This is a genomic window from Shewanella sp. (assembly GCF_047975355.1).
In the GTDB taxonomy this organism is placed as follows: domain Bacteria; phylum Pseudomonadota; class Gammaproteobacteria; order Enterobacterales; family Shewanellaceae; genus Shewanella.
Map to the genome: position 1 here is coordinate 1 of NZ_JBKEDJ010000020.1, position 57,671 is coordinate 57,671.

General features: G+C 48.3%; 49 protein-coding genes. 31 read left to right on the forward strand and 18 right to left on the reverse strand.

The window, feature by feature from the left end:
• The first annotated feature begins 74 nt into the window (after nucleotides 1-74).
• The 12 genes from ACK5NH_RS07370 to ACK5NH_RS07425 all read left to right on the forward strand — a co-directional run bounded on the left by ACK5NH_RS07370 (nucleotide 75) and on the right by ACK5NH_RS07425 (nucleotide 13,771).
• The gene (locus ACK5NH_RS07370; RefSeq protein ID WP_416918792.1) at nucleotides 75-539 is read left to right on the forward strand and encodes a DUF3305 domain-containing protein; all 465 of its coding nucleotides are present in this window, start codon (nucleotides 75-77) and stop codon (nucleotides 537-539) included.
• A complete protein-coding gene (locus ACK5NH_RS07375) occupies nucleotides 539-1,195 on the forward strand; it encodes a DUF3306 domain-containing protein (protein WP_416918794.1) in 657 nt (218 codons plus the stop codon). The genes ACK5NH_RS07370 and ACK5NH_RS07375 overlap by 1 nt, the downstream gene beginning before the upstream one ends.
• Nucleotides 1,196-1,380: 185 nt before the next feature.
• Nucleotides 1,381-3,042, forward strand: coding sequence for a 4Fe-4S binding protein (locus ACK5NH_RS07380; protein ID WP_416918996.1), 1,662 nt, complete (start codon nucleotides 1,381-1,383; stop codon nucleotides 3,040-3,042).
• 10 nt (nucleotides 3,043-3,052) lie between these two features.
• Complete coding sequence (locus ACK5NH_RS07385; RefSeq protein ID WP_416918796.1) at nucleotides 3,053-3,730, forward strand: TorD/DmsD family molecular chaperone; 678 nt, start codon at nucleotides 3,053-3,055, stop codon at nucleotides 3,728-3,730.
• Between the two features lie 165 nt (nucleotides 3,731-3,895).
• On the forward strand, nucleotides 3,896-4,093 hold the full coding sequence (locus tag ACK5NH_RS07390) for a twin-arginine translocation signal domain-containing protein (protein ID WP_011074127.1): 198 nt from the start codon (nucleotides 3,896-3,898) through the stop codon (nucleotides 4,091-4,093).
• Between the two features lie 17 nt (nucleotides 4,094-4,110).
• On the forward strand, nucleotides 4,111-6,963 hold the full coding sequence (locus ACK5NH_RS07395) for a molybdopterin-dependent oxidoreductase (RefSeq protein ID WP_416918998.1): 2,853 nt from the start codon (nucleotides 4,111-4,113) through the stop codon (nucleotides 6,961-6,963).
• Nucleotides 6,964-6,989: 26 nt separating this feature from the next.
• Nucleotides 6,990-7,586: a formate dehydrogenase FDH3 subunit beta gene (fdh3B, locus tag ACK5NH_RS07400; protein ID WP_416918798.1), complete on the forward strand. Its 597-nt coding sequence runs from the start codon at nucleotides 6,990-6,992 to the stop codon at nucleotides 7,584-7,586.
• Nucleotides 7,587-7,635: 49 nt separating this feature from the next.
• Entirely contained in the window at nucleotides 7,636-8,664 is a 1,029-nt protein-coding gene (locus ACK5NH_RS07405) for a formate dehydrogenase subunit gamma (RefSeq protein ID WP_416918800.1), read from the forward strand.
• Between the two features lie 377 nt (nucleotides 8,665-9,041).
• Complete coding sequence (locus tag ACK5NH_RS07410) at nucleotides 9,042-9,242, forward strand: twin-arginine translocation signal domain-containing protein (protein WP_011074131.1); 201 nt, start codon at nucleotides 9,042-9,044, stop codon at nucleotides 9,240-9,242.
• A 17-nt stretch (nucleotides 9,243-9,259) separates the two neighbouring features.
• Entirely contained in the window at nucleotides 9,260-12,112 is a 2,853-nt protein-coding gene (locus ACK5NH_RS07415) for a molybdopterin-dependent oxidoreductase (RefSeq protein WP_416918802.1), read from the forward strand.
• Nucleotides 12,113-12,141: 29 nt separating this feature from the next.
• Nucleotides 12,142-12,711 (forward strand): formate dehydrogenase FDH3 subunit beta, encoded by a 570-nt coding sequence (gene fdh3B / locus ACK5NH_RS07420; RefSeq protein ID WP_416918804.1) that lies wholly within the window; start codon nucleotides 12,142-12,144, stop codon nucleotides 12,709-12,711.
• Nucleotides 12,712-12,787: 76 nt separating this feature from the next.
• Complete coding sequence (locus tag ACK5NH_RS07425; RefSeq protein ID WP_416918806.1) at nucleotides 12,788-13,771, forward strand: formate dehydrogenase subunit gamma; 984 nt, start codon at nucleotides 12,788-12,790, stop codon at nucleotides 13,769-13,771.
• Between the two features lie 79 nt (nucleotides 13,772-13,850).
• On the opposite strand, the gene ACK5NH_RS07430 is transcribed toward ACK5NH_RS07425, so the two are convergent.
• Nucleotides 13,851-15,908 carry a TonB-dependent receptor gene (locus ACK5NH_RS07430; protein WP_416918808.1) on the reverse strand — a complete coding sequence of 686 codons (2,058 nt, stop codon included), beginning with the start codon at nucleotides 15,906-15,908 and terminating at the stop codon, nucleotides 13,851-13,853.
• Nucleotides 15,909-16,469: 561 nt separating this feature from the next.
• Here ACK5NH_RS07430 and ACK5NH_RS07435 point away from each other — a divergent pair.
• Complete coding sequence (locus ACK5NH_RS07435; protein ID WP_416918810.1) at nucleotides 16,470-18,053, forward strand: methyl-accepting chemotaxis protein; 1,584 nt, start codon at nucleotides 16,470-16,472, stop codon at nucleotides 18,051-18,053.
• 119 nt (nucleotides 18,054-18,172) lie between these two features.
• On the opposite strand, the gene ACK5NH_RS07440 is transcribed toward ACK5NH_RS07435, so the two are convergent.
• Together ACK5NH_RS07440 and ACK5NH_RS07445 are read right to left on the reverse strand one after the other, a co-directional pair.
• Entirely contained in the window at nucleotides 18,173-19,198 is a 1,026-nt protein-coding gene (locus ACK5NH_RS07440; RefSeq protein ID WP_416918812.1) for a hypothetical protein, read from the reverse strand.
• 315 nt (nucleotides 19,199-19,513) lie between these two features.
• Entirely contained in the window at nucleotides 19,514-20,425 is a 912-nt protein-coding gene (locus ACK5NH_RS07445) for a bile acid:sodium symporter family protein (protein ID WP_416918814.1), read from the reverse strand.
• A gap of 386 nt (nucleotides 20,426-20,811) precedes the next feature.
• Here ACK5NH_RS07445 and ACK5NH_RS07450 point away from each other — a divergent pair, with 386 nt between their 5' ends.
• The 3 genes from ACK5NH_RS07450 (at nucleotide 20,812) to ACK5NH_RS07460 (ending at nucleotide 23,473) form a co-directional block, all read left to right on the forward strand.
• Nucleotides 20,812-22,149, forward strand: coding sequence for a coproporphyrinogen III oxidase family protein (locus ACK5NH_RS07450; RefSeq protein WP_011624451.1), 1,338 nt, complete (start codon nucleotides 20,812-20,814; stop codon nucleotides 22,147-22,149).
• A gap of 124 nt (nucleotides 22,150-22,273) precedes the next feature.
• Nucleotides 22,274-22,507: a hypothetical protein gene (locus ACK5NH_RS07455; protein ID WP_109286769.1), complete on the forward strand. Its 234-nt coding sequence runs from the start codon at nucleotides 22,274-22,276 to the stop codon at nucleotides 22,505-22,507.
• A gap of 27 nt (nucleotides 22,508-22,534) precedes the next feature.
• Nucleotides 22,535-23,473 carry a DUF4424 domain-containing protein gene (locus ACK5NH_RS07460; protein WP_416918817.1) on the forward strand — a complete coding sequence of 313 codons (939 nt, stop codon included), beginning with the start codon at nucleotides 22,535-22,537 and terminating at the stop codon, nucleotides 23,471-23,473.
• A gap of 57 nt (nucleotides 23,474-23,530) precedes the next feature.
• Here the strand turns inward: ACK5NH_RS07460 and ACK5NH_RS07465 are convergent, their stop codons facing one another.
• Nucleotides 23,531-25,522 (reverse strand): ligand-gated channel protein, encoded by a 1,992-nt coding sequence (locus ACK5NH_RS07465; RefSeq protein ID WP_220056777.1) that lies wholly within the window; start codon nucleotides 25,520-25,522, stop codon nucleotides 23,531-23,533.
• Nucleotides 25,523-25,643: 121 nt separating this feature from the next.
• On the opposite strand from ACK5NH_RS07465, the gene ACK5NH_RS07470 reads away from it, so the two are divergent.
• Entirely contained in the window at nucleotides 25,644-26,606 is a 963-nt protein-coding gene (locus ACK5NH_RS07470; protein WP_416918819.1) for a LysR family transcriptional regulator, read from the forward strand.
• Between the two features lie 80 nt (nucleotides 26,607-26,686).
• A complete protein-coding gene (locus ACK5NH_RS07475) occupies nucleotides 26,687-27,559 on the forward strand; it encodes a patatin-like phospholipase family protein (RefSeq protein ID WP_416918821.1) in 873 nt (290 codons plus the stop codon).
• Here ACK5NH_RS07475 and ACK5NH_RS07480 read toward each other — a convergent pair.
• Nucleotides 27,552-28,487, reverse strand: coding sequence for a LysR family transcriptional regulator (locus ACK5NH_RS07480; RefSeq protein ID WP_416918822.1), 936 nt, complete (start codon nucleotides 28,485-28,487; stop codon nucleotides 27,552-27,554). The genes ACK5NH_RS07475 and ACK5NH_RS07480 overlap by 8 nt on opposite strands.
• On the reverse strand, nucleotides 28,488-29,342 hold the full coding sequence (locus tag ACK5NH_RS07485) for a DMT family transporter (protein ID WP_416918823.1): 855 nt from the start codon (nucleotides 29,340-29,342) through the stop codon (nucleotides 28,488-28,490). It abuts the gene before it with no gap.
• A gap of 196 nt (nucleotides 29,343-29,538) precedes the next feature.
• On the opposite strand from ACK5NH_RS07485, the gene trmL reads away from it, so the two are divergent.
• From trmL to ACK5NH_RS07500, 3 genes are all read left to right on the forward strand, one after another.
• Nucleotides 29,539-30,003, forward strand: coding sequence for a tRNA (uridine(34)/cytosine(34)/5-carboxymethylaminomethyluridine(34)-2'-O)-methyltransferase TrmL (gene trmL / locus ACK5NH_RS07490; RefSeq protein ID WP_088212461.1), 465 nt, complete (start codon nucleotides 29,539-29,541; stop codon nucleotides 30,001-30,003).
• Between the two features lie 445 nt (nucleotides 30,004-30,448).
• Nucleotides 30,449-31,540, forward strand: coding sequence for a PD-(D/E)XK nuclease family protein (locus ACK5NH_RS07495; protein ID WP_416918825.1), 1,092 nt, complete (start codon nucleotides 30,449-30,451; stop codon nucleotides 31,538-31,540).
• 201 nt (nucleotides 31,541-31,741) lie between these two features.
• Nucleotides 31,742-32,104, forward strand: a complete 363-nt coding sequence (locus ACK5NH_RS07500; protein ID WP_416918827.1) for a hypothetical protein — start codon at nucleotides 31,742-31,744, stop codon at nucleotides 32,102-32,104.
• 161 nt (nucleotides 32,105-32,265) lie between these two features.
• Here the strand turns inward: ACK5NH_RS07500 and ACK5NH_RS07505 are convergent, their stop codons facing one another.
• Nucleotides 32,266-32,820, reverse strand: a complete 555-nt coding sequence (locus ACK5NH_RS07505; protein WP_416918829.1) for a hypothetical protein — start codon at nucleotides 32,818-32,820, stop codon at nucleotides 32,266-32,268.
• 244 nt (nucleotides 32,821-33,064) lie between these two features.
• On the opposite strand from ACK5NH_RS07505, the gene ACK5NH_RS07510 reads away from it, so the two are divergent.
• Nucleotides 33,065-35,092 (forward strand): prolyl oligopeptidase family serine peptidase, encoded by a 2,028-nt coding sequence (locus ACK5NH_RS07510; protein ID WP_416918831.1) that lies wholly within the window; start codon nucleotides 33,065-33,067, stop codon nucleotides 35,090-35,092.
• Nucleotides 35,093-35,173: 81 nt separating this feature from the next.
• On the opposite strand, the gene ACK5NH_RS07515 is transcribed toward ACK5NH_RS07510, so the two are convergent.
• From ACK5NH_RS07515 to ACK5NH_RS07525, 3 genes are all read right to left on the reverse strand, one after another.
• Nucleotides 35,174-36,637: a M16 family metallopeptidase gene (locus ACK5NH_RS07515; RefSeq protein ID WP_416918833.1), complete on the reverse strand. Its 1,464-nt coding sequence runs from the start codon at nucleotides 36,635-36,637 to the stop codon at nucleotides 35,174-35,176.
• A complete protein-coding gene (locus ACK5NH_RS07520) occupies nucleotides 36,634-37,965 on the reverse strand; it encodes a M16 family metallopeptidase (RefSeq protein ID WP_416918835.1) in 1,332 nt (443 codons plus the stop codon). The genes ACK5NH_RS07515 and ACK5NH_RS07520 overlap by 4 nt, the downstream gene beginning before the upstream one ends.
• Nucleotides 37,966-38,102: 137 nt before the next feature.
• Complete coding sequence (locus tag ACK5NH_RS07525) at nucleotides 38,103-39,515, reverse strand: amidohydrolase (protein WP_416918837.1); 1,413 nt, start codon at nucleotides 39,513-39,515, stop codon at nucleotides 38,103-38,105.
• Nucleotides 39,516-39,832: 317 nt separating this feature from the next.
• On the opposite strand from ACK5NH_RS07525, the gene ACK5NH_RS07530 reads away from it, so the two are divergent.
• Both ACK5NH_RS07530 and ftsZ read left to right on the forward strand, forming a co-directional pair.
• A complete protein-coding gene (locus ACK5NH_RS07530) occupies nucleotides 39,833-40,732 on the forward strand; it encodes a helix-turn-helix transcriptional regulator (protein ID WP_416918839.1) in 900 nt (299 codons plus the stop codon).
• A gap of 65 nt (nucleotides 40,733-40,797) precedes the next feature.
• Nucleotides 40,798-41,934 (forward strand): cell division protein FtsZ, encoded by a 1,137-nt coding sequence (gene ftsZ / locus ACK5NH_RS07535; RefSeq protein WP_416918841.1) that lies wholly within the window; start codon nucleotides 40,798-40,800, stop codon nucleotides 41,932-41,934.
• Here ftsZ and ACK5NH_RS07540 read toward each other — a convergent pair.
• On the reverse strand, nucleotides 41,931-42,569 hold the full coding sequence (locus ACK5NH_RS07540; protein WP_416918843.1) for a class I SAM-dependent methyltransferase: 639 nt from the start codon (nucleotides 42,567-42,569) through the stop codon (nucleotides 41,931-41,933). The two genes, ftsZ and ACK5NH_RS07540, sit on opposite strands and share 4 nt — an antisense overlap.
• 66 nt (nucleotides 42,570-42,635) lie before the next feature.
• Nucleotides 42,636-42,956: a hypothetical protein gene (locus ACK5NH_RS07545; protein ID WP_416919000.1), complete on the reverse strand. Its 321-nt coding sequence runs from the start codon at nucleotides 42,954-42,956 to the stop codon at nucleotides 42,636-42,638.
• A gap of 322 nt (nucleotides 42,957-43,278) precedes the next feature.
• Here ACK5NH_RS07545 and ACK5NH_RS07550 point away from each other — a divergent pair, with 322 nt between their 5' ends.
• Nucleotides 43,279-45,399, forward strand: coding sequence for a putative bifunctional diguanylate cyclase/phosphodiesterase (locus ACK5NH_RS07550; protein ID WP_416918845.1), 2,121 nt, complete (start codon nucleotides 43,279-43,281; stop codon nucleotides 45,397-45,399).
• Between the two features lie 267 nt (nucleotides 45,400-45,666).
• Here the strand turns inward: ACK5NH_RS07550 and ACK5NH_RS07555 are convergent, their stop codons facing one another.
• Complete coding sequence (locus tag ACK5NH_RS07555) at nucleotides 45,667-46,269, reverse strand: tRNA-uridine aminocarboxypropyltransferase (RefSeq protein ID WP_416918847.1); 603 nt, start codon at nucleotides 46,267-46,269, stop codon at nucleotides 45,667-45,669.
• A gap of 200 nt (nucleotides 46,270-46,469) precedes the next feature.
• On the opposite strand from ACK5NH_RS07555, the gene ACK5NH_RS07560 reads away from it, so the two are divergent.
• Nucleotides 46,470-47,303 (forward strand): putative porin, encoded by an 834-nt coding sequence (locus ACK5NH_RS07560; protein WP_416918849.1) that lies wholly within the window; start codon nucleotides 46,470-46,472, stop codon nucleotides 47,301-47,303.
• A 66-nt stretch (nucleotides 47,304-47,369) separates the two neighbouring features.
• Here the strand turns inward: ACK5NH_RS07560 and ACK5NH_RS07565 are convergent, their stop codons facing one another.
• A complete protein-coding gene (locus ACK5NH_RS07565; RefSeq protein ID WP_416918851.1) occupies nucleotides 47,370-48,578 on the reverse strand; it encodes a multidrug effflux MFS transporter in 1,209 nt (402 codons plus the stop codon).
• A gap of 115 nt (nucleotides 48,579-48,693) precedes the next feature.
• On the opposite strand from ACK5NH_RS07565, the gene ACK5NH_RS07570 reads away from it, so the two are divergent.
• Nucleotides 48,694-49,653, forward strand: coding sequence for a LysR family transcriptional regulator (locus ACK5NH_RS07570; protein ID WP_416918853.1), 960 nt, complete (start codon nucleotides 48,694-48,696; stop codon nucleotides 49,651-49,653).
• 62 nt (nucleotides 49,654-49,715) lie between these two features.
• Here the strand turns inward: ACK5NH_RS07570 and ACK5NH_RS07575 are convergent, their stop codons facing one another.
• On the reverse strand, nucleotides 49,716-51,587 hold the full coding sequence (locus tag ACK5NH_RS07575) for a methyl-accepting chemotaxis protein (protein ID WP_416918855.1): 1,872 nt from the start codon (nucleotides 51,585-51,587) through the stop codon (nucleotides 49,716-49,718).
• Between the two features lie 429 nt (nucleotides 51,588-52,016).
• Here ACK5NH_RS07575 and ACK5NH_RS07580 point away from each other — a divergent pair, with 429 nt between their 5' ends.
• Nucleotides 52,017-52,352, forward strand: coding sequence for a hypothetical protein (locus ACK5NH_RS07580; RefSeq protein ID WP_416918857.1), 336 nt, complete (start codon nucleotides 52,017-52,019; stop codon nucleotides 52,350-52,352).
• A 2-nt stretch (nucleotides 52,353-52,354) separates the two neighbouring features.
• On the opposite strand, the gene ACK5NH_RS07585 is transcribed toward ACK5NH_RS07580, so the two are convergent.
• Nucleotides 52,355-53,812 carry a DUF4145 domain-containing protein gene (locus tag ACK5NH_RS07585; RefSeq protein WP_416918859.1) on the reverse strand — a complete coding sequence of 486 codons (1,458 nt, stop codon included), beginning with the start codon at nucleotides 53,810-53,812 and terminating at the stop codon, nucleotides 52,355-52,357.
• Between the two features lie 36 nt (nucleotides 53,813-53,848).
• Nucleotides 53,849-54,556: a hypothetical protein gene (locus ACK5NH_RS07590; RefSeq protein WP_416918861.1), complete on the reverse strand. Its 708-nt coding sequence runs from the start codon at nucleotides 54,554-54,556 to the stop codon at nucleotides 53,849-53,851.
• Nucleotides 54,557-54,747: 191 nt separating this feature from the next.
• Between ACK5NH_RS07590 and ACK5NH_RS07595 the strand changes: the two genes are divergently transcribed.
• Together ACK5NH_RS07595 and ACK5NH_RS07600 are read left to right on the forward strand one after the other, a co-directional pair.
• The gene (locus ACK5NH_RS07595) at nucleotides 54,748-55,275 is read left to right on the forward strand and encodes a DUF2780 domain-containing protein (protein WP_416918863.1); all 528 of its coding nucleotides are present in this window, start codon (nucleotides 54,748-54,750) and stop codon (nucleotides 55,273-55,275) included.
• A 97-nt stretch (nucleotides 55,276-55,372) separates the two neighbouring features.
• Nucleotides 55,373-55,834: a TerB family tellurite resistance protein gene (locus ACK5NH_RS07600; protein WP_416918865.1), complete on the forward strand. Its 462-nt coding sequence runs from the start codon at nucleotides 55,373-55,375 to the stop codon at nucleotides 55,832-55,834.
• 89 nt (nucleotides 55,835-55,923) lie between these two features.
• On the opposite strand, the gene ACK5NH_RS07605 is transcribed toward ACK5NH_RS07600, so the two are convergent.
• Nucleotides 55,924-56,748 (reverse strand): HDOD domain-containing protein, encoded by an 825-nt coding sequence (locus tag ACK5NH_RS07605; RefSeq protein ID WP_416918867.1) that lies wholly within the window; start codon nucleotides 56,746-56,748, stop codon nucleotides 55,924-55,926.
• A 296-nt stretch (nucleotides 56,749-57,044) separates the two neighbouring features.
• On the opposite strand from ACK5NH_RS07605, the gene ACK5NH_RS07610 reads away from it, so the two are divergent.
• The gene (locus ACK5NH_RS07610) at nucleotides 57,045-57,656 is read left to right on the forward strand and encodes an energy transducer TonB (RefSeq protein ID WP_416918868.1); all 612 of its coding nucleotides are present in this window, start codon (nucleotides 57,045-57,047) and stop codon (nucleotides 57,654-57,656) included.
• The last annotated feature ends 15 nt before the right edge of the window (nucleotides 57,657-57,671 follow it).

The following is a 57,671-nucleotide window of genomic DNA, read 5'->3' on the forward strand; positions in this document are numbered from 1 at the left end:
CTTTTATCGCAATCAGTAGGGGAAAGAGAACCGTTAGCTCAGGTTCGCCCCCTCTCGGCTGAAACGGAGAGACAATGCAACATACCACTAGTGTTTGGCCTATGTACGTTTCACTCAAAAAAGTAGAGAAACAAATGGGTCGTTGGACCTCGGTACAATGGGAAATCGATCATCTACTGCCCGCAACCCACGAAGCTCCCGAAGGCGCAACCTTAGTCCTGCTCGAACTACATAAAGATGAGCGCGCCAGTTACCGCATCAACCTCGATATGGACAATGCCATGCTGTACTTAGTCTGCGATGAAAAGGCAGACGGTACTTGGGTACCCGCGTTACTCTCGGCAGATCAAAATGTTGCAGCAGGTTGCCTTGAGGGCAATACCCCAGTTATCAATATGCTGATGCCAGAGGCAATCGCCTGCTGGATTGAAGCATTTATCACCCAATACGGTGAAGTTGAAATCGCCGCCTATCGTCGAAAACACGTCGATCACCGTAAAAATCAAGGCCCTAGCCGCGATCCATTACGGAGGGACTAATGACTGACTCAACCCCAAAGGCAAATGGCTTCTTTAGCCGTTGGAGCCAACGCCGTGAGCAAGTCGCCGCCGAAGAAGCCGCACTAGCAGCCCAAACGACGGCCGAGAAACCTGCCGAAGTTAACCTTGACACTCCAGTGGAGTCAGCAGCGCCTACGCCTGAGCTACAGGACTCTGTCACACAAGCCGATGAGGATCCTAACCGCATCCTCACCGCGGAGGAGCTGCCCAATCCTGAAGAAATTGAGATTGGCGGCAGCTTTGCTAAGTTTATGGGGGCCAATGTTGACCCTGCTGCCAAAACGGCAGCGCTACGTGCATTGTGGAAACAGCCCCATTTCAATGAGATAGATGGCCTTTTGGAATACGCGCTCGACTACAGTAATCAACCTAAGCTTACGCCAGAGGTGTCCGCCGAGTTAGCCCAAAAAGTATTCCGTTTTATCACCAAAGAGAGTGAAGAGTCAGACGAAGATTTGGCCTCAATCCCAAGCGAAGCGGTGGTGAATACAGAAAATGCAATGGAATCAAAAAACAGTGATGTCGAAACCGAATTAGCAAACACGCAGATAGCGGACAATTTGGATGGGGAGACTGATGACCTACCCCAAAATGCACCAGAGCCTGCCGCTCAGATGCAAAAGCCAGTTGTTTAATGTCAGTTTAGCTAATTTTTATGTCCATAACTTTGGTATGTGAATTGCTGTACTAAGGGATAAAAACTTAGATAAAAGCAGAAAAGGCAAGGACTTAGTCTCAAATTACCGCCTAAATCTGCAGCAAACAGCTATAAAAGAGCAGCCAAAGTACTGTTCAGGAACGCAATGTGAGCACTCATTTGATGACCAATCAAACCCAGCTTGCGCTAAAACAAGCGCGGCAAAATGTGTTAGCCCAAACGCAGATTTTACAGAATCTGATCCCACCAACAGTGAGCTATACCACTGAAGGCACTGTGCTAATTATTGGCCCAGAAGATATCGCACGCCTCGCAGCGGACAAATTGTCCACTATGGCGAGCCGCGTGATTTTGGCTAACGAAGCGATTACTAGCCAAGATGAAGCGCACCTTGAGCGGGTGATGGCTGCGGCGACTGATGTCGAAAGCTACTACAATAAACTCATTGGCATTAAAGGATTTTTAGGTCAATTCCAAGTCAGTGTTGAGCATCAAGATGGCGCGGCAGAATTAAGTGTTGTAGCCATTCGTAAACCCCATTTCGATTTGGTACTCGATTTAAGCAGCACGCCTTGCTTGAATTTAGAGATGCTGCCGCCGGGTTATTTTTATGTTGGTCAAGACGAAGCCAAACTTGCCGATGCGCTGGAGCAACTCCCAGAGCTTGTAGGTCAGTTTGATAAACCCCGTTACGTCAAGATCAATGCCGACCTGTGCGCCCATGACCGTAATGGCATCAACGGCTGTAACCGTTGCCTCAACTTCTGCCCAGCCGATGCGATTAGCAGTGTCGCGAAAAAAATTGAGGTCGATCCTTACCTGTGCCACGGCGCAGGCAGTTGCTCAAGCGCTTGCCCAACGGGTGCTATTGGTTATGACTTACCCACACCACAGGCACTACATTCTTACCTGAATAAGATTATCAACCGTTACCGTGAGCAAGCCCAAACCGCGCCCGTGATCCTGTTCCATGACAATGCGGTTGGCGCCAGCTTGATAAGTGACGACTTAGCCGGGGATCTACTCCCTGTCGCCCTTGAAGAAATCACCGTTGCCAGTATTGACCACTGGTTAGCAGCATTGGCTTGGGGTGCACGCCAAGTGTTAATCCTCAATACTGAGGCGACCGCTCCGACGCTGACGCAAATGCTGAAAGGTGAACTGGCTTTAGCCAACAGCATTTTAGATGAAATGGGCCAACCGCAGCGTCTGAGTCTTATCGACCCAAGCATGCTAGCGAATTTGGAGCCTATGCTCGACATCAGCCTCGATTGGCCAGTGATTGTACCCGGAGCCTTTGCATCAACCACAAAACGCACCACTCTGTTTGATGCGATTGACCATCTGAACAGCCAGGCGGGTGAAATCGACACTTGTTTAAACATCAACAACGTTCCCTATGGCAACGTCAGCGTCAATGTTGAGAAATGTACACTCTGTATGTCCTGCGTGGCGATTTGTCCCACTATGGCATTGCAAGATGGTGGCGACAAACCTGCACTACACTTTATTGAGCAAAATTGTGTGCAATGTGGCTTGTGTGAGGCGGCTTGTCCTGAAAAAGTCATCAGCCTAACGCCACAAATTAACTTTGATAAAGCTGCCCGTCAGCAACTACAAACCCTGAAAGAAGAAGCCCCATTCGAATGTATTCGCTGTGGTTCTCCTTTTGCGACCCAATCTATGGTGCATCGGATGCTGGATATGGTCGGCGCGCACAGCGCATTCTCAGCCAATATTGAACGCCTGAAAATGTGTGGTGATTGCCGGGTAAAAGACATGTTTGAAGACATTCTTCAAGATCCTGAAAAGCAACTGCGATAAGAGATCCGCTATGACCGAATCAGTAAGACAAGTATCAGAAAACGATCAGTTGAGATCCGATATCTATCAACTGTTGGCCGCCCTGTTGCGTCGTCATCCTAGCCCTGAGCTGCTGCAATTTTTGGCCAATCTTGAAATCGATGCAAATGAAGACAATGAGATGACCAAAGCCTGGTTATCCCTGCAATTGGCAGCACAGCAGTTCACCAGTGAACAATTAGAAGACGAGTATTTTGCCCTGTTCCTCGGGGTAGGCTGTGGCGAGATTTTGCCCTATGGCAGCTGGTTTATGACTGGCTCACTCATGGATAAGCCATTAGCACTGCTACGCCAAGACTTAATGCAGTTAGGTTTTGAGCGCGAAGAAAACGTTAAAGAACCTGAAGATCATGTAGCAGCCCTCTGTGAAGTGATGGGCACGCTGATCCTCGAAGCCCCAGGCTACCGCCAGTTGGCGTTCTATCAGCGCCACATCGGCAGCTGGATTGAGCGCTTCTGCGACGCCGTCGGTAAAGCCCCGAGCGCCGCCTTTTACGCCACGGTAGCCCATCTCGCTAAGGCGTTTTTCGAGATGGAAGCCGCTGCGTTTGAACAACTGAGTTTAGATATACCGGTTAATTGCCCTGGCAGTGCCGAGTTACAACCCGCGGCTAGCGATTTAGAAAAACAAGTGGAATTAATGAACTAAGCTTAACAGGGTTAGCGATGCACCTACCTGTGCCTATCGCGTTTGAGTTTGATAGGCAAAGGTGGACTTAAAGTTCACCTTTGCCACAAAAGGAAGCCAAGGCTTCCACAGTAACCGAGGTGGTCGTGGTATGTATCACCTCATCCAGTAACACAAGGAGACACTATGAAGAAGCAAGCTTCCGACATGGGCCGCCGTCAATTGCTCAAAGCATTGGCACTCGGCAGTGCGGCTGGCGCGGTAGCGACTGTCAGTAGCCAAGCTCTGGCTGCCACCCCAACAGTTGCCCCAAGCGAACCTAAGAGTGACAACTATCGCGAAACCGACCATATCCGTAACTACTATGCGTCGTTAAACAACTAACCAGAGGAGTGTGTGTGATGCGATTAACCCGCAAAACAGACCAAGTCGCCGAGCCTAAAGTGCCCGCCCTCGGTCTCAACCGTCGCCAATTCTTAAAATCTGCAGGTCTTGCCACTGGTGGTATTGCTGCCGCTTCAATGCTTGGAACAGGCATGATGCGTAAAGCACAGGCGCAGGAACATATCCCCCATAATGCACCGACTGAAGTCAAACGTACCATTTGCTCTCACTGCGCAGTGGGTTGTGGTATCTATGCTGAAGTGCAAAACGGTGTGTGGACAGGTCAAGAACCCGCGTTCGACCATCCCTTCAACCAAGGCGGCCACTGCGCTAAAGGTGCCGCACTGCGCGAACACGGCCACGGTGAAAAACGCCTCAAATACCCAATGAAGTTAGAAGGCGGTAAGTGGAAGAAGATCTCTTGGGAACAAGCGATCAACGAAGTAGGCGATAAGATGACTGCAATTCGTCAAGAATCGGGTCCAGACTCTATCTACTTTATGGGTAGCGCTAAGTTTTCTAACGAACAAGCTTATTTATATCGCAAACTCGCGGCACTGTGGGGCACAAACAACGTCGACCACTCAGCCCGTATTTGCCACTCTACCACGGTAGCCGGTGTTGCTAACACTTGGGGCTACGGTGCGCAAACTAACTCGATTAACGATATTCGCAACTCTAAGTGCGTCATGTTTGTGGGTTCAAACCCAAGTGAAGCACACCCTGTCGCCATGCAACACATTTTGGTGGCTAAAGAGCGTGGCGCTAAAGTTATCGTAGTTGACCCTCGTTTCACCCGTACTGCTGCTAAGTCTGATGAGTACGTGCATATCCGCCCAGGTACCGATATTCCGTTCATCTATGGTCTGTTATGGCACATTTTTGAAAACGGCTGGGAAGACAAAGAGTTTATCACGCAACGCGTATACGGCATGGAACGTATCCGTGAAGAGGTTAAGAAATTTACCCCAGAGGAAGTAGAAAACATTGTTGGTGTCTCTAAGGCACAAATGTACCGCGTTGCGAAAATGCTCGCTGAGACCAAACCTGGCACTATCGTATGGTGTATGGGGGGTACTCAGCACCACGTAGGTAACTCTAATACCCGTTCATACTGTATTTTACAGTTAGCACTGGGCAACATGGGCGTATCAGGCGGTGGTACTAACATTTTCCGTGGTCACGATAACGTGCAAGGTGCAACGGACTTCGGTCTGTTATTCGACAACTTACCCGGCTACTACGGTTTAACCTCTGGCGCTTGGGCTCACTGGTCTAACGTTTGGGACTTAGATCCAAAATGGGTTGCAGGCCGTTTTGACCAAGGCGAATACTTAGGTCAAACACCACAAACCTCGACCGGTATTCCTTGTTCGCGTTGGCACGATGGTGTACTGGAAGATAAAACCAAGATCGCGCAGAAGGATAACATCCGTCTAGCTTTCTTCTGGGGTCAATCTGTCAACACTGAAACCCGTGGTCGCGAAGTGCGTGAAGCACTGAACAAGCTAGACACTGTTGTCGTTGTGGATCCAATCCCAACCATGGCTGGTGTTATGCATACCCGTACCGATGGTGTTTACTTACTGCCAGCGTCAACCCAATTCGAAACCTACGGTTCAGTATCGGCGACCAACCGCTCTGTACAATGGCGTTCAAAAGTGATCGAGCCCCTGTTTGAATCACTACCAGACCACGTGATCATGTACAAACTGGCGAAAAAGCTAGGTATCGAAAAAGAATTCTGTAAGCACATTCAAGTAAATGGCGAAGAGCCATTAATTGAAGATGTGACCCGCGAATTCAACAAAGGTATGTGGACCGTAGGTTACACAGGCCAAAGCCCAGAACGTTTAAAAATGCACCAAGAAAACTGGGGCACGTTCGATGTTAACAGCCTACAGGCGCCAGGCGGCCCTGCTAAGGGCGAAACCTACGGTTTACCTTGGCCATGTTGGGGCACGCCAGAAATGAAACACCCTGGCACTCAGATCCTTTACGATCAATCTAAAGAAGTGAAAGACGGTGGCGGTACCTTCCGTGCCCGTTATGGTGTTGAACACAACGGTGTAAACATTCTGGCTGAAGGCACTTATTCAAAAGGCTCTGAAATCCAAGACGGTTATCCTGAATTTACTGCCGATATGCTCAAGCAACTCGGTTGGTGGGATGATTTAACCGAAGATGAGAAAAAACACGCCGAAGGCAAAAACTGGAAAACTGACATTTCTGGCGGTATCCAACGTGTTGCCATCAAACACGGTTGTATCCCTTATGGTAACGCGAAGGCTCGTTGTATCGTTTGGACCTTCCCAGACGATATCCCGCTGCACCGCGAACCACTCTACACTCCTCGCCGTGACTTAGTCGCTAAGTACCCAACCTACGAAGACCGTATGGTTGCCCGTCTACCGACCCTGTATAAGTCAATTCAGGACAAGGACTTCGCCAAAGATTTCCCACTGGCACTGACCTCTGGTCGTTTAGTGGAATTCGAAGGTGGTGGTGAAGAATCTCGCTCTAACCCATGGCTTGCCGAGCTACAACAAGAAATGTTCATCGAAATCAGCCCTGCAGATGCTGCAGACCGTGGTATTCGTGACGGTGACAATGTCTTTGTTCATAGCCCTGAAGGCGCCAAGATCACGGTTAAGGCAATGGTAACCCCACGGGTTATTGCGGGTGAGTGTTTTATGCCATACCACTTCGCAGGTATCTTCGAAGGTGAAAGCCTCGTGAAGAATTACCCAGAAGGTACAGTACCTTATGTACAAGGTGAATCGGCAAACACTGTTCTAACCTATGGCTATGACGTTGTGACTCAGATGCAAGAAACTAAGTCCAGCCTTTGCCAAATTAGCAAAGCCTAACCTACTTGATGAGGAGATAAGCCATTATGGCAGTCATGAAATTTCTATGTGACACCAAACGCTGCATCGAGTGTAACGGCTGCGTCACAGCATGTAAAAACGAAAACGACTCCGCGCTTGAGTGGGGTATTCAACGTCGCCGCGTGGTGACGATTAACGATGGTCAACCAGGTGAAGCATCGATTTCAGTAGCATGTATGCACTGTACCGACGCACCTTGCATGGCCGTATGTCCGGCAGATTGTTTCTACCGTACCGACGATGGCATTGTTCTACACAACAAAGATACCTGTATCGGTTGTGGCTACTGCTTCTATGCCTGTCCGTTTGGTGCGCCACAATTTCCGAAGAAAACCGCCTTCGGTAGCCGCGGTAAAATGGACAAGTGTACCTTCTGTGCCGGTGGCCCAGAAGAAACCTTCTCCGAAGCCGAGCACAAGAAATACGGTGCCAACCGTATTGCTGAAGGCAAGCTACCTATGTGTGCTGAGCTTTGTTCAACCAAAGCGCTGCTTGCGGGTGATGCGGAAGTGGTATCAAACATCTACCGTGAACGTATGGCTTCTCGAGGCAATCCTAACGTGATTTGGGGCTACAACCCAAAGACCGGTGAGATTAACTAAGCAGAGTGAAGGTTAGGGAGTCATCCCTAACCTCTGGCAAGGAGTGAAAATGTTAAACAAACAGTTAAACAAATCACTGCGCAGTCTGTTTGCTCTGATGGTACTCGTGATGGGATTGGGCCTAGGTTCAGTAATGAGCGCAAGTCCAGTACAGGCAAGTGATCAGCAGTCGAGTCAACAACAGGCGAAAGCGCAAACCAGCGAAGCCGATCTGTGGCGCGCGGTAAAAGCAGGCGATGCCGGCTATACCACAGCCAAAGGGGTCGAAACTGGGGTGTTGATTAACGTTGCCGGTAACCAAGGTAAAGAACTGAGAAACGAATACCTCACCCCAGTCATGGCCTTGGCTGTAACGGGTGTGTTTGGTGCTTTCTTACTATTTTATCTGGTGAATGGTCCTTCAAGACTCAGTCACGGCTTTTCAGGCAAGATGGTTGCTCGTTGGTCTAAGGCGGATCTGTGGATCCACTGGATCATGGCAATTAGCTGTCTCACACTGATGTTTACCGGCTTAACCATTATGCTCGGTAAGCATGTCGTGCAAGAGCTGCTCGGGCCTGATCTCTGGGCACCGCTGATCTACGGCAGTAAAACCGTGCATGACTGGGCTGGCCCTATTTTTATCGCGGCATGGATTGTCTGCGTGGTGAAATGGATGCCGCTACAAACCTTTAAGATGTACGATCTTAAATGGTTCTTAGTAGTGGGTGGCTATATCAACTTTGGCCCATTCAAAGGTAAACACCCTGACAGTGGTTTCGCCAACGCGGGTGAGAAAATGTGGTTCTGGACACTGACCCTATTCGGGCTGTTTATCAGTGTGTCTGGCATCATGTTGGTTCTACCCGGCTTAGACCTGCCCCGTGAAGCCTCTATGGGCGCGCTGCTGATCCACTCGATCAGTGCCGTTATCCTGATTGCATTTACTATTGTGCATATCTGGATGGCGACCGTACTCAGTGAAGGCGGTATGGAGTGTATGAAGTCAGGCTATTGTGATGAAAACTGGGCAATCCAGCACCACAATTTATGGTATGACGAAATCAAAGCCAACGGCAGTCTACGTTATAAAGACTAACTAAAGCGTGATGCTTTAATCCGATAAAAACACCTCGCACTGCGGGGTGTTTTTTACCCTAAAACCATCTACAAACCATTAACAAGCATTTCATTTTCATCCGAAAACCAAGCAGTTTTTTGCGATCACACAAGTGCTGAAACCTTGAGCGAGTTAACGCTTTTGCATCACAGCCCCTGCTTGTCAGGTCACAAACTGTTCTAGATCAAATCCTACTCAATCTTTTCCTACTATATTGCCCTCACGCGCGATGATTAACGGCAAGCAAGATGATTTCATTATCTTTTTCACCTCTAATCTTCACTTTTTGATAACAAGCTCTATTCCTCGAAAAGTCGCGCCATCCCAAAAACCATAACCCTCATTCAGGAGTCAGCATGAAGCAACAACCTAGCGATTTATCTCGCCGTTCTTTGCTTAAAGCACTCACCGTTGGCAGCGTAGCCGGCGCCGCAATTGCCGCAACTGGCATCAGTGCAGCCCAAGCCAGCGAGAGCAGCAAGGTAACAACTAAAGAGCCTAAGGGTTACCACGAAACTGCGCACATTATCAGCTATTACGATAGCCTGCGTAGCTAATCTAGGAGAAGTCAGCGATGAAGTTAACTCGCAAGTCCGATGTCGCCCAAGTGGCCGACAAACCGACGTTAGGCATTAGCCGTCGTCAATTTATGAAGCAAGCAGGTATTACTACCGGTGGTATCGCTGCCGCTTCTCTGTTGGGTACAGGCATGATGCGCCGCGCAGAAGCCAAAGATGTGCCACACGACGCGCCAATCGAAGTTAAACGTACGATTTGTAGTGCCTGTGCTGTGGGTTGTGGTCTTTATGCCGAAGTGCAAAATGGTGTGTGGACGGGTCAAGAACCAGCATTCGATCACCCATTCAACGCCGGCGGTCACTGTGCTAAAGGTGCTGCACTGCGTGAGCATGGCCACGGTGAAAAACGCCTGAAATACCCAATGAAATTGGTTGATGGCAAGTGGAAAAAAATCTCTTGGGAAGATGCGATTAACGAAGTGGGCGACCAAATGCTCAACATTCGTAAAGAATCTGGCCCTGACTCTGTTTACTTCATGGGTAGCGCTAAGTTCTCTAACGAAGGCTGCTATATGTACCGCAAACTGGCGGCCATGTGGGGCACAAACAACGTCGACCACTCAGCTCGTATTTGTCACTCTACCACGGTAGCCGGTGTTGCTAACACTTGGGGTTACGGTGCGCAAACTAACTCTTTCAACGACATTCAGAATGCTAATGCCATCTTCCTGATCGGGGCAAACCCAGCGGAAGCGCATCCTGTATCTATGCAACACATTCTGATCGCTAAAGAGAAAAACAACGCGAAAATCATCGTCGTTGACCCACGTTTCTCTCGCACTGCGGCCCACTCAGATCTACACTGCGCGATTCGTCCAGGTACCGACATTCCTTTTATCTACGGGATGTTATGGCACATTTTCGAAAACGGTTGGGAAGATAAAACCTTTATCCAACAACGCGTATTCGAGATGGAAACCATCCGCGAAGAAGCGAAAAAATTCCCACCTAAAGAAGTGGCGGATATCACTGGCGTAAGTGAAGAAGTCATTTATCAAGCCGCGAAACTGATGGCGGAAAACCGTCCAGGTACTGTGATTTGGTGTATGGGTGGTACTCAGCACCACGTAGGTAATGCTAACACCCGCGCTTACTGTATTCTGCAATTAGCCTTAGGCAACATGGGCGTTTCTGGTGGCGGTACTAACATTTTCCGTGGTCACGATAACGTACAGGGCGCGACTGACTTAGGTCTGTTATTCGACAACCTGCCTGGTTACTACGGTTTAACCTCAGCAGCTTGGACTCACTGGACCCACGTATGGGATCTGGATATGGAGTGGGTGAAGAGTCGCTTCGATCAAAACGCCTACTTAGGCAAAGATCCAATGACCACCCCAGGTATTCCTTGTTCTCGCTGGCACGATGGTGTGTTAGAAGACAAGAGCAAACTGGCTCAGAAAGACAATATCCGTATGGCCTTCTTCTGGGGTCAATCGGTCAACACTGAAACCCGTCAACGCGAAGTGCGTGATGCCTTAGACAAGATGGACACAGTAGTGGTTGTCGACCCATTCCCAACCATGGCGGGTGTGATGCACCGTCGTAAGAATGGCGTGTATCTGTTACCTGCGGCGACTCAGTTTGAAACTCAAGGTTCAGTATCTAACTCAGGCCGTTCTATTCAATGGCGTGAGCAGGTTATCCAACCTCTATTCGAGTCAAAAACCGACATCGAAATCATGTACCGTTTAGCGCAAAAACTCGGTATCGCCGAGCAGTACACTAAACACATTGCCAAAGAAAATGATTTACCTGTGATTGAAGACATCACCCGCGAAATCAATCGTGGTATGTGGACAATCGGTATGACAGGCCAAAGCCCAGAGCGTATCAAGCTGCACACCCAAAACTGGGGCACCTTCAGCAACAAGACACTCGAAGCCGCAGGCGGCCCAGCGAAGGGCGAAACCTACGGTTTACCTTGGCCATGTTGGGGCACACCAGAAGCTAAACACCCTGGTACCCAAATTCTGTATAACCAATCCAAACACGTTAAAGACGGTGGCGGTAACTTCCGCGCTCGTTACGGCGTTGAATACAATGGTAAAAACCTGCTGGCTGAAGGCACATTCTCTAAAGGTGCCGAGATCCAAGACGGTTACCCAGAATTTACCGACAAGCTGCTTAAGCAACTCGGTTGGTGGGATGACCTGACTGCGGAAGAAAAAGCCGAAGCCGAAGGCCGCAACTGGAAGACCGACTTATCAGGCGGTATCGTGCGCGTGGCAATCAAGCACGGTTGTATTCCATTTGGTAACGCTAAAGCCCGTTGTATCGTTTGGACCTTCCCAGACCAAGTACCAGTTCACCGCGAACCGTTATACACAGCACGTCGTGACTTAGTGGCTAAGTACCCAACCTACGACGACATGCAAGTTCATCGTCTGCCAACACTGTACAAGTCAATCCAAGAGAAAGACCTAAGTGGCAAGTACCCACTCGTCCTGACCTCAGGTCGCTTAGTGGAATACGAGGGTGGTGGTGAAGAGTCTCGTTCTAACCCATGGCTGGCTGAGCTTCAACAGGAAATGTACGTTGAAATCAACCCAGGTGACGCAGCCGACCGCGGTATCCGCAACGGTGAGTTTGTGTGGTTAGAGGGCGCCGAAGGTGGCCGCATTAAAGTACAAGCTCTGGTAACGCCACGCGTTAAACCAGGTGTGACCTTTATGCCATACCACTTTGCGGGTGTGATGCACGGTGAAAGCTTAGCGCCTAACTACCCTGAGGGCACTGTGCCTTATGTTATCGGTGAATCCGCTAACACGGCACTAACCTATGGTTATGACCCTGTGACTCAAATGCAGGAAACCAAAGCGTCGCTCTGTCAGATCGTTAAAGCGTAAGTGCAGCTTAAGCTAGGAGAATTGCCACTATGGCTACAATGAAATTTTTGTGTGACACCAAGCGCTGCATCGAATGTAACGGCTGTGTCACCGCATGTAAAAACGAAAACGATTCCGCTCTCGAGTGGGGTATCCAACGTCGCCGCGTAGTGACTATCAATGATGGTCAACCAGGCGAAGCCTCTATCTCTGTCGCCTGTATGCATTGCTCTGACGCGCCTTGTATGGCGGTTTGCCCAGCAAACTGCTTCTACAAAACTGAAGACGGCATCGTGTTACACGACAAAGATGCTTGTATTGGTTGCGGTTACTGCTTGTACGCCTGCCCATTTGGCGCACCACAGTTCCCGAAAAAAGGTGCCTTTGGTAGCCGCGGTAAGATGGATAAATGTACCTTCTGTGCCGGCGGCCCAGAAGAAAACCACTCAGATGCAGAGCGCCAGAAATACGGTTCAAACCGTATTGCCGAAGGCAAACTGCCAATGTGCGCAGAACTGTGTGCCACTAAGGCCCTGTTAGCGGGTGATGCAGAAGTTGTTTCGAACATCTTCCGTGAGCGTGTGGCTTACCGTGGTGCTAAAAACGCGGCTTGGAATTAATTCAGGTCACAGGATCTGTCCACAGACTTAGCTTGGCGCCTGCTGGCAGGCGCCACTAAGTGAGAGAGGATGTATGATGAACAAATGGTTCAAACACATAGGTTTAGCCATAGCACTGCTGTTTAGTGCTGTGTGTCTAGCCAATGGTGGTGATGAACAGGCGCTCCAACCTCAAGCCTCTGATGCCCAAATTTGGGCACAGCTGAAGGACGGCGCCACGGGATACACTACCTCCCAAAGCGAGTTCCACGCGCAGCCGATCAATACCTATGATCTGCGGGTGCTCGAACTGCGTAGCGACTGGTTAGCACCGGCTTTAATGGCGGCGTTATTCGGCATGATCATTATCTTTGTCTTATTTATCAAGGTGAACGGCATCTCCAAGCTACACCATGGTTTTTCGGGCAAGCTAGTGTATCGCTGGTCAAAGTTTGACGTTTCAATCCACTGGTTAGGCGCGATCCCGTGCTTAATGTTGATTTTAACGGGCCTAACTTTATTAGCGGGTCGCTTCTTCTTCCAACCTTGGCTCAGCGAAGGCATCTGGGAAGCCATAGTCTATGGTGCTAAGCAAATCCACGATGTAATGGCTATTCCCTTTATGGTGGGTTGGGCATTGATGACAGTGTTATGGGCGAAGAACCAGCTGCCAAAAATGTACGACGTGAAGTGGTTCCTAGTTGTAGGTGGCTACATCAACTTTGGTCCATTCAAAGGTAAGCACCCTGACGCAGGTTTTGCCAACGCCGGTGAGAAAATGTGGTTCTGGGCCTTTGCCCTGTTCGGATTAGTGATTTCTGCCTCTGGCATGTTGTTACTCTTCCCTAACCTGTTCGAACCTAGCCGCACCTTAAGCTTAATCGCGCTGGTATTGCACTCAGTGAGCGCTATCGTGATCTGCGCCTTCTCTATCGTACACATCTTCATGGCAACCGTGATGTCAGAAGGTGGTATGGAGTGTATGGTGTCTGGTTATTGTGATGAAAACTGGGCAACCCAACATCACAACCTGTGGTACGACGAAATCAAAGCCACCGGCACTTTGAAATATAAAGAGTAAAAGACGCTGAAAACAAAACCTCCACAGTATGCTGTGGAGGTTTTTTTATGGGTAAAAATAGTGCTGTTAAACAGAATGGTTAGAAGCGATACATCACAGAGACGCCAAGATTTCTGGGATCAATGATCGCCGCATAGCCATCGGGATAACTGCGGCCTGCGGGTTCATTCACTGTCATTGCCTGCTCATCAAATAAGTTGTTCACAAAGCCGCTGACTCTCCAGCTATCGGTTTGATAATCTAGGCTTAAGCGGGCAACCACATAGTCGCCTGCAACCCGTGATTCGGTATTATTGATATCCGCATAATACTCACCCACATAGTTGCCTGAAAAACCGAAAGAAAACGCATCGCCCAACCAGTATTTTAATCCTGCATTGGCTGTAATATGCGGCGCCGAGTTCAGCTGATTACCGATGATGTCACCATAGCTAGGATCCGCTTGTTTGATCTCGCTATCGAGTAAGCCAACGCCCGAAATAAACTGCAGATTGTCGGTTAGCATGGCATTAAATTCAGCCTCAATACCATAACTGACCGCTTTATCAATATTGGTAATTTTGCGGGCGCTGTTAGAAGCTTGGTAACCATCAAAGTCGTTATAGAAGAGGTTGGCACTTAAGCTAACATCGCCATCCATAAATGCGCTGCGACTGCTGAGTTCATAGGTATTGACGTACTCTTCGTCGTAGTAGTAATACTCACTTTCGGCTAACGACAGTGCACCACCGCCCGAGTTATAACCACGGCGAACACTGGCCGCCAGGGTTGTGTTGTCATTCAGCGCATATTGCAACACTAGCTTCGGCAGTGTGACGGTATTGGCATCATCGAGTTTTTCCTGCAATTGGCGGCCCTGATAGCGCATATTGAAGTTACGCTGTTGCTCCTCACGCATCACGCGGCCACCGACAGTGATCCAGACTGACTCGGCGAGTCCATAGGTCATTTCACCGTAAATGGAGGTAGACTTAGTGCTGTCATCCCCACTGTAAACAGAGCTGCCAGTACTCCCAAAATCTTGGCTACGTTTAAAATAGGCTAAACCCACAAAGCCGTTGAAATCCTTATCCTTGAGGCCAAAACTGTATTTACCATCAACGGTATAACTCTCATCCTTCATATCCACATATTGCTGCGCCGTGGCGAGGGCTTCATAGGATTCAAAGCCCCAGTCATAATCCATATAAGCGACGATGAGATCGAAGGCGCGGCCTTCACCGAGGTCATAATCGACTTTCACTGAGTGAGTCGTGGATTTAGTCTCTATATAACGTTGGAAAATAGGCTTAAACGCCCAGGGAGCATCGCCGGTAAAATAGTTGCGCCCTGAGTCACCTTTCTCATCATTGTATGAAAAGCTATAGAGCACTTTGAGATCCTCAATCGCACTTGGCTGCCACAGGAATTTACCGCGCCAGCGATTGGTGATCAGTTCATTGAGGTCAAAGGTCGCGAGATTTGTCTCATATTCTAAGCCTTTATTGAAGGTATTCCCCGTTACGTTTTGACCACTCACCCTAAATGCCAACTCATCATCGAGGATCGGACCGGAGAGCATCACCGCACTGTCGATAAAGTTATCTTGATTACGGTAACCGACACGAGCCGCACCTTGCCAATCGAAGGTAGGGTCTTCGGTTTTAATAAACACTGTGCCGCCGATGCTGTTACGACCGTTGATCGTCGATTGTGGGCCACGGTACACCTCAATTTGTTGGATATCCCACAGACCTGTATCGCCAGTGAGATCAGCAACGAAAGGCTCAGCAACACCATCGACTAAGGTGGATACCCGCGCCCGAGCGCCACCAGTAAAAGAGTTAAATCCAGAGGCGGAGCCATTACCTGAAACACCACGAATATCCGGCACCGAACCCGTTAGCACTACCACGTTAGGCACCTCAGATAAGGCACTCGAGGTGGATTGGTATTGACCGCTGTCTAGCGCGTCCTTATCGATCACCGAAATAGAAGAGGTCGTATCCTTAAGGCTACGCTCGATTTTCTCACCATAAACAGTAATTTTTTCAATCGGTTCAGCAGATTCTGCGTCCACAGCCGCGTAAGCTGAGGACATCACTAGACTCGAAACCATTGCGGCAATTGCACTTTTCTTAAACGCCCTACATTCCATAAAAACCTCGACAATAATCATTGATTAAACGGTGTTAGCTTGAAATGCCGACAATCTACATTAAAACAACCTTAATTCAAAATGATAACCAATATCATTTACATTCAATACAAAGCTTTGTGACTGACCGCAAATTCACGGGAGATGGCAGGTAAACGATTGGAGCGAGGGATGAGTACCACTTACGTTGGTAGAGCAGACGAAATGCAATCTCAAAACGTCGACACGCCCTAGATGCATTTATAAACATTTGTGTGTTTTGCGATTTGCCTCACAATCACCTTTTGCGCTGTTAATAGGCTGTAGAGTGACTGCTACACCCTCTTTATTTTCACCATGAAAATCAATCAACTGATAATTTTTTGAATCTTAATTACACAAAAAATAGCAACCAGTACGCTATTCTCAATTAACACGATAAAAACAAACCTTTTTAAAACATTAATCTACAGCAAAATCACCAAAACTATCTCCTTGCGACAGTGTGAATCCAAGCGTTAAAATGGCTGAGATATGTAATTTAATTACAACATTTCTTGATTCATACCCCAGCAGGCCACCATGTTTAACAATGCAAAAACCAGCACATTGACGGCGCTGCCCTCAGTGTTTGCGAGTATTTTATTGATCATTATCGGCATTTCCTCCTATCGGGGCTTTGCTGAACTCAATAACACCAGCAGTCGACTCGTCAACAATACCAAGCTCGCCGAAACCTTCACCAATGTGCGTGAGTCTTTCTTCGAGTTGCGCTTAGCCACCTTAGTCCATAACAGCGACGCCATCAGCTTGCAGCAACGCAATGTTCGGCAACTTGTCGAGCAACTCGCAGAATTTAACACCGATTTTATGGGGCAAGATGCCAGAACGATCCGCACGCTATTACCGCAAATCGAGCAATATGTGCGTCTCTATCAGCAGGAGTTGGCCTACGCCAAACAAACGGGTACCGAACCTGAACTCACACCAGAACGTGGCGCACTTGGGCCAAAAGTCAGCAATGAGATCAATCAATTAGTCAAATTGATCACCCAACGCAACCATGAACTAGGCAAACAGGCAGAAGACAAAGTCAATGCCACCGAGGCGCTGCTCCTTGGTTTAATTCTGATCGCCATAGTCGCTTCCTTACTAAGCGCCCTGTTTATGAGTAGACGTTTGGTCAATATCGTTAATCAAATCAAGCGGGTTGTAGAGCACCTTGCCGCAGGCGATCTCACCCAGAAGACCCAAATCAGTGGTCAAAACGAACTCTGTGCGCTTGGCGCCGATCTTGATCGAGTGATTGATCACTTGCGCCATATGATTTCCGATATTGCCCAGGCCTCTGAACATATGTCGGATCAAATTGGGCAGTTGAATGTGCAGTCCAATGCCAATAGCCATGCATTGCAAACCCATGCGGTAGAAACCGACCAAGTGGTTACGGCGATGACCGAAATGAGTGCAACAGCCCATAACGTGGCTGGTGATGCCGCCTCCGCCGCACGCTTTACCCAACAGGCGAATGAACAGGCAGATAAGTCGAAAAAGGCTGTCGAACAGGCTGCAAACACTGTCGTCGCCTTAGTCGGTAAGGTCGATACTGCCGCTCACACCATAGCGGAAATGAATGAAAACACCCGCCATATCGCCACCATCTTAGATGTGATTGGAGATATCGCCGATCAAACCAACTTACTCGCCCTTAACGCCGCCATCGAAGCCGCACGCGCCGGAGAACAGGGCCGAGGCTTTGCCGTCGTCGCCGACGAAGTTCGCGCCCTCGCCGCTCGCACCCAAGCGAGCACGGCCGAAATCAATCAAATGTTAGAACGCCTACGCACGGGTGCTAACAGCGCCGTTAATGCGATGGATGAGACTAAACAGAGTTGCCAAGACGCGGCGGACACCACTACGCTGGTCACTGAAAGCCTTGAGACATTGACCACCTATGTATTTGATATCAATGGATTGAGCAATCAAATCGCGACTGCCGCCGAAGAACAAAGCGCTGTCAGTGAAGAGATTAATCGTAACTTGAATACCATTCGCGAAATGGTTGAAGAGTTAAATCAAAGTGGTAAAGCGACCCTCAATAGTGCGACCTCTTTGGCCGCCACCAAGGAACAGTTAACAGGCGTAGTCGCACATTTTAGGCTTTAAACTAATATTTGTTCACCCACTACCGAAAAAACCTTGCGAGTAATGACTCGCGAGGGGTTTCACTTAGTTATTGATTGGTTTATTAGTGAGTTAACTTCATAAAACACATCAAGTCACGACTATTGGTCAGGCCCATCTTGCTCAAAATGACAGTTAGCATCACGGGAGATAATTGCTGCATGAAGGTTATGGTAACCTTCTAATACGACTTTTCCTTGTTCGACAAATGTAATGAGCAATTCCCCATTTTTAAGACGATGGGGAGTCGGCTTAGCAATATTGCCGAAACTGGGGTCAACCACTAACTCCTCAGAACCTAATTGACCATGTGGATTCAGACATCGACGCCACAGGGATAATCCCCTATCTTCCTGAATAGGATAAACATAATAAACATCAATATTGCCATCTAATCTGATAACCGCCTTAGCATCGTGCACAGTCACATCTATCAAATTAATAGGTACAGCCTCTGTCCAAGTATTCCCTAAATTACTGGATATTCTAAAGTGAGTCTTAGTAATATAGACGGGTTTACCGCTGGGCTGAGTTTTACTTGTGTGTATGGATTTTTGAAAAAAATAGACTATTTCACCACCGGGAAACGATGAAAGAAAAGGCATGAACCCTGTATTTCCAAGTTCAGAAGGACGATTAAAAATTAATCCATCATCACTGATTGAGAAGTAAAGCTCACAACACTTCTTCCCTGTGAAAACAAGAGCAACTTTATTTCCATCTATTAGATGCAATCTAATGTTACTAGAGGGGGCTATAGGGAATGTTAATAAAACTGCCTCTTGCTCAATCAGTTTCCCTGCGTCTAGCTTAGCTCTAAAAAGACTCGCTTCAGCGTTAAAGCTTTTAGCTTCGATATAGTACAACCAATCAATACTATTCAGCGTTATTTTACTCAATGAAGTTACCACCGCTGAATCGCTGCCGATTTTAAGGTTTCTGGGAGTATCGGCGACTATTTTTCCATTATTCATACTTAATTGAGAGTAACGTAACCGACCATGCTTCATATCGTGTCCGCCCCAAGACTCGTATACTAAAACATTAGCAGACTCAGTTTGAATTAGGGTACTTTGATATTGTATTTCTCCAGGCTGCTCGATACGTAAAATATTTCTATCAGCCACAGGAAGATCATTTCCACTCGCTGTCACGACCACTACATGAAAAAATAACTGTATAAATAAAAAGTAACTACACCTTAAAAGCATGCAAACTCATCCTTGAATATTTACTAAAATATGCAGTTATACTTATTGGTAATTAGGATTTTGTCAAAATAAAGAAATAGAAGATAATCACTTTGAATCTATTAATATCCCCTTATTATCAGCTAATTAACCACAAACAGGAGCCGCATAGGTGAACATAAAATTATACCTGTAGCCGCTCTTGCTACAGCCACAGACATTGTCTACCCATCTATTTTTAGAGCAAATACCTCACTTATCTTGCAATTCTCTCGCCCAATATCCCGCCAGCATAGCGCCCGATAAATTATGCCAAATCGAGAAAATTGCGCTGGGAACGGCGGAGAGCGGGCTAAAAAACTTGATGCATAACGCGGTCGCAAGGCCTGAGTTTTGCAGCCCCACCTCAATCGAAATGGTTTTACACACTGTTTGGTTAAAGCCGAGCAAGCGGCAACACGTATAACCCAAGGCGAGTCCCAAGCCATTATGTAGAAACACTGCGAGTAAAATCACAGGCCCTACCTGCGTAAATTGGCCCGCATTTAAGGCCACAATAATGCTGATGGCCAGTACAATAGCCACGATAGAAATGATGGGTAATGCAGGAGCAAGTTTAGCCACCTGCGGTTTAAAGAAATGATTCAACACCACACCCACAGTCACTGGGATAAGCACGATTTTAACGAGGCTGACTAACATATCCATTAAAGGAATGGCGACCATCTCACCGATTAACAGCTGAGTAATCAACGGGGTGAGCACCACGCCCGCTAAGGTGGATAGCGCCGTCATTGTGATAGATAAGGCGACATCGCCCTTGGCCAAATAGCAGATCACGTTCGATGCCGTGCCGCCCGCCACGCTCCCCACCAGCACCATGCCTATGGTCAATTCACGATTGAGCCCTAACAGCAAACTAATGACTAAGGCACTTAAGGGCATTAGGGTAAATTGCAAGATTAAGCCAGTGATAACGGCGCGCTTCTGCTTGAATGCATTGGCAAAATCCCGCACATCTAAGGTCAATCCCATGGATAACATAATCACCACCAGCAGCGGCACTATGCTGGTTTTCAATCCGCTAAACCACGCGGGCATGAAATACGCCGTACAAGCCCCAAGTAAGGCAAATAGCGGAAAAAGGCGGTTGATATTAACCAAAGGGAATCCTCCGAGATTTCTGGCAGCTTGGGGAGATAAAGCAATTACCGCTGGGATAATGACAGCCAGACACCCTCAGTACAAGCCAAAACGTCCACAGACAAAGGCACCGACTTTTAGCATTTCAGTCTTTCGATTGAGAACTTAAGTTAATCACTCAAATTCAATAAGAAACGTTCAAAAAACCTCAGCACATATGCATCTATAATTACTAAAACATGATCTGCTTAACAAAAAACCAGTGATTTCCTTGTTAGGAAACCGTAACTTATAACCAGTTCACGTTTTGTTTACTCCATACGAGGTAGTCTAATTGCGCTAGGTGGTCGTGAATTACCTAAAGCAATTTCGGTGTTTACGGTTAGCACTCTCAGATAGGAATCGTTATGTCTTCAGTTATTCAAACGCTCAATGGCGCGATCGCAACGCCTTATCAAGCGAATATTACCGTCCCTAACTGGATGCTCAGCTCGATGGAACGAGTCATGCAGTATTATGTCGATAAGAATCTTCGCCTCGATACGCTCTCCGCCGACATCATGCCCGCCCCGGTCGAAGGTAAAAAGTACATGCTTTATGCCCATGTCCCCTTCTGTCACACCTTATGTTCTTACTGTACCTTCCATCGTTTTATGTTTAAGGAAGACAAGGCGCGCGCTTACTTTATCTCTCTGCGTAAAGAGATGGAGATGGTCAAAGCCTTAGGCTATGACTTTGAATCTATGTACATTGGCGGCGGTACCACCACAGTTTTAGAAGACGAACTCGCCCGCACCATTGAACATGCCAAGACCCTATTCCCAAGCATTAAAGAAGTGTCCTGCGAGTCGGACCCACAGCATTTAGACAGCCCAGGCTTTAAGCAACTCAAGGGCTTAGTGGATCGTATGTCCATCGGCGTACAAAGCTTTAACGATGACATTTTAAAAATGACCGACCGCCTCGAAAAATTCGGCACAGGTCAACAAACCTTCGACAAGATCATGGCGGCCAAAGAGCTATTCCCTATTATCAACGTCGACCTAATTTTTGGCTTCCGCGGTCAAACCGATGAAGTGATCCAGCATGACTTAGACATGGCCTCACGCCTCGATCCAAGACAGATCACCACCTATCCGCTGATGATTACGCACCAAACGCGTAAGAGCGTTAAAGGTAAACTGGCCGCGCCACAGGCGGATATGGCCAACCAATATCGCCAGATCTTAAACCGTTTAAATGGCCAATATAATCAGTTGTCTGCATGGGCTTTTGGTAAGGCGAATGACGAAGGCTTCGACGAGTATGTTATCGACTACGATGAGTATTTAGGGGTTGGTTCAGGCTCATTTAGCTTCTTGAATGACACTCTGTACGTTAACACCTTCTCGCTGCGTAAATACCAAGAGAGGATCGCCGCCGGCAAAATGGGCGTCGAGCAACAGAAAAACTACAGCAAAAAGGATGTGATGCAGTATCGCTTCCTGCTAGGGATGTTCTCTGGCCGCCTATCGCGCAAATACTTTCGCGAGACCTTTGGCGTTAATTTAGACACAGCGCTGTTTAAGGAAATGACCTCGATGAAGCTGATTGGCGCCATCAAGAACGACCCAACCGATCCCGATAATCTAATCATCACAGATAACGGCAAGATGATGGGCCTGTTAATGATGAAAGAGTTCTACGCCGGCATGGATAACGTGCGTGCGCAATTACGTAAACCACTTAAGCCCTGCGATATGTAACGCTTAAGCGTGAATCTGTTAAAGGCCCGATTATGGGCCTTTTTGTTGTGTCGCTTTCGCGCTAATCTTGCCCCTATTCACCCACCATCCCAGTGGTAAACCCAGTAATAAAGGAGTATTCGTTATGGGTTTTAATGAGCAAGAAAGACAAGCACTACTCGCCGTTAAAGGCGTTGGCCCTACAGTCATTAAACGCTTTGAAGAAATAGGTATTAGCTCACTCGCGCAGTTAGCCGAGCATGAGGTCGAGGATATCGCCAATCTAGTCGCCAGCATGTTACGCACCACTTGTTGGAAAAACAGCCCACAGGCACGCAATGCTATTGCCGCAGCCATTGAGCTTGCCCGCCGCGCCTAATCTTTTTTGCCATCTTTTGAGATGTTTATGCCAATCCATGTTCGCGCCCTAGTGGGCAGTTTACTCGCGCTGCTGAGCACTTCAGCCTTCACCAATGACAGCAGTTTTGGTGATGCTAATGGTTCTATCACCCTTAAATATCAGCCGCATATCAGTATGGACAAGGAGTCGCTCTTTATCAGCGAGGCCGAAGTCAGGGTCGATTATGTATTTACCAACACCAGTTCGCAGGATCTTATCGTCCCCATTGCCTTCCCTATGCCACCGATGTTTTTTGGTTCCGCCGATCACAGCAGCATCGATAACTTCACCCTTAAAGTAAATGGCAAAACCCAACCAACCGAGCATAGACTCGTCGTCCAACTTGCCGATAAGACTGATATTTCACTAGAGCTTAAACGACTCGGCTGGGGTGTAGAGGAAGTCGCCTATTTTGCCGAATATGGCGAAGTCCCCAAGGGCAAACCCGCGCTCCCCAGCCAATGGTTGGATGAAAACCAGCAAATCACCTTTACCCTGAGTGATTACTTTGTGTGGGAACAAACCTTTCCCGCGGGCCAATCTGTCTCCATCAGCCACAGTTATACGCCGAGTCTCTCAACTGGCGTACCCGATACCGCCAGCAGTATTATCGATACTTACACTGAACTTGCCTGTTTAGATGAAAGCGCCAAGCAAGGCATTAGGAAGCGCAACCTTATCGTTAAACAAGAGGATGAAGATCAGGAGATTGGCGTGGCGTGGAGCCATCTTAGCTATATTTTGGTCACGGCCAATAACTGGCAAGGGGCGATTAAGGACTTCAAACTCACGCTGAAAAAATCCCAAGCGAGCGATCTCGTCAGTTTGTGTTTTGATGGCGATCTTAAAAAAATCGACCCACTCACCTTTGAGTTTCAGCAAAAGCAATTCACCCCAAAGCAAGATCTCAGCATCCTATTTATCCGTAAACCGAGTTTTGAATAATCGAAAAAGCCAGCTAAATGCTGGCTTTTTGTATTAAGCGACTAATTTTAAACACGGTTAAAAGCTATAGGTCATGCCTAACCAGTAACGACGGCCGTCTTCAATATAACCGTACTCTTCTTCCGTGATGTCCTTATCGAAGGCGTTATAGATACCCGCGCTGAACTTAATACTGTCATTAACGCGATAGTTGGCCCCTAAATCTAACAGCGTATAGGAAGGCGCAATCAAGCTGCTTGAAGAAGGACCCGTAGTCGGCTGGCTCTCTTCACCACGGTAGTTAACCCGCAACCAAGTGCTTAACTTATCTATCGGCTCATAGTTAACCGACAATTGTACCAGATGTTTAGGTAACTGATTCAATGGACTACCTTTATATGCGCCCGTCTTCTGCTCCGAGTCGGTATAGGTGTAGTTACCCGTCAATGCCAAGTTGCTCAAGATTTTATAGTCGATACTAAACTCAACCCCTTGGGTGACCGCCTCATCGATATTCACATAGGTGGTCGGGTCGGAGCCAAACTGATTCGGCCCATCGGTACATTGAGTCGCAGGGCAAGCGACACGGGTGATCTTGTCCTCAAACTCGTTATAGAACACGCCAGCACTGGTAGTGATGGAATCGGTGAGATCGGTGTAAATGCCTAGCTCATAGTTTACTGAGGTTTCGGGTTGTAAATCCGGGTTACCGTACATATTGCCGCCTCGGCTCACCTGCCCCCAATCGGGCACGGTTTGCCTCAGGCTCGGCGCCCTAAAGCCCGTCGACACACCGCCTTTTAAGGTGGTGTGCTCGGTCAGCCCCCAGACACCGTAAATCCGTGGGCTGAGGTGGTCGCCAAAGTTTTCATCATCGTCTAAACGCAGGCCTAAGGTTAAGGCAAAATTATCCACGATACGCCATTCATCCTCTGAGAACACCGACCATTGGCGGCGACTAATATCGGTTAAGTCACTGACCTGATTGCCAGTTTCATCGGTAAGATCTTGCTTATTGAAGGCCGCGCCGAAGGTGGCGGTATGGCTTTCACCCAAGGTGGCGATCAGGCTAGTTTGAGCATCGGTATTCTTGATTTTCATCTTGCGGGACTTGTTATCAAATACTTCGTGTTTGATATAAGTATCTGAGGTGCCAAAGTCCCAACGCCCGGTATGCGACAATGAAATAGTGCTGTTTTCATACTCGGTTGTCGACGAAGCTGGGCAACCACTGCGGCCACAACTGGCGCCCGGCGCCAATGGTGCAACGGTTTTCCCTAAGGTGCTATCCAACTCTTGGTTGGCGATGCCGACTTCTAACATAATGTCATGGTCTTGGTTAGGCGTGAGGGCAAATCTGGCGGTGAGATTATCCGCATCGCGACCTCGGTAACCGCCGTAGATACTATCTTCTTCACGCTGGGTATATTGGCCGTATAACTGCACGCCCAGTAGATCTTTAATCAAGCCACCGTTCACAAAAAAGTTGCCCTGATACACATTGCCTGAGGACGATTTCTCCTGCAGCGTAGTATCAAGGCGCAATTCCCCCTGCCACTCATTGGGCACTTTACGGGTGATAATGTTGATCACCCCACCGATAGCATCGGAGCCATAAAGGGATGACATGGGGCCGCGGACAATTTCAATCCTATCGATTGCGGCCAGCGGCGGCGTCCAAGCGCCTTCAACACCAGGACCGTCGCTGTTGGTGCGGGTCTCGCGGGAAGACTGGCGTTTACCATCGACGAGGATCAGCGTGTATTGGCTGCCCATGCCCCGCAGACTAATGTCCCGACGGTCGGCACCGCCAGTCACCACCACGCCGGGCACTTCTAACATGGCGTCGGTTAAGTCACGGTAAAAACGTGTATCGAGATCCTCACGGGTGATCACGCTGATAGAAGCGGGCGCGTCACGCACTTGCTGCTCGAAACCCGATGCGGTGACGACGATCCTTTCCATCATCTTGTCTTGATCGGGTGCGGCATCCGCCAAAACCTGAGTGGCAGGTAGCAATAATGCGGCAGAAACTAGCTGTGCGAGGATCTTTTTACGACGTAACAACATAACCAACGAATCTCCCTTGCTCCTTTGCAAATGATAATAATTTTCAATACGGCAATGTATCCCTATGTTACAATCGGCTCAAGTTAGACTTTGAGTAATCACTTGTAAGAGTTGCTTAAGAATGAATAGAAATATGGTCAAGGGCATGATCGTGTTTGCCGCCATCGCGGAAAAAGGCTCGATGAGCGCTGCGGCAACACAGCTTAATCTGAGTTCATCGGCGGTGAGCCAACAAGTTGCAAAACTTGAAATGGATATGGGAATTAGTCTGTTTCACCGTAATACCCGCCACCTCACACTCACAGAGGCGGGCACATTATTTTATGAAAACTGCATTAAAATCATAAAAATAGTTGAAAGCGCCGAACAACAGCTACACGCATTAAAGGGCACACCTTCGGGGGAGCTTAAAATCGCCGCCCCAGTCGGCTTTGGTGGTGGTTTACTCAGCCAGCCATTAGCGCACCTGTTGGCGGCTCATCCGCAGATCAGCCTCAATCTGCAATTGCAGGACGGCCCAATCGATATAGTTAACGAAGGAATCGATCTGGCGATTTGCATCGGTCCCCTATCGGATTCGAACCTTATCGCTCGTCCCTTGGCGGATTGGCGCATGTTGCTGTGTGCCGCTCCTAGCTATATTCCCCAGCATCAGAGCCTGCAACACCCTGAAGACTTACAAGGGTTCAACCGTATTAGCCACAGCTATGCTAAGCCCGAGTTCTTAACCCATTTACAGACTCAAGAGCGAGTCGAACTCTCGGCCCAGCGCATCAACGTCAATAATATGCAGACGCTGATCCAACTCACCCTCGATGGATTAGGCTTTGCCGTATTGCCAGAGCCAGAAGTGCATCAATATCTTGCATCTGGCCAACTGGTGACACTTTTGCCCGACTGGTCGCTACGCACCTACAGCGTTTACAGCGTGACCTCGGCGCGGGACAAACAGCCCGCCAAGGTGAAAGAAGCCATCACTGCGCTCAGCCATTATTTTAGCCAGATGGATTTTAGCCCGAGCCCAGCGTCACTGGTTCAGCCCAACGCCTGCGAGCTCATGCCAAGATTTGCTATCCCAGCCTAACCTCTCATAGGCACGCGTTTCATTTCTCAGTGGAGTTAGAGTATGCTGTTCTATCCATTCGATTAAACAGTAGTAACTCAATGCAAGATGTGGCCTTAGTGTTAGAGGGCGGCGGCCTGAGGGCAATTTATACCGCCGGCGTATTAGATGCCTTTTTGCAGCAACAATTGCACTTCCCCTATGTGATTGGTGTATCGGCGGGGGCGATTTATCCAGCTTCTTATGTCTCACGCCAATTTGGTCGCAATTTACAAATTCAGCAGCAATATCTGCGGGATAAGCGCTACATGGGGCTACGCCACTGGTTAGCCACGGGCAATTATGTCAACACCGACTTTACCTATAAGCGCATGGCCTATGAGTTACTGCCTTTTGATTTTAAAACCTTTTTAACCAGTGGAACCGAGTTTAAGGTCGGGGCATTTAACTGCCAGACAGGGCAAACCGATTACTTTGGCATGGCCGATTTTCTGGAGCACTATAAGTTGCTCGACGTGCTTATAGCCTCCTCTAGCCTGCCTTTTATGGCCAATCCCCATCCGATAAACCAGCAAACCTACCTCGACGGCGGCATCGCCGCGCCTATTCCGGTAGCGAAGGCGCAGCAAGAGGGCTATTCACGGCAAGTGGTGATCCTGACTCAGGACGCAAACTATCGAAAATCGCCGATGAAGTTCAACTGGTTAGCGCGCAAGCGTTATCAAGCTTATCCGGCAGTGGCCGCTGCGCTCAAAGTGCGTCACCAACGTTATAACCAGTCCCTCGAGGAACTCGCACAGAGTGTTGCCAACGGCAATACCTTTGTGATCCGCCCTGCTGCGCCGCTTAATCTCTCGCGACTTGACCGTAATATAGATAAAGTGACCACCGTATATCACCAAGGGTTAGCCGATGGACAGGCGATTTTGCCCAAGTTACAAGCTTGGCTGAACACTGGGGCAGATGTTAGTTAGGGAGCGAGGCGCGGACGCTGTCGATAATCAGTTCACGCAACCATTTATGGCTGAGATCGTGCTCAAAATGCTTATGCCACATCAGCAGATACGCACCGGGGATCAGTTTAATTGGCGATGGTAAATACATAAGATCAAACGACTTCATCACCGCTAAGGCATAACGGGAAGGAGCGCAGAGAATTAAATCGCTCTGCTCACACAGGGCCAGCGCACTCTGAAAGTCCGTCATATTCACCGCAATATCCCGTTTACGCCCTTGGATTTGCAGCACATCGTCTAATAACCAATGCTCCAAACCGCCAAAGGCGACCTGTAATTGGCGATAGCTTAAAAAGGTGTCGAGATTCCATTCCTGCGAAAGGGCTGGATGGTCACGGCGCATCAGGCACACTGTGTAATCCTGAACTAATTCAACATAATGGATATCATCCGGGATATGGTTTACATGCATGGGCGAACGCTCATCCCATTCGCGGCAACCTATGGCGAGATCGATATCGCAGCGCATCAATCTTTCCATGGTATCCAGCCGCCAGGTTTGGCAATTAATGCTCACACCGGGCGCCTGCGCTAAAAGCGAAGGCATGAAGTGTGGGAACGTCAGCGAATAGGTGGTTTCGACCAGATGCATCCGAAACTGGCGTTGGCTTAAGGCGGGCTCAAAACTATCTGGTCGAGTAAATTGCGCTAATTGCTGTAAGCATTGGCGCAAGTCGGGCGCCAGCGACAGCGCCTTGGGCGTCGGTTTGAGACCGTAGGCGGTGCGCTCGAATAAGGGGTCATCAAACACTTCGCGCAGGCGAGTCAATTGCTTGCTCACCGCCGACTGACTCAAATGCAGCCGCGCCGCCGCGGCTGTGACACTCTGCTCCTCAAGGAGAATTTCCAGCACGGGCAGTAAGTTTAAGTCTAAGTGTTTTAGCATCTAACCCCTCGCTTTTAAGGGATTCCACCTCAAATTTTGCGGCAACTTCATCAGCAGTAGCGACAGTAAAATCACTAAAATCCCTGCCCACTGGCGCATATCTAAGGCTTCACCCACAATCAATACGCCTAATGATACGGCAACCACGGGATTGACTAAAGCCACCATCCCCATGATTTCTGGCCCTAAATTTCGCATTGACCAGAGCCAAGCCCAATAGGCCACCGCGGTATTGGCGGTCACTAGCCAAATTAACGAGGGAACCACACCCATACTCGGGATCTGTGGCGGCCCCGCCATAAACCAAGCCAGCGGGATTAACATCAATCCCCCCAAGAGTAATTGCCAGGCGGTAAGCACTAAAAAGTCGCCCACATCCCAGCGCTGCATCCAGCGGGAAGAAAAGGCAATCAACGTTGTCGCGCTCAGCATACACAGGACACCAATCGGGTCGAGATCCGCCGAGGGATTAAGCAATAAAATCACGCCACCGAGACCCATTAAGCCGAGCAGTAGCCACTTCATCCCCGGGCGTTTTTTATCGATCAGCCAAGCAAGGATCAAAAAGATTAATGGCAACGTAGCCCCAAGCGTGCCCGCGACGGCACCCGGTAGCCGATAGGCGCCAATAAACAGCAGCGCAAAGAAGGCGCCAATATTACAAAACGCCAGCAAGCTTAATTTAGACCATGCCAGCGTCGGCAAACGCGGGCGCAGCATCAGCAGCAATATGCCCGCAGGCAGCGCGCGCCAAACCGCCACCCAGTATGGCGACATATCCTGTAAGTAAAGACTCACCAATGCATAGGTGGTCCCCCAAAACACCGGGGCGAGTAACGCAATCACAAACGGCATAATGACTTCTTAAAAAGTATCTTGATATTAAGATATGTTACTTTGAGAGAATAAAACAGGCAAGTGCAGAGATAAGGTTAATAGGGAAAAAGAAAAATAGACTAGCGTTTATGCCGCTTTAGATATGCGCACGCGGAGCTGCGCTTAAGGCTTGTTTGCCGTATAATCGGGCGTCATTTTTTATAGGCGGGCAAGCATGTTCCATATCGCACTCTATGAGCCAGAAATCGCACCCAACACGGGTAATATCATTCGCCTTTGCGCAAACAACGGCAGCCAACTGCATCTAATTGAGCCGCTTGGGTTTGATTTTGAAGAGAAAAAACTGCGCCGCGCGGGCCTAGACTATGCCGATTTAACCAATGTGACTCGCCATAAAAACTTCGATGCCTTCCTCGAAGCCATGGCAGGCAAACGCATTATGGCCTGTACCACTAAGGGCAGTCGCCCTCATACTGAACTCAGTTTTGCCAAGGATGACGTGCTGTTATTTGGCCCAGAAACCCGTGGTCTGCCTATGTCGATTATCGAGTCAATCCCAACCGAGCAGCGATTACGCATTCCCATGGCGGCCACCAGTCGCAGCCTCAACCTCTCCAATGCCGTGGCGATTATCAGCTACGAAGCCTGGCGTCAGCTCGGGTTTGAAGGCGCTATTTAATAGGTAGGAATACTGATTTGAATTGGCTGGGCTGAACCAGCCAATTTTCCAATCATTCAGCCATCCACACCGAAAGATAGCTTTAACTCAATTCACACCAAGCCAGATAACTTTGCCGCTAGGTGTACTGTATCAATTGTCATTGTTTCCCCAGTGACACGCCGCCTTTTTATTTAACAAGAGTTATCCCTATAGGCTCGACGGCGGCATCCATGCCGCCAACGGTCACTGTTGCAACAATGCCAATCTTAACGACCATTGAACTGTTCATTTGGCTAATAGCTTTTGCCCCTTTCCTTGTTACTCACCACTGAACAAACTCAGTGTGGCAGTAATAAGTTGACCAAATTTTAGTAATGATACAAAGTTTTTAGGGAACTAGGGGCTTACCGATTGCTGATTAGAGCAATAGCGGTTTCAACATATAAAAATATGCAAGGTTGGTATGGATACACAACTAACAAGGTTTGAACAACTGCTGGCTGAGTTCAATCAACTTGAGCCTGTAGTGGTGGCAGAACCATCCATTTTTAGCATTGGTAGTAAAGGCTATTATGAAAACCCTACCACAGACATATTGGCATTCTTTTGCGATTGCAATGGGCGACATCAACTTGGCGATACAGCACTAAAGGCGTTACTTCATTGCCTTCCCGAGGAATATCACTCATTGGATAACTCACTAATTGAAACGCCAGAACGTGAAGTAAAAACTGAAGCAGGAAAGCGGATCGATTTGCTGTTGGAGAGTAATGATTGGGTAATGGTGTTAGAAAATAAAATCTACCATCAGCAAAATAATCCGTTTGATGACTACGAGTGTTTTATCCAAGAAGAGCGAAATCAAGCTCGGTTTGATGGCAAACAGATTATTTTTGTTGTGCTTTCCCCCTCTGGAGACGTTTTACCACCTAGATGGCACGGTATCAGTTACCCTGACCTCATTACGGCTTTAAAATATGAGCTAACAGAGCAATTCCTTTCCCAACCTATCAATAAATGGACTTTACTTTTGCGTGAGTTCATCTTGCATTTGGAGAGTCTTATGTCTCAACCTTCCGTTAATCAGAATACCATCGACTTTATCTTAAATAATCTTTCTACAATCACTGATATTCAGGAGACCAAAAAGCAAGTGGTTGACGAATACCATCAACGTTTACAATCCGCCATCCAAAAAGAGTTAGGTAAAGATGTTGTGATCCGTCTGCACCATTGGAAAGGATATCCAGCACTGCGATTTGCTTTATCCAGTTGGAAAGATACCGAGTCTGATGTAGTGCTGTTTCTATCTGGTGACAAGGGCGAATCATCGATTAATGTTTATGCTCACTTAGAAGGTGATTTTGGGGAACATAAAGCCGATTCGATTATCCTCACCGATTGTAAGGTGGAGCGTTGGGTTGAAGGAAAAGGTTGTTATCGTGGTTATCGAACTAAAGTTGGAGCAATGACTGAAGATGAAATCATGCAATTTATCACTGAACGCCTCAACGAGTTGGATAAATTTGAACGCGAGTTTTGGGTGGAAAATTAATGTAGTAGTAAGCATCTCTTTGACGCCTAATGGCTAAAAGGCTGAAGCCATTCATATAGAACTACCTTCGTGAGAACGCACATGCCCCAAAATGATTTTTGTGCCACATCAGCACATTGCAAGTAATCCGCAAGTTAAACAAATTTTAGTAATACTTCAAAGTGACTAAAGTAACAGTGGCAATTCAATTTTGGATAAATTATGACTCGTAGATACCTCACCATTGAAGAAGCGAATTCCGCATTGCATCGCGGAAAGTTAGTTGAGATATTCATCGGAGGGTTCACTCTCAATGATGAAAGGTGCATTCGTTGGGCTTCATTTGCAAAGACGGAGAAAGGTATTAGCGGTAGTCTTTGGGAAGTTTATGACCAAGGTTCAGAAGATTACCTAGATATCTATACCTTTGACTCTCCAACAGGTGAGTACCATGAGCCGGTCAAAGTGGTACATTCTGAAAATATCGAGAATGCGACTAAAGAGTTGGGTATAAGTTCGCTCAATTTTGTAAACCAAGGCGTTGTTCAAGATGAATATGGTTCTTACCTTCTATCACACATATAACAAAGCCAAGCATCTTTGCGTGCTTGACCTCGCTGCGCTAGGCGCTGTAGGCGGCATTAATCCATAGAAATTTTAATCCGAACTCCACGGATTAGAATAGAAAACCTAGCTCGCTTTTGTCCCAAAGTGAGTTGCGTATTGTCGAGTATGAATAATTCGGCTTAATAAGATGGCGCGATAGGCGCCATCTCTATCCCACGAAAGAGCTGATAGCGGTCGATATCATCGTCTAAATATTGGATATTTTGTGTCCACTGCCATGCCCCTTGGGGCGATTTAGCTTCAAATAACAGTTGGATTAAGGCGGCGCGCGCATTCACGACTCCCTCACCCAGCAGGGAATAATCACCATTTTGTTGATATAAACTAAAGAGTTGCTGCTTTTCCTGCGAGACACCGTCGTAGTAGGTTAACAGCACTTGCTCGCCTTGCTCCCGAAACCACCATGTCTCGCTGTAGGGAGCGTGCGTACCGACACTTACGGAGAGGATCAACTGGCGCTGATCATGGGAGCAAAAGCCGTTGACGATAACTTGCTTAGGGATCTCCCCCACCTTAGCGGCATTGCCCTGCCACTGTCCCAGCATTTGCGGGCAAAAGGCTGTAAAACTGATCTTAGCGGCTTGGGCAGGAAAGATAGCCAAGCTGCCCAAGGCGAGTATCAATACATTTTTTATCAATAGCTTGCCCTGTTTTTGCGGGATGATTAACGCCATATTCGAGTCCTATTTCAATCTTCCAATACATTAGCGTTAAAACACCTTAGCCACAAATACACCACAACAGTTTGCGCCATGCCAGTTATACCTAGTCATCAAAATGTGGCCAGTGGTTACAGTTACTTACATAAAAGTCCGCCTCAACCTTCACAGACTCAGCTTGATTTCATGCTCAGTTTTTATACTTTGGGGTTTAATGGGAAAAATAACGATAACACTCTGAATGATAAGGAGACATCTAGTGAAGAAGGCAGGAATTATACTGCTGAGTCTGCTAATGCCCCTCAGCACGGCATTTGCAGAAGCCAGCAAACCACTCTCAGTCGAATTACTTTGGCAACTCAAACGCATAGGTAGCCCAGTGGTGTCCTCCACGGGCGAGCACATTATTGCGCCTGTGACTGAATACGACCTTCAGGAAGACAAGGGCTCAACCCAACTGTGGCGCTTCGACGGTGAAGGTAAACAGAACCGTGCGATTACCGCCAAAGGCTTAAAAGTCAGCGAGCCAGTGTTCTCGCCAGACGGCAAAACCTTAGCCTTTATCAGCGAACGTAACGATGACGACGCGGGCCAAATTTACCTGTTACCTATGGATGGCCCGGGTGAAGCCAGCAAACTCACGGATATCCCCACAGGCGTCAATGACATCAAGTGGGTTGGCAAGCATTTGTATTTTATCAGCAATATCTTTCCTGAGCAGAATTGGGAGCAAATGAAGGCCCAGCTTAAGACAGATAAAGATAATAAAGTCTCCGCCCGCCAGTGGAACGCGCTGCCCTATTCGCAGTTCGATCATTGGTTAGATGAACGCCGTCAGGCCCATGTGTTTAGGATCCCAGCGACTGGCGGTGTGGTTGAAGCCGTGACTCAGCCTTTAGGCCATGAACTGCCACGCTCAAGCCAAAGCAGCTCAAGTTATGATATTTCCCCCGATGAACGCTTAATTGCCTTCAGCGCTTATGGTTCGGATAATCGCGTCGACCCTAAGTTAGACTTGTTCCTCGCCACCATTGGCGGCAGCAAAGCCGACAACATCACTCCCGATAACCCAGCGCCGGATCTGAACCCAACATTTAGCCCTAACGGCAAAACCCTCGCCTTTACTCGGCAAAAAATCCCCGGATTTTATGCCGATACCGCAAGGTTGATGCTGCTGGATGTAAGTAGTCGCAAACTCACCACGCTCACCGCAGATTGGGATCGCTCGGTATCTCAATTCGAGTGGACACCCGACAGCAAGGGCTTCTATGCCAGCATTGATGATGCGGCGACAAACCGTATTTATCATATCGATGTCAAGAGCGGTAAGGCCAAGGCCATCACTCAAGCGACCGACTTTAGCCAGCCTGCTATCGCTAAAGATGGTCAGTTGATTGCGACCAATCAGAGCTTTTTGTATCCCGCGCGCTTAGTCAGCATCAACCCTCGCAATGGTAAAACCGAGCGTTTAGAGCAATTTAACGACGAGATTTTAAAGGATGTCGATTTAGGCACCTATGAGTCGGTCACCTACAAGGGTTATCAGGGCCAAGACATTCAAATGTGGGTGCACTATCCACCCGGCTTCGACCGCAGCAAAAAGTACCCACTGTTTATGTTGATCCACGGCGGTCCACACAACGCCATTAGCGATGGTTTCCACTTCCGCTGGAATGCGCAAACCTTTGCCTCTTGGGGTTATGTCACCGCGTGGCCAAACTTCCACGGATCTAGCGGCTTTGGACAAGAGTTTGCCGATGCCATTAACCCAGATTGGAAAAACAAATCCCTCGAAGACGTGCTCAAAGCCGCAGACTGGTTTAAGCAACAAAGCTGGATCGATAGCGATCGTATGGTCGCCGGCGGTGCCAGCTATGGTGGCTACTTAACCTCGATTATTTTAGGCCAGCCGCATCCCTTCAAGGCGCTGTTGATCCACGCAGCGGTGTACGACATGTACTCACAAATGTCGGCGGACTTTGCCGTCCACAGCACCCGCTTTGGTAACTACTGGGATAATCCTGAGCTGTATAAAGCCATTTCGCCCCATTACTTTGCCGCCAACTTTAACACTCCAACCTTAGTCAGCCATGGGCAACTCGATTATCGCGTGCCCGTCGGCCAAGGTTTTGAGCTGTTCCGTACCCTGCAAACCCGTAACGTCGAATCGCGGATGATTTATTTCCCCGATGAAAACCATTGGATCATGAAACCCAACAACTCCATCTACTGGTATAACCAAGTGAAGGATTGGATGACCCATTACGCTAAGCCTGGTGCCCAATAAGGCTTAGCGACTCACAGATAAAAACAAAAGGTCTGCACTATGCAGACCTTTTTATTGCGCGAAATACACTAACGCCAGTGGTTATTGACCAAAACCCACCGCATTAATATCCACGGTTTGCACTTGGCCATACTTGGCCGCGATAGGCGCAATCTTGCTGGCGTTGCCAATCAGCACAAACTGTAAGTCCTTTTGCGGGAAGTAAGTTTTCACTAACCTTTGGGTTTCTTCTAAGGTTAAGCCGTCCACCTTCGCTTGGAACTCGTTGATAAACTTATCATCGAAACCGTAGAGATACATGCCAGATAAGAGCCCAGCCAATTGGCCCGAGGTTTCAAACTTAGGCGGGAACTGACCTTTAACATAGGCCTTAGCCGAATCCAGAGTCGCTTGGTCGACACCTTTCTCCCATAAGCGCGCATAGGTTTTCAGCGCTAAATCAATCGCTTCTTGAGTGGTTTCCGTCTTAGTGAAGGTGCTAATGGTAAACACACCTGCGTCGGTATAAGGACTAAACCCGGAGCGTGCGCCATAGGTTAAGCCTGCATTCACCCGCAGTTCATCGTTCAGCCAAGAGGTAAAGCGACCGCCTAAAATGGTGTTCACTACCGTTAGCCCCACATAGTCAGGGTTATCACGGCTAATGCCTAAACCGCCGATCACAAAGGTGGTTTCCATCGCATCTGGCTTATCCACCAGCAGCACTTTAGCTTGGGTTAACTGAGGTAAACCTTGGTTTAAGTCGGGCTGAACCAGTGTTTCGCTGCCCTTCCACTGACCAAAAGTCTGAGTTAGCTTGGCCTTCATCGCCGCCACATCAAAATCCCCCACCACAGTTAATGCGGTATTGGCGGGTTGATAGTAGCTCTTATGGAAGGCACGCAGCTGCGACACTGTGACTTGCTCAAGTGACTCACGATTACCCGATGAGGCATTACCGTAGGGATGGGCACCGAACACCAGTTTATCGAAGTAGCGACCAATCACAGCGCGCGGGCTTTCTTTATCCTGCTGCAAACCCGCAATGGCGCGCTGTTTAAGCTTGTCGAACTCGGCCGAGTCAAAGTCGGGGCTTAATAGCGCGGCGCTAAATAGGCCAAGCATCACATCAGTATCTTTCGCCATAAAATCGGCGGCTAGATAACTGCCTTCTTTATCAGCTTCAGCACCTAAGCTAGCGCCGAGAAAATCCACTTGCTGCTCAATCTCGGCCTTGGATTTACCTGCCGCGCCAAGGAGTAAACCTTCGGCGGTCATTTGGGCAATGCCCGCTGTGGTGTCGTTAACCGCCCCGGCACGCACTACCGCGTTTAGGGTGATCAACGGCACTTCGCGCTGTGGCATTAAATATACTGTGAGGCCGTTATCTAGTACCAACTTATCGTAACTTGGCATAGCAAAACTGCCAGTATCGACGCGTTTGGATGCAGTGGTAGAGGCGCAGCCGGATAAGGCTAAGCTAGTGCCTAGGGCTAATGCGACCATTAACTTAGTCGGCTGCAGAGATGATGTTATAAAGGATGATTTTACAAAGGAGAGTTTCATTGATCCGACTCCTCGTTTGCCGCCAACACCGCAACAGTGCGATTCGATTTGCGTAAATAGGTTTGGGCAACACGTTGGATATCCGCAGGCGTTACCTTGTTATAGGCCTCTGGCGCATTAAATAACTTGTCGTAGCTGCCAAAATACATTTCATAGGTGCCTATGGTGTTAGCCTTACCATTGATGGTTTCCATCGCACGATAAAAGTCCATCAACTTGATATTTTTGACTTTATCTAGCTCTTGCTGGGTCACGCCATTGGTCGCGATGCTATTGATTTGTTCGATCAGCGCGCGCTCTAAGGTGTTAGCATTCACTTCAGGCGCGGCTACACCCATCACATAGAACAGGTTAGGGTCGACCGACATCGGCATATAGGTCTCGGCTTCGAGCGCGACTTGTTTATCCACCAGCGCTTGATATAAACGCGAGCTATTACCTTGGCTTAGGATAGAACTGAGCAGATCCAAGGCATAATAATCGGCATGGGTCGCCGCTGGCACATGGTACGCCAACATCACGTTAGGTGTACTGACCGAGGCTTTTTGAACGAAGGTACGGCGCTCACCCTTTTGCAAAGGCTCGACAGTACGCACGGCCTTAGGCGGTGTTTGCGCAGGAATGGGGGCAAAATACTTATCCGCCAATGCCTTAACTTGGGCCAGCTTTACATCACCGGCAATCACCACAACCGCATTGTTCGGCGCATAGTAGGTCTTATGGTATTGCACTAAATCTTCTAAGGTCCAAGCGGCAATATCCGACTCATGGCCAATCACGGACCAAGAGTAAGGATGTGCTAAAAAGGCCACGCCTTTAACTTCGCCTTCGAGGGTATTCCAGTTGGAGTTTTCAAGCCCAGTCGAACGCTCCGATTGCACTACGCCACGCTCGCTTTCCACCATATCGGGATTGATATCTAAGTTGGCGATACGGTCAGCCTCGAGGTCGAACATGGTCTCTAGCGCATTGGCTGGGAACCAGTCGGTATAGACCGTCATATCTTCAGTGGTGTAGGCATTGTTAGCCCCGCCAGCGGCTTCCATGGTACGGTCGAACATCTTAGGGCCGTATTTTTTCGAGCCGTTAAACATCATATGTTCGAAAAAGTGTGAGATACCAGTAATCCCCGGGACTTCGTTGCGGGAACCGACTTTCCAAAACAGATACATGTTGGCATTGGGAATAGAAGAGTCCTCTAGCACCATGATTTTCATGCCATTGGCTAGCGTAAAACTCTTGATGTCTTCTGCCGTTGTGGCCTGTGCTTGGCTCAAGGGATTAAAGAGTCCCATCGCCAACACCAGCGCCGATAGCGTGCGCTTCATCTTGTTCGCTCCTTGCTGTAAAAATCCACATATGAAGGCAAATTGCCTAGCAAATCAAGCACGGGAAGGCCTTCCCGCGCCGATTTTTTGTAAGCTCAAGTTATACCGAAAAGCTGACGGAATAAGGCTTAAGCGATTTATTGCGCCTTAAGTGCCGTAAGGGCAACCTTGGTCATGGCTTCAACGCCAACTTTTAACGCACTTTCATCCACATAGAAGGCGGGAGAATGGTTACTGGCCGCCGTTTCAGGATCTGTGCCTTTTGGTGTCACACCAAGGAAGAAAAACATCCCAGGTGACTCTAAGGCATAGAAGGAAAAGTCCTCGGCACCTGTGATCAATCCTGGCTCTATCAGCATCTTATCGCCGACCACGCTAGCAAGCACGGGGCGCATACTGGCGACCAATTCGGGATTATTCACCACCACGGGATAACCTTGATGGATTTCGGTTGTCGCGGTGGCGCCTAAAGTTTTTGCCGATAACTCGGCGATTTCAGCCAAGCGCACCTTAATATCGGCACGCATAGGTTGGTCAAAGGTGCGGATGGTGCCAATCAGTTCCACTTCATCGGGAATAATATTCGAGCGAATACCGCCATTTACTGCGCCAAAACTCACCACAGCGGGCGCTTTGGTAATATCCACCTGACGACTGACAATGGTTTGCACATTGGTAATAATTTGCGCCGCGGCGACAATAGGGTCGACGCCATTCCACGGACGCGAACCATGGGTTTGGCGACCTTTCACTTTGATCGTAAAGGAGTCTTCACTCGCCATGGCAGGGCCGCTACGCACCCCAATCATGCCGCTTGGCATACTCGAAGTCACATGCATGCCAAACACTTGGTCGGGTTTACGCTTGGCAAACAGTCCTTGTTTTAGCATTAATTCCGCACCGCCCTCTTCGCCATCGGGCGCACCTTCTTCGGCGGGTTGGAAGATAAACATCACATCGCCGGCAAGGCTATCTTTCACTTTCACTAAGTTTTCGGCCACGCCCATTAACATAGCCACATGGGTATCGTGACCGCAGGCATGCATCACCCCTACGGTTTGACCGCGATAGGTATCCGTCGCTTTGGAGGCAAAGGGCACATCGACGACTTCGGTCACTGGCAACGCATCCATATCTGCACGGATCGCAATCAAAGGGCCGGGTTTACCGCCCTTTAACTTTCCGCCTTTCAAGATAGCAACAACGCCAGTATGGGCGATACCCGTTTGTACTTCTAACCCGAGGGATTTCAGATGCTTTTCGATAATCTTGCTGGTGCGAAACTCGCGATTAGATAACTCAGGATGTTGGTGCAAATCACGGCGCCAGTCGATCACCTTTTGCTCCACACCCGCCGCCAACTTAGCCGCATCGGACTGCGCCGCATCGGCAGAACTGACCCCTGCGCCCAGCAAGCTCAAAGTTAGAGCAGAGGCGAGTAAGCTCTTGGTGAATCTTGATGTACTCACACCGAATGAACTCACATAAGGTGCAAAGGATGTGGCTACTGAGGATGTTGATAAAGCGCGCGATACCGAGGATACAGTCATAGCGATAACCTATTGTTGTTTTTATAAGCTATCTAAACTACACGGACATTGAGAAATTGTTAATAGATTTAATAGTAAGGAGACATTGCGCAAGGATGTTTAGTGCACTCAGTGTAAATCACGCAGCTTGCAAAATATGCGAAAACCCATTGTTGATGGCCTTCTGAAATCAAAAGACGAGGCAAAGCGATCACTCGCATAAGGTGAGTCAGTCGGGATTTTGAGAGATTTTCACACACCATTCGAAACCTGCGACAGCTTTTGTCGCAGCCTTTGATTAATATACTGTTATTCCGCTAAACATCGAAAAATCCACTATGCAGCCTAACTTTCAACGCCAAGTGACACTACTGAGCTTAATCCCGCGAGCGCCACGTAAAATCTCGGTAAACGAATTAGTCGAACGGCTGGCAAACCGCACGCAGGATATCAGTAAGCGTTCGGTGCAAAGGGATTTAAAGGCCATGTATGAAATGGGCACCTTTGGCTTACGCCTCGATGATAGAAACAAGCCCTATGGTTGGTCGATTGAGTCCTGCTGGCGCGGGTTGAACCTAGATCTAATGGACCAACATATGGCGCTGGCGTTAACCACCTTAAAGCGCAGTGCGAGTCAGTTAATGCCACCACAAAGCTTGCAGCAACTACAGCCCTACTTCGACAGGGCCGATCAGGTGCTGGCTAGCGATCCAGAAAATCCTTGGCTCTATTGGGCGTGCAGAGTCGCACAGCTTCCCGAGCCTTACCCCTTTATCCTACCCCAGCACCAACCTCAATCTTTAGAAGTCATACAGCAAGCTATTTTGGATAAGAAACAAATTCGCTGCGATATCAAAAAATGGATCAATGGTAAAATGCATTGGCTGCATTACAACCCTATAAATCCACAAGGAATTTTAATTCGCGATGGGGTGGCGCTACTCGCTTTTACCATTGGCAGTTTTGATAAGCGCCGCCACCACAAACCGATAGGCTTACTGCGTAACGCGCAGCTATTGCCCAGCGCGGCGGTTAAGAGTGCCGATTTTGATATCAATAAAACCGCACAGGGCTCGCGTGGCGAGAAGATGCGTCTCGGACACCCCAAAGCTGCGCACAGCATTGTGGGAAATGGCCGATACCGTGGAGGTACTGGCACCGGTAAAACTGCGGGAGCACTTTGCCGCACTCAGCCAAAAAATGGCGGCGAAATACCGTTAAACCGTTTATCGCATTGATGCGACAAGCTGAGTCGCAACTCAAGGTTAGTCTTGCTTTACCATTGCTAACTGTGAGAGTCGCTATGTTTGAACTAATTCATGAAACCGCCACTGGCGCCATGCCCAAATTAACGGTATTCGGCGTCGGAGGCTGTGGTTGTAATACCATTAATCAACTCAGCCAAGTCAATCTGCCATCCAGCGTAGAATTAATTTCCGTCAATACCGATGCCCAAGCCATGGCCGCCACCAGCAGCCATTACCGTATTCAAATTGGTTCACAAACGACGAAAGGCTTAGGCGCAGGCGCCAAGCCCGATGTCGGCTGCGCAGCAGCGATTGAGTCGGCGCAGGCATTAACTGAACAAATGCAGCATAGCGATATCGTGTTTCTCACCGCGGGATTAGGCGGTGGTACAGGTACGGGCGCGCTACCACAGGTGGCAAAGCTCGCTCGAGAGTTAACCAAACCTGTTATCGCCGTTGTGACCATGCCTTTTAGCTTTGAGGGCCAGCACAGAAAAGCCAATGCCGAAGCCGGACTACAGGAATTATTGGAGAGCGCCAATGCCGTTATCGTTCTCCCCAACGATAAGCTTGCCGAGGTGCTTGGGGCAAAAGTGACCCTGCTTAATGCCTTCAAAGAGAGTAATAAAATTTTACAGGATGTGTTATTGGGGCTTGCCAATACCATCAGCCAAGCTGGACTTATCAATATTGATTTAAATGATTTTATTTCCGTCATCAGCCGCCAAGGTCGCGCCGCAATGGGCGTGAGCGGCCTTCAAGGCGATGAGGACCTTATCTCGGCGGTTAAACGCGCCATGCAACATCCCTTGCTCGATAATATCGAACTCAATCAAGCGCAAGCGGCAATTGTCAGTGTTGTCGCAAAAGACACGATAGAGCTCAGTCAATACAACCAAATCGGCGCAACTGTACATGAGCAATTACCGCGAGATGCCCTAGTGATTATTGGGCTCACTATCGACCCTGACCTCGAATCGGAGCTCGAAATCATGGTGATCGCAACGGGGATTGGATTCGTGCGGTCAGGAAATCCAGACCATACCCAGGCGGTTGATGATAGCTATATCAATGTACATGACTTTATTAAGCGTCCTGCCATACCAATATCCGAACCCGAACCATCGAAGTTCGATTTAGAAAATTTGCAGATCCCAACTTATCTGCGGCAGCAAAAGCCCCAAGCGCACTAGTGGGCTTTATGCAAAAAAACCACGTCTTTGTCGATGATTTCCAGTTGCCAGCCGTAATGCTCGGCGAGCCACTGAAAGGTGGCTTCAGAGTAAAAGTTAATATGGGTGGGATCATTTTTATAATGCCAAGAGCTAAATGCCGTGGGATTGAGCACTCGCTTGGTCATCACGGCCAAAATGCCTTTTGGTTTGAGTAAGGAGTTTAATAAGCTCAATAACGCATCGGCATCACTCACATGCTCAATGACCTCAGTCAGGGTAATAAAATCGTATTGCCGTGCGAGTAATTCGGGATTGTTAGCGTAATAGAGATCGTAGTTTTCGATCCGATAGCCCCGCGCTTGCGCCATCAGACTCAATGCCTTGCCCTCACCACAACCAAAATCTAGCCCTAATGCCGAAGGGGTAAAGCGTGCCAACAAGGGGGCGAGGGTTCTGTCTAAAAACTGCTGGTAACCGATATCCTGTGGATGATTCTCATGCTTATCATACTCAGCTTTTTCGGCTTCAGGACTCAGATAAAATTCGGCGGGCACGCTCACCAAGGCACAGTTCTGACACTGTTGGTAACGGCGGCGTTTATCTTGGTGGTAAGCCACTAAATCGGCACTATGGCAGAGAGGACAGGTGTTCAACGGTAATTCCTAGCAGAATCAAAGGGCAAACTGTGAATGTTGCCCTTAAAGTAAAAGAACTAACAACTAAGGTTTGGGGATTTTACGCTCTTTGGCAGCCGCTTCCTTGGCTTCTTGTAGATATTTTTGCTCGCGGCTTTCCCTTTCATCGAACTGCTTTTGAGCCTTAAGCTTTTGTTGGGCTTCCCAATCCTGCGGATTGGACTGTTGGCGGATTTTTTCTTCCCGAACCGAAGTTTCTTGGGCGGCTCGGCGGGCCTTTTCAAGCTGCGCCTGCTCGATACGCTGCGAGTCGATGCGCGCCTTATCGGCCCGTTGCTCTAAGGTCAGCCGTGGTTTCGGCTGATCAGCCGCGTACACCGAGGGTGATAACATTCCGGCACACATGCTTAATGCAATGATTGGGATAAATTTTGGCATCCTATGTTCCTTAGAGTCCTTCCTCGGCTGATTGACACTGCAAACTGAACATTCAAGGCAGAACATAGCATAAAAACGTATTTGCCAGTGATGGGTTAGCATGATTTTCGTATAAGGCAGAAAAACAACTATCTTAATCTGTCAGTTTTTAGTTGTTATTTGAGCAAAATCTCGATTAAGTTTATTTTAACCCCGTTGGAATGATGTACTATTTGGATTAATTTCGTTATAGACGAAGTACCTAGCTATAGGATGTGACCTTAATTTGCGTCACAAGGGAGTATCCTAGATGATCAGATGGCAACACTTGCTCAATAAACTCAGTACAGATGATTCTGTATTGCAAGATAAGCTGTCACGCTGGCAAGACAGTCCCCATCAGACTCCCCTCGCCTTGATCCAAGGCTTTAGTTTTATTAGCGCAAACAACGCCACTCTCGATTATTTTGGCGCCGAATACGATGCCTTACTGAATTCCACACCCTATGACTTTTCACCTAGGATCCAATCTTCTGGGCGAAATAGCGTTGAATTTGCGAGAGAAATGATTCTTGAGGCTGCATCGGGGAACCATGTCGAATTCAGTTGGCTTCACCTGAGCCAACAGGGTAAAGAACTTCCAACCAAGGTAAAACTCTACCCTTGTCATTTGCAGCAACAGTCCGTGGTGCTCGTTGAGCTACAAGCACTCAACCGTCGGACTCAAGTTCGGCCGTCAATCTCCGATGGTTTTGCCCATATCCCAAAAGAAATAATGGCGACCACACTCGAAGAGAGTGCCGAGGCCGTTTATATCACGGATGCAGACAATCGCATTTTGGCCGTTAATAAGGCAATGTGTCGTATCTGCGGTTACAGTGCCGAACAATTAATAGGTAAAACACCTGAGTTTTTAGAGGCTAAGCTCCTGCCGCTAGGGCAAGATACCGATTGCCAAGCCGCTCTCAAGCAACGGGGATTTTGGCATGGTGAAACCCTCAAACAGCGATCTGACGGGAGTCACTTTCCCGCGTGGCAGAGCAGTCGACGTATCGAGACGGATGATAATGCCCTATATCACGTGAATATTTTCAGTGATATCAGCACCAAAAAGTTACTAGAAACACAGCTTACAACCCGAGCAATGTATGACACGCTAACGGGGTTACCGAACCGTTATCATCTCAAGCAAATACTCAATAGTGCCCTCGACAAACTGAAGGATGACCCTTCGGCCCTCGGCGCCCTAATGTTTTTAGATCTCAATGGCTTTAAGAATATCAACGACAGCTTTGGTCATTCCATGGGTGACAGAGTACTGCAACTGGTGGCCGCGCGTTTGGAAGCGGGCTGCATCGAGAAGGCCGATATTGCCCGTATGGGTGGCGACGAATTTACCTTAGTGCTGCAGGAATGCAGTTGTAAGGAAGAAATCCAATTGTTTGCCCAGAAAATTTTGAGCCTGTTCGACAGTCCGTTCGAAATCGAAGGGCAAAAGTTCTTCCTCGGCACCAGTATTGGTATCGCGCTGTTCCCAACCCATAGTGATCAGGCGGGCCAACTGATTAGCTTGGCCGATACAGCTATGTATAGCGCCAAGAAAAATCAACCGCATCTCGTGTTTTATGATAAAGCGATGAGCCAAGCCGCCGAGCTGAAATTAAAGCTTATCAATAACCTAAGACATGCCCATAGCCTCAAACAGTTCAACCTCGCCTATCAGGCGATTGTCGATTTACACACCAATAAACCCATTGGTGCCGAGGCGCTGCTACGCTGGCAAAAATCCCCAAGCGAGCATTATGAGGCGGCAGAGTTCGTCCCCTTACTCGAGGAAACGGGGTTAATCATCACCATTGGACAATGGGCATTGGAGCAGGCCTGTAAACAGGCAACAATATGGCGCGCAAGTTATCAGCCTGATTTTAAGGTGTCGGTCAATGTGTCTCCCCTACAGCTGGAGCATGTGGATTTTGTCAGCCAAGTGATTAGCGCCCTAGAAATGGTAGCCCTGCCCGCTGAAGCACTGATTTTAGAAATCACCGAGTCTGCACTTTTACGCCAACCCGAGTTAGCCCGCCAAACCCTTGAGCGCATCAAAGCTTTAGGTGTGGGCATCGCGATTGATGACTTTGGCACGGGTCTCTCGTCGCTGAGTCGTTTGGGAACCTTACCGATAGACAGTGTGAAAATTGATGCTGAATTTGCCATGCGTCTTAATGATGCCTCGGGACAAAAGCTTTGCCATGCAATAGTGCAATTAGCACAGGCACTCGACATTCACTTTGTGGCAGAAGGCATAGAAACGCAGCAGCAAAAAGACATTATTACTCATATGGGGCAAGGCTTTGCCCAAGGCTTTTTGTTTGGCTATCCCAGTTCGGTTGAGCAGTTTACTCAAGCCTTTTTAGCCGAAAGGTGTATCGCTTAAGGCTTGGCAGTAATTTGGGAAACATTGACTTGTTTATTGAGTAGATTTGTCAGGTTGACTCATTGGCTCGATAGCCCTGCCAGCGCACCATAAAATATGGAATCACTCCCCTGCAAAGCAATTGGCTGGCAAAGCTATCTCATCATTTGCGGTGCAAATGAATCGTCGCTATTAAACCTTGTTTTAAGTTACGTTAGCGTGATCTGAATAAGATTTTAACTATTTTAATTCGTACGGAGTCTCAAAAACGTAAGAATTTAAAAACACTTACTCCCTGTCCTGATAACGGAGCCTCACCTGGGCAGGCATAGCCCGAATGCGCATATCCACCATCGCATCGAAGGCATTCAATAAAGGCGACACATCTAAATCCGCGTCGAGCGCCTTTAGCATATAAACACTAGCCTCTAAGGTTGACAGACTATCGCTGCGACTCGATTTACGGATCTTGTATCTTGATGCATAACATTCGGCCAAGTGCACCGCCGGCAATTGAGCTAACCAAGGATTTAACTGCAGTATTTTAAAAGCCTTTCGCCAGGTGCCATCGATCAACAACAGCACAGAATCGGCAGGAATCGTCTGACTCTCAACACTCACACTCTGCTCAGAGGGATACACAAGATAGATAGGGCGTCGACATCGGCTTAATTGCTCCCGCAATAAGGCAAAATCCACCTCAGTCTCCCCCACATGCACCTGAGTGTCGGGGACCACTAGACTTAATACCTTGACGCTATTCTTTTTATGTTCAACTTCCGATGGATGCTGCAATATCACTAGCTGCGTTTGCGGCTGTATCGGCTGCACATAATTACAGAGGCAAGTATTGAGGGGATAACTGCAAATAGGGCAATAGTGGCGGGTCAAAACAAGTTCTCTCTAAAACAATTATTCCGCAGTATAGCAGTTCGCTCCGCTTGGTATGGCATTCTGTTTAGTTGTTGAATTCGAAGCGATGTTGACATTTTGTTAACAAGGCGTATCTTCCGCAACTTAGGACCCAACGATAGTGAAATCCCATATCACTTTAAGGTGTTATACCCGTTACAATAACAAAAGGAACTGCAATGCTCGTTAATCGACTCAACCTCGCACTCATACTCGCCCTTACCAGCACCACAACCTTCGCCGCAACAGATAACACTTACCAGCATGATGTAAGCCTAGTGTATGCCAGTTCAACTGACGAGTTTAGCGATGGTTCTTGGGATGCGGATTACCGTTATTACTTTACGCCTGTTAGCCAAAATACTGTTCCCTATGCACTTAGCGGCTTTTTAGCGCAATCATCTAATATCAGTGTTGGTTATAACGTTAGTGAACATTCCGATTTCTATCGCATTAATGGAGAATATGTTTTTGATTCAAAATGGTTTATTGGGCTCAGTTATGGAATGATAGATAGTGATTATCAGGAGACAAATAACTACAGTGCCAAACTCGGTTATTACTTTAACGCCAATTCGGCCGTTTACCTGAAATATTCTACTGATAATACTGATCTTGCCTATGAGACATATTATAAAGGTGAAATTAACGTCGACACTGTGGGCCTTGGTATTCGTAGTTTTATTCCATTAGAATCAACAGCAGGCGTTGACCTGTACGCAGACTTAGGCTATTCGCACCGTGAGAGTTCATCAACTTTCGACTTTGGCAGCGATTACCATTATACGAGTAATGACACATCTTTGAACCTCGGCGCACGTTGGTTTATCAACAAATCTTGGGCCGTGGGAGCAAGTCATACAATCCAAGATGAGGATGATCCCTCAACCATTTATACTTCTTACTACTGGCGAATTACTGATTTTATCTCCGCTCAGACAAGTATCTCAAAATTCATTGATTCAGATGCAGATGATGTCCTCTTGGCCATAGGCATCAACGGTCGCTTCTAAAAAAATGCCCATAGCTATGGTCAAATAAGCTACGGGCAAAGGGTGTCTTGTAGGTTAGCCGTATGACTAATGCTCGGCGGCTAACTGCTCTTGGTGCCAGTGGTCGAAGCGGCTTAACGCCATCATAGAGAGTAATCCGATAGAAAATACTCCCATCACTAACGCCACAGCATAGGGTGCGGTCAGGTTAGTTTGTTGCACTAGGCCCGCAATCACTGATGCACCACTCATCTGAATAAAACCTAACATCGCTGTTGCAGTTCCTGCGCGCTCGCCAAAGGCAGACAGCGCCATACTGGTCGCAGGGCCTAATAAAAAAGCAAAACCAATACACAACAACATCATAGGCAGCATAAAGGCGAAGGCGGCAGCCATACCCACACTTGGGCCAAATGCTTGTGCTGCGATAATCAACACCGCCGAGAGCACCAGTAACACTAAGGCAAGGATGGCGGTTGGACGGTTGCCTAACTTGCGGATCACCACTGGCGCGGCAAAACAGGCCACAATATTGACCAAAGCATTCAAACCAAACAAACCACTAAAAGCTAACTCTGACACTCCTAGATGGCCGATAAGCCACACGGGAGAGTATGACACATAACTTAAAATCGCCGCCATCGCCGACATACAAGCAAAGGCATAGAACAAGAAATGGGTATTGCTCAGCACAGGCTTATAACGGCTCCAGCGGTACAAGGGACCACTGCTAACGGTATTGGCTGGACGAGTTTCGGGTAAACGATAACCCACCAAGAGCATCATCAAAATCGCGTATAGGGTCATAAACACAAAGGTCGAGCGCCAGCCAAATTGCATGGCTAATAGCCCGCCAAGGGTGGGCGCCAGTGCGGGGATCACGCAGATAGCCCCATTTAAGTAGCTGTAGATACGGGCGCCTTCCTTGGGCGAATAACAGTCACGCACCGCGCTAAAGACCACAATCGAGGTTGAACACGCCGCTAACCCTTGCAACACACGGGCAAGTTGTAACCAATGGAATTCAATCGCAGCGGCGGCAAGCAAACTGCTCGCGCCATAGAGCAACACGCCAAAAAGGGCCACGGGTCGACGTCCGTAACGGTCGGCTAAGGGACCAATCAAAATTTGACCCACACCCATAGCAAATAAAAACAGTACTAATGTGGACTGTACTTCACTGGCAGACACGGCGAACTCTGCCGCCATGGTTGGCATAGAAGGTAGATAAATATCAATCGCCAATGGGCTGAGTAGCACCAAAGACATCAAAATAGGTAACAGATTACGCCGCATAAAACTTATCTCGGTTAAACAGTAAAAGGTATTTCAGTGGGCGCTATTTTAAATAACTCAAGGTATGAACAGAAATGGTATAATTTCCAAAGTGAATTTCCTCTGAGGAATATCTATGAATCTCGACAACTTAGCCAGAATCGATCTCAACTTACTGGTGATATTGAAGGTTTTGCTCGAAGAACAGAGTGTCACCCGCGCAGCGAGTCGATTACATATTAGCCAGTCGGCGTTGAGCAAGAGCTTGAATCGCCTGCGAGAAACTCTAGATGATCCCCTGTTCCAACGCACTGCCCATGGCCTAAAACCCACGGCGCATGCGCTCAATATCGGGCTGAAGTTGCCGAATATTTTGCAGGACTTATATCAACTCACTCAGCCACCGACGTTTACACCGGCCAGCAGTAACAGGCAGTTTTCCTTTGCCATGGTTGAAAGCGCCTACGAAACCTTAATTCCCTATTTTATCGGCCCATTGTTAAGCACCGCGCCGAACCTTAAGCTCGATTCCTATGTTTGGACCGAGAAATCGATGCACGATTTGCAGCAGGGGCAAATTGACTTTGGGATCTCGGGGCGGGATCTACACCCGCTGTCAGACTCGCAAACGGACAGACTCCCAGATGGCATTAGCTGCCAAACCCTGTTTACCGACAGGCAAGTGTGTTTGGTGCGCCAAGATCATCCTTTGATGACCGCACTCACCTCGTCCCAGTGGGATTTAAATTTGTATTTGGATATGGCGCATGTGCAGGTGCGCTGTGAAGGGAGTGATTGGTGGGCGCTGGATTACTTTCTGGCCGACCTTGGCCACAGGCGTAAAATCAGCACGACAGTGCCCGATTTTTATGGCGCGGCCAGCATCTGTGCCCACAGTGATTTGATTTTTACCTTACCATCGAGCTTTGCACTGCACGCATGCAAGCTGTATCCACTGAGGCTGTTGCCTCTGCCCTTTGAATTTATCCCTATGGCCTACGTGCTGCTCTGGCATCAGCGCAACGATGAAGACCAAGGTCATAAATGGATGCGCGATACCATCTGCCAAAGTGTTGAAAAGCTTATGCAACCCTAAGATAAAAGACATAAAAAAGCCCAGGGTACAAGCGTATCCTGGGCTTATTCAACTAAACACACCTATAGAATAAAGGTCGCGACCTGGGCATTGAGATCATTTGCACGCGCCTTTAATGCTTGGGCTTGAGTCAGATCCGATTTCGCCGCCTCGGTGATTTCGTCGGTCACGTCCTTGATCGCCACGGTATTTTGGGTGATTTCCCCCGTAACCTGAGTTTGTTCCTCAGCAGCAGTGGCAATTTGCCCCGCCATATCCGAAATCACATTCACGGCTTGGGTGATTTCCTCCAGCGCCTTAGCGGCGGCATTAGCATCTTCCACGCTGTTGCCCGCAAGCATTTGACTGCTTTCCATCAAACTTACCGCTTTAGCTGTGGTACGTTGTAGGGTTTCAATGGTCGCATGCACTTCTTGGGTCGAATCTTGCGTCCGACGCGACAATACCCGCACCTCATCGGCGACCACCGCAAAACCGCGGCCCTGCTCACCCGCGCGGGCTGCTTCAATCGCCGCATTGAGTGCTAATAGGTTAGTTTGCTCCGCAATCCCTTGAATTGTCGCTAAAATGCTGGAAATAGACTGAGCATGGCGACTTAAATCTTCAATCACGTCTGTTGCCTGAGCGACTTCATCGGCCAAGGAGTTGATCGAACTGCGGGTTTTATTGACCAGCTCTTTGCCTTGGAAACTACTCGTAGCCGATTGCTGCGCCGCAGTTGCAGTGTTTTCCGCATTAGCGGCAATTTCATTGGTCGCGCTCGCCATTTCGGTCACCGCCGTTGCCACCATGGCCACTTCCTGCTGCTGACGTTGCAACTCTGCCACGGCAATATGGTTGGTTTTAAGACTGCGCTCAGCATCCGCATCTAGCTCGCTGGCTAACTGACGAATATGGCTGATCAGTTGATGCTGGCTGCCGACAAAACGGTTAAAACTATCGGCCAGTACACCCACTTCATCTTGAGTGTCGACCTCGATACGTTGAGTTAAGTCGCCATTACCATCGGCAATCCGCGCAAGTGCCTGTGAGACACGCCCTAGCGGCCCGAGCAGTAAACTTACCAGCCAAGAAATCGCCAATACGCTCAGTAATAACACTACGACGGAAAGTCCAAATTGCGTCAGCAGAAGATCGGTCAGAGGTGCCTCTAGAGTCTCCTTATCCAGCACTATCACCAGCTCCCAATCGGTATTGGGAATATCGACGCCCCAGACTAACTTGTCGCGGCCCTCATTCTCAAAATACATGGGCAATAAAGCACCCGCCTGACGGCTCTGCTGGGGTAAATCACGATTCAAGTCGTTGTCTATATCGCCAACTGGCTTCATCGCTTTCGAAGCTTCTTTGTAAGCAATCACAGTACCGTCTTTGTGCATCATGATCGCATAGCCGTTGGCGGGTAGAGTCATGCGATTCACGCTCTCGACCAGGCTCGCAATCGAGAGATCACCACCCACAACACCTTGGGAAGTCGCCTGTGCCATAGTGACCACTAACACATTGTACGCCACGTCGACATAGGGTTTAGTCAGGATTAAGCCACGCTCATTCATCGCCTGTTTATACCAAGGGCGCGTTCTCGGATCGTAGCCCGCACGATCTATGCTAGGATCTGAGTCCAGCATTTGCCCCGTCTGAGTACCATAATAGGTCAGTTGGAATCGTCCCGAAGCCTGTGCTTGCTGTAAGGCATTTAAACTGTCACCTTCAACCTTAGATGCTAATGCACCCACTATATCTTGACGTCCGGCAAGCCATTCTTGAATACGCTCGGCCTGTTGTTCACCTAAGCGTTGCACCTGTTCTAAGCTATTTTGCAACAATAATGATTTTTGACTGGAAAAGCTTTGCCATGACAGCAAGCCGATCACGAGGGACAGCGCGATCACGACCGAAATCAGGATCTTTTGTTTAAGCGAATATGAGTTCATTTGGTATCTACGGTTTTACACAGCACAGAAGGAAGTGAGGGATGAGAGGTTGGCGCTTAATGTCGCAAATTTACAGTTTTTGCCAAAACCAATCATAATATCGGCTAAATTTTCGCACATATTGCACAATAAACAAAGAATCACTCATCATCAAATTAATAAATAATTAAGTAAAAACATAAAGATAATCTTATTTAAATCATTTAAAACATAATACCAACCAAAAAACACAGCAGGCCAGATTGCATAACAATTTAAGCTTGTAGACGTAAAAGAACGTAAATTAACCCAAATTAACGTGACCTCATCCGCTTATTTATTGCACACTGATTCTCCATAGCATTGGGAAAGAGGCCTCTCGATGATGTCAATTTGGCAAATCCTTAGACCATTCGCCTTACGGCTCGCCCATTTTGATGAGGAGTTCTTATGATCTATCAACAATTTCAACAGAGCCCATTTCAGCCACGAATTTCAGGACCACGGGCTTGGTTAGCCATGGCCGTTAGTGTAAGCCTAATTTGTTTATCTCTGTTTTTATTACCTTTTGTGCTTTTGTTCGGTGCAATTGCGCTCGGCAGCCTAGTACTATTTAGCCGTATTTATGTGGCGCGCCAAGTGAGTAAGTTTAATCGTGCCCAAGCACAAGCGCAGGAGGCAGCAAGCCAAGAGACTGAGTTTTATCGTTCCACAAATGTGGTGCGTGAAATCCATGCGGAGCAATATCGTGGCCGCACCTTTGAACATCAACAGGATGAGAAATAATACTAAGCGCTTAGTATAGTTTTTGCGCGCTTAAGGGTCTGAATCTCGCCGGGATCTTGTGTCATTTCCAGCACAGTATCAACTTGCAATGCGAGCGAATGCCATAGGGGCTCGATAATCTCAGCCTCTTTGGCATTGGCATGACGACGCGCGAGGTTGAGCAGCGCCGCTGAGCCCACCACATCGATGCGCCCTAAAATACCGTCTGCGAGCGCCATGCTCAGTTCAATCATGGCTGGCACGCTGTGACCATATTTAATCACTTCACGCAGGTAACGCTCTGCCTGACTCACATCGCCACCCAAACCACTTTCATCGTTTAGCATATGCTGTGCGCGGGTGAACATTGCATCGAGCTGACCTTGCTCAGCCGCTTCGGCCATCCAATATTCACTGACGATAGGATCTCGCTTACAACCGTCGCCATTGGCGAGCATTAAGGCCAAATGGTACTGGGCATGGGGATAACCCGCTTGGGCAGCTTTACTAATAAAATAATAGGCTTGGGGCAGATCTTTCGTCTGGTAGTAAAGCACACCTAGATTTGCCATGGCTTCGGTTTGCTCGCCCTCGGCCGCCAGTTGTAAGTAGTGTTTCGCCTGGACTAAATCCGGCTTAAATGACTCGCTGCCCACCAGATAAAAATAACCCAGTAGCGCCATCGCATTGACTACGCCCGCCTCCGCGGCATTGGCAATCACCGCCTCACCCTCAATGGTATTGGCCGGTCCGTGATAACCGTGGATAAGTCCGACACCATGTTCATAGAGTGCCTCAGGGTGTTTTGGCGCAGCAAGGGCAAACCAATAGGCGGCTTTGGCAAAAGAATCGCTGGCTTTTTGCGCCACGTCCTTTACTGCGGGGCCATTTTCATCGTCATTGCCGTAGGACTGGTCGACCAAGGCAAGCTCTTGCTCTTTAAGCATTAATCCTTTGGTTTTAAAAGAGATCCCTACAAGGTATTGCGCCTTAGGATCGTCTTCCATGACCGCGCGGTAACAGAGATCTTTGATTGTGACAGCATCGCTGGCTTGGTAACGGTAAGCGGGAGCTGCACGCCCTATCACCTTAGGATACAAGTGTTCAATTAAGGCCAGCACATCTTTAATGGCCTTTTGGGCCAAGGCGAGCAATTGCTCTTGAGTTAGATGGTATTTTTCAGGATGAGCGCCACGATTACCGTCGCCACGCAGACGATGTAAGGCTCTGGTAGTTTTCACATCGATCAAACGCTTTTGATTTAGCAGTTCGATACGATCATAGAGATTCGGGCTGGTAAAGGAGACATCCTTCCCCTGCCCGAGCAGTTCGGTCAACCTGTGGGTAAAACTGCGGATATGCAGCAGTGACTGAGTGGGCACATCCTGCACATAGTTTTTGGCGTTGAGGTAATCATCGAGGAGAGAGGCCGAAAACCCTTGGATAAATTCGCTATCCAGTAACTCAGCTCCTATCTCCATATATCCTTACCTCAGCTCGAATGCACTCAGTTGATGTTATTCCGCAGTTGGCTTTTTCGTCACCATATATAGGCGGAACAGCGCTAAGTTAACGAATAAACCGATAAAAGCCATCAAGGTATCCGCCAGCATTTGCACAGGTAGGCCACCCAGAGACGCGGCACCAGAGAGCTGAGCACCAATGACTGAAAGCGGCAAGTAAAGCATCAATAAGGCGATGGTTTTCAGCACGATTGGACCACTAAAGCTAAAGCTTGCCTTAATAGCTTCCAGCGGCGTTAAACGTTCAACCACCACCATAAAGTTCACATAGGCTAGGCGGGCGAACAGATAGAAGCTGATGACGAGTCCCACTAACCACATTGGACCGAAAGCGGCAAATAACATCACAGGCGCTAAAATCGCCAGTCCAGAAAATACCCCAGCCAGCAGCAATGGCGGCACAAAGGGTAAACTGGCTTTCAATACCATGCCGGCCGATGGGTTATGCCCTTGGGATCTCAGCTCTAAAAACAGCGTTAATGCGGCAATCAGTACCGAAAAAATCAACAGCAGTAGCATCATGGCGATCATATGCGGTGCGCCAAACTGTGGATTTTCCAGATCGACTTTGCTCATCTCTGTGCCTAGCCATAGCTGAATACCCACCTGCACTAACAGCAATGGCACTGTCAGTATGGCAAGCTGAGTGAGATGATTACGGAAAAAGTTATAAGCTTCGGTCAAAATTGCGGATAGTGACATGCGCCTTTCCAAAATAATTGAAGTAAATTAACACCGTGAATTGCCGCTAAGGATACCGAAAATCCCAGCCTAATGCACAACACAAATCACTTGAGTGAACCGTTAATCACAGAAAACTGCTGCAACAAAAGTCGCAAAGCCGTTACACTGTCACCCTTAATTGCGCGCAAACCCTCAAAGGATGCCACTCTATGAAACACACTCTCACTCTCTCGATTCTGATTAGCGCCAGTCTTTTGGCGGCTCCCGCCAGCGCAGGCTGGTTAGATAACCTTGCCGGAACACAAGCCAAAACGGAAAAAGCTGCTACCAGTACCGCTACTGAGTCAAACGAGTTAGTTGGCAGCGTTATGTCGCAACTCGGTTTAAGCCAAACCCAAGCCGAAGGTGGTTTAGGCAGTCTGTTAGGCTTAGCCCAGTCTAGCCTAGGGTCGAATGATTACACCAAATTAGCGGCCAGCATTCCTAATGCCGACAGCCTATTAGCCGCGGCGCCTAAACTCGATGCGAATTCAGGCGTTTCTGGCCTGTTGTCTAAGGCTGGCAATATTGGCACTTCCCTACAGGGCAGTGCAATGGTGTTAGATGCTTTTGAAAAATTAGGGATTTCTAAAGAGTTAGCCATGCCTATGATCGATATCGCTAAGTCTTACCATGAGACGAATGGCGCCGAAGGCAGCTCAGATCTCCTGATGAAGGGCCTAAATTCCCTGCTGTAATCCTTGCCTCTCACCCTAAGCCCATGGCTTAGGGTGAACTTTGATAGTAAAAATCACTCTATTTAGTTAGTCCTTCTTGCCAGAGCAGTGCCCTTTTATGATTGCTAAGCTGAAACGATTCCTTCAATCCCATACCCAGGCCATCTCCCCCGAGGAAAAAGCCTATCAACTCAAGTTGGCGGCAGCGAGCATGTTGCTCGAAGTGGTGTTTGCCGATGAAACTTTGGCATCGGAAGAAATGGCGTTATTGCCGACACTACTGACAGAAACATTGTCTATGCCAGTACAGGAAGCCAGCGAGCTGATTGAAGAAGCCAAAAAAGCCCAAGGTAATGCCACCTCATTGTTTGAGTTTACCAATACAATTAATACCGAGTTTAGCGTGGAACAGAAGCAGCAATTGTTACTCGCGATGTGGCAGTTAGCCTATGCCGATGGGCAACTCTCCCAGTACGAAGATCAGATCATTCGCCGCACCGCCGATTTGCTGTATCTCAAGCACAGCGAACTTATTCAGATGCGTAATCAGGCTATCGAAGCCACCCAAGCGGCACTCTAAGATCAGGCAATAAAAAAGCATGAATTGCAGTGATGCCATTCATGCTTTGATTCTCACGATTAAGATTGCCGCTTGTTGATCAAACAGGCTTAAGCAAGCGCCTTACCAATCTCGAACCCTGCGCCTCTCAACTCAGTTAACTTGGCTCGCAATCCACCCATTTCCATCTTTAAGCCTTTCTTGGTCGCCAATTGCGATAACCAACTTGTTTTATCGTCATCTTCAATGTTGTCCCAATCCTCCAGCACTTTATAGGCTAGGCATAACAATGCCGCCAATTTAGAGAAAGGATTCGAATCCTTGGGGTGATCCTGATACAGAATTCCTTGTACCAACGCGGGGGTAAATTTCCAGTTTTGAGCCAACAGGGCACCAATATCGGGGGAATCGTAGCCAAGGAGTTCACGCTCAAAGGTATGTTTATCTTTACCTTGGGCAACGGCTTCGGTAATTTTTTCAGCATCTTCGGGAGAAATCGCCGCAATCAATAAATCACCAATCCGGTGGAGGATACCGCAGGTAAAAGCCTCATCGGGCTGCACACCGCAACGTTTGGCCATCTCTTGGCTGTAGAGTGCAATTTCAAATGTTTGCCCCCAAAACTGCGCCAAATCGACCCCTTGGCATTTAGGCACCGACCCCATCACCGCTGAAGCCAAGACTAAGGTTCGTAGCGTCTGCATGCCTAGGCGCACTACAGCTTCGTCAATGCTGCCCACTTCGCGGCTGTGACCGTAATGGGCGCAGTTGGCCAGCCTCAGCACCTTAGCGCTGATCAAGGGATCGTGGGACACCTTAGTCGCAATGTTTTTGACCGTGGCATTATCATCGTTCACCACCTCGAGCAGTTCACTAATGGCTTTAGGTAAACGAGGTAAGTCATCGACTCGACTCAGTAGCGCAGCAGAATCCATATTTATTCTCCTTCGACGTGAATGATCAAAATATAGAACACAGAACTTAGCCTCGCTTGCAAAGATATCGCCGTATATCAATGGCGTCTGCAACTTTTGCCTTCCTTCAAACGGCTTTTAATACAAGTGGCAATCCCCCTCAAATCCGCTCGGCAAGCACGATAGGCTTATACTTCAGGCCATTCCAACCCATAAAACATCGCTCAACAATTATGCTTATTTGTAAATAAATGTTTCTAAAATTTAGTAATGAGTGATATAGATTAAATCTTGTTTATCCATTGTAGGGAAGCACTATGGGCCAAAACGCACTCGTTAATCGCACAGGTATTATCCTTGTCAGCGCAATCGTCACTTTAGGTTTGTTCGTCTTTATGGCACAACTTATCCATAATCCGCAGCCCTTGAGCGGACAAGCGAGCAATGCACCACAAATCAATATTTTGATGACTGAGCGAACACCAATTCCGCCGAAGGAAAGCCGTAAACCTGAGCCACCTAAACCCATTCCAGCAAGAGAACGCGTCACAGCTCCGGGCGAAAGCAATCAGGTCGTTGACTTCAACTCTCAAACTTTTACCCCCGAAATGCCGACCCAAACCACGCTCTTTACCCAATCGGCAATGACGGCCGAAGCCCTACCTGTTGTGCAAGTGTCACCTCGTTATCCCATTGATGCGGCACAAAATGGCAAGGAAGGTTATGTGGTCGTGGGATTTGATATTACCGCGGATGGCACTGTCAGCAATGTGCGCGTGCTCGATGCCAACCCGAAGCGGGTGTTTGATAAGGCAGCACTGTCAGCGGTGCAAAACTGGAAATACAAACCTAAGTTTGATTCGGGCAAGGCCGTGCCACAACTGAATCAACAGGTGCAACTCGATTTTAAACTGGATCAGAAGATATAACAGCAAGAGACCAGA

What these genes read in the sequence shown, in the direction of transcription:
- ACK5NH_RS07370 (WP_416918792.1), top strand. Translation starts at nt 75, where the DNA reads ATGCAACATACCACTAGTGTTTGGCCTATGTACGTTTCACTCAAAAAA.
- ACK5NH_RS07375 (WP_416918794.1), top strand. Translation starts at nt 539, where the DNA reads ATGACTGACTCAACCCCAAAGGCAAATGGCTTCTTTAGCCGTTGGAGC.
- ACK5NH_RS07380 (WP_416918996.1), top strand. Translation starts at nt 1,381, where the DNA reads ATGACCAATCAAACCCAGCTTGCGCTAAAACAAGCGCGGCAAAATGTG.
- ACK5NH_RS07385 (WP_416918796.1), top strand. Translation starts at nt 3,053, where the DNA reads ATGACCGAATCAGTAAGACAAGTATCAGAAAACGATCAGTTGAGATCC.
- ACK5NH_RS07390 (WP_011074127.1), top strand. Translation starts at nt 3,896, where the DNA reads ATGAAGAAGCAAGCTTCCGACATGGGCCGCCGTCAATTGCTCAAAGCA.
- ACK5NH_RS07395 (WP_416918998.1), top strand. Translation starts at nt 4,111, where the DNA reads ATGCGATTAACCCGCAAAACAGACCAAGTCGCCGAGCCTAAAGTGCCC.
- fdh3B (WP_416918798.1), top strand. Translation starts at nt 6,990, where the DNA reads ATGGCAGTCATGAAATTTCTATGTGACACCAAACGCTGCATCGAGTGT.
- ACK5NH_RS07405 (WP_416918800.1), top strand. Translation starts at nt 7,636, where the DNA reads ATGTTAAACAAACAGTTAAACAAATCACTGCGCAGTCTGTTTGCTCTG.
- ACK5NH_RS07410 (WP_011074131.1), top strand. Translation starts at nt 9,042, where the DNA reads ATGAAGCAACAACCTAGCGATTTATCTCGCCGTTCTTTGCTTAAAGCA.
- ACK5NH_RS07415 (WP_416918802.1), top strand. Translation starts at nt 9,260, where the DNA reads ATGAAGTTAACTCGCAAGTCCGATGTCGCCCAAGTGGCCGACAAACCG.
- fdh3B (WP_416918804.1), top strand. Translation starts at nt 12,142, where the DNA reads ATGGCTACAATGAAATTTTTGTGTGACACCAAGCGCTGCATCGAATGT.
- ACK5NH_RS07425 (WP_416918806.1), top strand. Translation starts at nt 12,788, where the DNA reads ATGAACAAATGGTTCAAACACATAGGTTTAGCCATAGCACTGCTGTTT.
- ACK5NH_RS07430 (WP_416918808.1), bottom strand. Translation starts at nt 15,908, where the DNA reads ATGGAATGTAGGGCGTTTAAGAAAAGTGCAATTGCCGCAATGGTTTCG.
- ACK5NH_RS07435 (WP_416918810.1), top strand. Translation starts at nt 16,470, where the DNA reads ATGTTTAACAATGCAAAAACCAGCACATTGACGGCGCTGCCCTCAGTG.
- ACK5NH_RS07450 (WP_011624451.1), top strand. Translation starts at nt 20,812, where the DNA reads ATGTCTTCAGTTATTCAAACGCTCAATGGCGCGATCGCAACGCCTTAT.
- ACK5NH_RS07455 (WP_109286769.1), top strand. Translation starts at nt 22,274, where the DNA reads ATGGGTTTTAATGAGCAAGAAAGACAAGCACTACTCGCCGTTAAAGGC.
- ACK5NH_RS07460 (WP_416918817.1), top strand. Translation starts at nt 22,535, where the DNA reads ATGCCAATCCATGTTCGCGCCCTAGTGGGCAGTTTACTCGCGCTGCTG.
- ACK5NH_RS07465 (WP_220056777.1), bottom strand. Translation starts at nt 25,522, where the DNA reads ATGTTGTTACGTCGTAAAAAGATCCTCGCACAGCTAGTTTCTGCCGCA.
- ACK5NH_RS07470 (WP_416918819.1), top strand. Translation starts at nt 25,644, where the DNA reads ATGAATAGAAATATGGTCAAGGGCATGATCGTGTTTGCCGCCATCGCG.
- ACK5NH_RS07475 (WP_416918821.1), top strand. Translation starts at nt 26,687, where the DNA reads ATGCAAGATGTGGCCTTAGTGTTAGAGGGCGGCGGCCTGAGGGCAATT.
- ACK5NH_RS07480 (WP_416918822.1), bottom strand. Translation starts at nt 28,487, where the DNA reads ATGCTAAAACACTTAGACTTAAACTTACTGCCCGTGCTGGAAATTCTC.
- ACK5NH_RS07485 (WP_416918823.1), bottom strand. Translation starts at nt 29,342, where the DNA reads ATGCCGTTTGTGATTGCGTTACTCGCCCCGGTGTTTTGGGGGACCACC.
- trmL (WP_088212461.1), top strand. Translation starts at nt 29,539, where the DNA reads ATGTTCCATATCGCACTCTATGAGCCAGAAATCGCACCCAACACGGGT.
- ACK5NH_RS07495 (WP_416918825.1), top strand. Translation starts at nt 30,449, where the DNA reads ATGGATACACAACTAACAAGGTTTGAACAACTGCTGGCTGAGTTCAAT.
- ACK5NH_RS07500 (WP_416918827.1), top strand. Translation starts at nt 31,742, where the DNA reads ATGACTCGTAGATACCTCACCATTGAAGAAGCGAATTCCGCATTGCAT.
- ACK5NH_RS07505 (WP_416918829.1), bottom strand. Translation starts at nt 32,820, where the DNA reads ATGGCGTTAATCATCCCGCAAAAACAGGGCAAGCTATTGATAAAAAAT.
- ACK5NH_RS07515 (WP_416918833.1), bottom strand. Translation starts at nt 36,637, where the DNA reads ATGAAACTCTCCTTTGTAAAATCATCCTTTATAACATCATCTCTGCAG.
- ACK5NH_RS07520 (WP_416918835.1), bottom strand. Translation starts at nt 37,965, where the DNA reads ATGAAGCGCACGCTATCGGCGCTGGTGTTGGCGATGGGACTCTTTAAT.
- ACK5NH_RS07525 (WP_416918837.1), bottom strand. Translation starts at nt 39,515, where the DNA reads ATGACTGTATCCTCGGTATCGCGCGCTTTATCAACATCCTCAGTAGCC.
- ACK5NH_RS07530 (WP_416918839.1), top strand. Translation starts at nt 39,833, where the DNA reads ATGCAGCCTAACTTTCAACGCCAAGTGACACTACTGAGCTTAATCCCG.
- ftsZ (WP_416918841.1), top strand. Translation starts at nt 40,798, where the DNA reads ATGTTTGAACTAATTCATGAAACCGCCACTGGCGCCATGCCCAAATTA.
- ACK5NH_RS07545 (WP_416919000.1), bottom strand. Translation starts at nt 42,956, where the DNA reads ATGTGTGCCGGAATGTTATCACCCTCGGTGTACGCGGCTGATCAGCCG.
- ACK5NH_RS07550 (WP_416918845.1), top strand. Translation starts at nt 43,279, where the DNA reads ATGATCAGATGGCAACACTTGCTCAATAAACTCAGTACAGATGATTCT.
- ACK5NH_RS07560 (WP_416918849.1), top strand. Translation starts at nt 46,470, where the DNA reads ATGCTCGTTAATCGACTCAACCTCGCACTCATACTCGCCCTTACCAGC.
- ACK5NH_RS07565 (WP_416918851.1), bottom strand. Translation starts at nt 48,578, where the DNA reads ATGCGGCGTAATCTGTTACCTATTTTGATGTCTTTGGTGCTACTCAGC.
- ACK5NH_RS07570 (WP_416918853.1), top strand. Translation starts at nt 48,694, where the DNA reads ATGAATCTCGACAACTTAGCCAGAATCGATCTCAACTTACTGGTGATA.
- ACK5NH_RS07575 (WP_416918855.1), bottom strand. Translation starts at nt 51,587, where the DNA reads ATGAACTCATATTCGCTTAAACAAAAGATCCTGATTTCGGTCGTGATC.
- ACK5NH_RS07580 (WP_416918857.1), top strand. Translation starts at nt 52,017, where the DNA reads ATGATCTATCAACAATTTCAACAGAGCCCATTTCAGCCACGAATTTCA.
- ACK5NH_RS07585 (WP_416918859.1), bottom strand. Translation starts at nt 53,812, where the DNA reads ATGGAGATAGGAGCTGAGTTACTGGATAGCGAATTTATCCAAGGGTTT.
- ACK5NH_RS07590 (WP_416918861.1), bottom strand. Translation starts at nt 54,556, where the DNA reads ATGTCACTATCCGCAATTTTGACCGAAGCTTATAACTTTTTCCGTAAT.
- ACK5NH_RS07595 (WP_416918863.1), top strand. Translation starts at nt 54,748, where the DNA reads ATGAAACACACTCTCACTCTCTCGATTCTGATTAGCGCCAGTCTTTTG.
- ACK5NH_RS07600 (WP_416918865.1), top strand. Translation starts at nt 55,373, where the DNA reads ATGATTGCTAAGCTGAAACGATTCCTTCAATCCCATACCCAGGCCATC.
- ACK5NH_RS07605 (WP_416918867.1), bottom strand. Translation starts at nt 56,748, where the DNA reads ATGGATTCTGCTGCGCTACTGAGTCGAGTCGATGACTTACCTCGTTTA.
- ACK5NH_RS07610 (WP_416918868.1), top strand. Translation starts at nt 57,045, where the DNA reads ATGGGCCAAAACGCACTCGTTAATCGCACAGGTATTATCCTTGTCAGC.